Annotated in this window: 57 protein-coding genes, 1 tRNA gene and 1 riboswitch (2 of these 59 running past the window's edge); of the genes, 45 read left to right on the top strand and 13 right to left on the bottom strand. The window is 46.8% G+C overall.

Features of this window, described 5'->3' with window-relative positions; translation table 11 throughout:
- The 8 genes from glpK to B5F87_RS05075 form a co-directional block, all read left to right on the top strand.
- A protein-coding gene (gene glpK, locus B5F87_RS05110) for a glycerol kinase GlpK (protein ID WP_087277779.1) crosses the window boundary here: on the top strand, nt 1-727 show its 3' portion. Its footprint begins 758 nt before the window's first position; only the last 727 of its 1,485 coding nucleotides appear in the window; its start codon lies beyond the left edge, outside the window; the stop codon is at nt 725-727.
- Nucleotides 728-888: 161 nt separating this feature from the next.
- A complete protein-coding gene (locus tag B5F87_RS05105) occupies nt 889-2,334 on the top strand; it encodes an NAD(P)/FAD-dependent oxidoreductase (protein WP_087277776.1) in 1,446 nt (481 codons plus the stop codon).
- Nucleotides 2,335-2,339: 5 nt separating this feature from the next.
- Nucleotides 2,340-3,620, top strand: coding sequence for an FAD-dependent oxidoreductase (locus B5F87_RS05100; RefSeq protein WP_087277773.1), 1,281 nt, complete (start codon nt 2,340-2,342; stop codon nt 3,618-3,620).
- A gap of 1 nt (nt 3,621) precedes the next feature.
- Nucleotides 3,622-3,987: a DUF1667 domain-containing protein gene (locus B5F87_RS05095; protein ID WP_171900651.1), complete on the top strand. Its 366-nt coding sequence runs from the start codon at nt 3,622-3,624 to the stop codon at nt 3,985-3,987.
- Nucleotides 3,988-4,061: 74 nt separating this feature from the next.
- Nucleotides 4,062-4,616 (top strand): glycerol-3-phosphate responsive antiterminator, encoded by a 555-nt coding sequence (locus B5F87_RS05090; protein WP_087277770.1) that lies wholly within the window; start codon nt 4,062-4,064, stop codon nt 4,614-4,616.
- Nucleotides 4,617-4,802: 186 nt separating this feature from the next.
- Nucleotides 4,803-4,888: transfer RNA gene (locus B5F87_RS05085), tRNA-Leu, on the top strand.
- A 140-nt stretch (nt 4,889-5,028) separates the two neighbouring features.
- Nucleotides 5,029-5,370 carry a cupin domain-containing protein gene (locus B5F87_RS05080; protein WP_087277767.1) on the top strand — a complete coding sequence of 114 codons (342 nt, stop codon included), beginning with the start codon at nt 5,029-5,031 and terminating at the stop codon, nt 5,368-5,370.
- 127 nt (nt 5,371-5,497) lie between these two features.
- Nucleotides 5,498-6,388, top strand: a complete 891-nt coding sequence (locus tag B5F87_RS05075; protein ID WP_087278005.1) for a LysR family transcriptional regulator — start codon at nt 5,498-5,500, stop codon at nt 6,386-6,388.
- A gap of 141 nt (nt 6,389-6,529) precedes the next feature.
- Here the strand turns inward: B5F87_RS05075 and B5F87_RS05070 are convergent, their stop codons facing one another.
- The gene (locus B5F87_RS05070) at nt 6,530-6,853 is read right to left on the bottom strand and encodes a hypothetical protein (protein ID WP_087277764.1); all 324 of its coding nucleotides are present in this window, start codon (nt 6,851-6,853) and stop codon (nt 6,530-6,532) included.
- Between the two features lie 287 nt (nt 6,854-7,140).
- Here B5F87_RS05070 and B5F87_RS05065 point away from each other — a divergent pair, with 287 nt between their 5' ends.
- From B5F87_RS05065 to B5F87_RS05015, 11 genes are all read left to right on the top strand, one after another.
- Nucleotides 7,141-8,877 carry an InlB B-repeat-containing protein gene (locus tag B5F87_RS05065; RefSeq protein ID WP_087277761.1) on the top strand — a complete coding sequence of 579 codons (1,737 nt, stop codon included), beginning with the start codon at nt 7,141-7,143 and terminating at the stop codon, nt 8,875-8,877.
- A 151-nt stretch (nt 8,878-9,028) separates the two neighbouring features.
- A complete protein-coding gene (locus B5F87_RS05060) occupies nt 9,029-9,991 on the top strand; it encodes a hypothetical protein (RefSeq protein WP_087277758.1) in 963 nt (320 codons plus the stop codon).
- A gap of 16 nt (nt 9,992-10,007) precedes the next feature.
- Nucleotides 10,008-10,526 carry a hypothetical protein gene (locus B5F87_RS05055; RefSeq protein ID WP_087277755.1) on the top strand — a complete coding sequence of 173 codons (519 nt, stop codon included), beginning with the start codon at nt 10,008-10,010 and terminating at the stop codon, nt 10,524-10,526.
- A gap of 34 nt (nt 10,527-10,560) precedes the next feature.
- On the top strand, nt 10,561-12,366 hold the full coding sequence (gene pepF, locus B5F87_RS05050; RefSeq protein ID WP_087277753.1) for an oligoendopeptidase F: 1,806 nt from the start codon (nt 10,561-10,563) through the stop codon (nt 12,364-12,366).
- 42 nt (nt 12,367-12,408) lie between these two features.
- Nucleotides 12,409-13,098: a hypothetical protein gene (locus B5F87_RS05045; RefSeq protein WP_143405196.1), complete on the top strand. Its 690-nt coding sequence runs from the start codon at nt 12,409-12,411 to the stop codon at nt 13,096-13,098.
- Nucleotides 13,088-14,386, top strand: coding sequence for an ATP-binding protein (locus tag B5F87_RS05040; RefSeq protein WP_087277744.1), 1,299 nt, complete (start codon nt 13,088-13,090; stop codon nt 14,384-14,386). The genes B5F87_RS05045 and B5F87_RS05040 overlap by 11 nt, the downstream gene beginning before the upstream one ends.
- Nucleotides 14,387-14,503: 117 nt before the next feature.
- Nucleotides 14,504-15,763 (top strand): fibronectin type III domain-containing protein, encoded by a 1,260-nt coding sequence (locus B5F87_RS05035; RefSeq protein ID WP_158096962.1) that lies wholly within the window; start codon nt 14,504-14,506, stop codon nt 15,761-15,763.
- A gap of 250 nt (nt 15,764-16,013) precedes the next feature.
- A complete protein-coding gene (locus tag B5F87_RS05030) occupies nt 16,014-16,193 on the top strand; it encodes a hypothetical protein (protein ID WP_087277738.1) in 180 nt (59 codons plus the stop codon).
- A 9-nt stretch (nt 16,194-16,202) separates the two neighbouring features.
- Nucleotides 16,203-16,952 carry a glycosyltransferase family 2 protein gene (locus tag B5F87_RS05025; RefSeq protein WP_087277736.1) on the top strand — a complete coding sequence of 250 codons (750 nt, stop codon included), beginning with the start codon at nt 16,203-16,205 and terminating at the stop codon, nt 16,950-16,952.
- 25 nt (nt 16,953-16,977) lie between these two features.
- Nucleotides 16,978-19,581: a YfhO family protein gene (locus B5F87_RS05020; RefSeq protein WP_087277733.1), complete on the top strand. Its 2,604-nt coding sequence runs from the start codon at nt 16,978-16,980 to the stop codon at nt 19,579-19,581.
- A 47-nt stretch (nt 19,582-19,628) separates the two neighbouring features.
- A complete protein-coding gene (locus B5F87_RS05015; RefSeq protein WP_087277730.1) occupies nt 19,629-20,534 on the top strand; it encodes a DUF1002 domain-containing protein in 906 nt (301 codons plus the stop codon).
- A gap of 23 nt (nt 20,535-20,557) precedes the next feature.
- Here the strand turns inward: B5F87_RS05015 and B5F87_RS05010 are convergent, their stop codons facing one another.
- Complete coding sequence (locus B5F87_RS05010) at nt 20,558-20,830, bottom strand: pro-sigmaK processing inhibitor BofA family protein (RefSeq protein WP_158096961.1); 273 nt, start codon at nt 20,828-20,830, stop codon at nt 20,558-20,560.
- A gap of 184 nt (nt 20,831-21,014) precedes the next feature.
- On the opposite strand from B5F87_RS05010, the gene B5F87_RS05005 reads away from it, so the two are divergent.
- The 10 genes from B5F87_RS05005 to B5F87_RS04960 all read left to right on the top strand — a co-directional run bounded on the left by B5F87_RS05005 (nt 21,015) and on the right by B5F87_RS04960 (nt 31,292).
- Complete coding sequence (locus B5F87_RS05005) at nt 21,015-21,887, top strand: hypothetical protein (protein WP_087277724.1); 873 nt, start codon at nt 21,015-21,017, stop codon at nt 21,885-21,887.
- Complete coding sequence (locus tag B5F87_RS05000; protein ID WP_087277722.1) at nt 21,871-23,121, top strand: ATPase, T2SS/T4P/T4SS family; 1,251 nt, start codon at nt 21,871-21,873, stop codon at nt 23,119-23,121. Before B5F87_RS05005 ends, B5F87_RS05000 begins: the two co-directional genes overlap by 17 nt.
- On the top strand, nt 23,099-23,839 hold the full coding sequence (locus B5F87_RS04995) for a type II secretion system F family protein (RefSeq protein WP_087277719.1): 741 nt from the start codon (nt 23,099-23,101) through the stop codon (nt 23,837-23,839). The genes B5F87_RS05000 and B5F87_RS04995 overlap by 23 nt, the downstream gene beginning before the upstream one ends.
- A gap of 27 nt (nt 23,840-23,866) precedes the next feature.
- Nucleotides 23,867-25,246, top strand: a complete 1,380-nt coding sequence (locus B5F87_RS04990) for a hypothetical protein (protein WP_087277716.1) — start codon at nt 23,867-23,869, stop codon at nt 25,244-25,246.
- A 102-nt stretch (nt 25,247-25,348) separates the two neighbouring features.
- On the top strand, nt 25,349-25,552 hold the full coding sequence (locus B5F87_RS04985) for a Flp1 family type IVb pilin (protein WP_087277713.1): 204 nt from the start codon (nt 25,349-25,351) through the stop codon (nt 25,550-25,552).
- A complete protein-coding gene (locus B5F87_RS04980) occupies nt 25,552-27,180 on the top strand; it encodes a DUF5702 domain-containing protein (RefSeq protein ID WP_087277711.1) in 1,629 nt (542 codons plus the stop codon). The genes B5F87_RS04985 and B5F87_RS04980 overlap by 1 nt, the downstream gene beginning before the upstream one ends.
- Before the next feature lie 37 nt (nt 27,181-27,217).
- Complete coding sequence (locus B5F87_RS04975; RefSeq protein WP_087277708.1) at nt 27,218-28,192, top strand: TadE/TadG family type IV pilus assembly protein; 975 nt, start codon at nt 27,218-27,220, stop codon at nt 28,190-28,192.
- A 31-nt stretch (nt 28,193-28,223) separates the two neighbouring features.
- Nucleotides 28,224-28,745 (top strand): hypothetical protein, encoded by a 522-nt coding sequence (locus tag B5F87_RS04970; RefSeq protein WP_087277705.1) that lies wholly within the window; start codon nt 28,224-28,226, stop codon nt 28,743-28,745.
- Nucleotides 28,736-30,091, top strand: coding sequence for a DUF6382 domain-containing protein (locus B5F87_RS04965; RefSeq protein ID WP_087277702.1), 1,356 nt, complete (start codon nt 28,736-28,738; stop codon nt 30,089-30,091). The genes B5F87_RS04970 and B5F87_RS04965 overlap by 10 nt, the downstream gene beginning before the upstream one ends.
- A gap of 169 nt (nt 30,092-30,260) precedes the next feature.
- Nucleotides 30,261-31,292, top strand: coding sequence for a rhomboid family intramembrane serine protease (locus B5F87_RS04960; protein ID WP_158096960.1), 1,032 nt, complete (start codon nt 30,261-30,263; stop codon nt 31,290-31,292).
- 227 nt (nt 31,293-31,519) lie between these two features.
- Here B5F87_RS04960 and B5F87_RS04955 read toward each other — a convergent pair whose 3' ends face one another.
- The 6 genes from B5F87_RS04955 to B5F87_RS04930 all read right to left on the bottom strand — a co-directional run bounded on the left by B5F87_RS04955 (nt 31,520) and on the right by B5F87_RS04930 (nt 37,873).
- Entirely contained in the window at nt 31,520-32,593 is a 1,074-nt protein-coding gene (locus B5F87_RS04955) for an ATP-dependent 6-phosphofructokinase (protein WP_087277696.1), read from the bottom strand.
- 95 nt (nt 32,594-32,688) lie between these two features.
- On the bottom strand, nt 32,689-33,288 hold the full coding sequence (gene recR, locus B5F87_RS04950; RefSeq protein WP_087277694.1) for a recombination mediator RecR: 600 nt from the start codon (nt 33,286-33,288) through the stop codon (nt 32,689-32,691).
- Nucleotides 33,288-33,641 carry a YbaB/EbfC family nucleoid-associated protein gene (locus B5F87_RS04945; protein WP_087277691.1) on the bottom strand — a complete coding sequence of 118 codons (354 nt, stop codon included), beginning with the start codon at nt 33,639-33,641 and terminating at the stop codon, nt 33,288-33,290. The genes recR and B5F87_RS04945 overlap by 1 nt, the downstream gene beginning before the upstream one ends.
- A 43-nt stretch (nt 33,642-33,684) precedes the next feature.
- The gene (gene dnaX / locus B5F87_RS04940; protein ID WP_087277688.1) at nt 33,685-35,358 is read right to left on the bottom strand and encodes a DNA polymerase III subunit gamma/tau; all 1,674 of its coding nucleotides are present in this window, start codon (nt 35,356-35,358) and stop codon (nt 33,685-33,687) included.
- A 71-nt stretch (nt 35,359-35,429) separates the two neighbouring features.
- Complete coding sequence (locus B5F87_RS04935; protein ID WP_158096959.1) at nt 35,430-36,416, bottom strand: phosphotransferase; 987 nt, start codon at nt 36,414-36,416, stop codon at nt 35,430-35,432.
- 104 nt (nt 36,417-36,520) lie between these two features.
- A complete protein-coding gene (locus tag B5F87_RS04930) occupies nt 36,521-37,873 on the bottom strand; it encodes a CCA tRNA nucleotidyltransferase (protein ID WP_087277682.1) in 1,353 nt (450 codons plus the stop codon).
- Nucleotides 37,874-38,033: 160 nt separating this feature from the next.
- On the opposite strand from B5F87_RS04930, the gene B5F87_RS04925 reads away from it, so the two are divergent.
- From B5F87_RS04925 to B5F87_RS04915, 3 genes are all read left to right on the top strand, one after another.
- A complete protein-coding gene (locus tag B5F87_RS04925) occupies nt 38,034-38,489 on the top strand; it encodes a protease complex subunit PrcB family protein (RefSeq protein WP_087277679.1) in 456 nt (151 codons plus the stop codon).
- Nucleotides 38,490-38,618: 129 nt separating this feature from the next.
- Nucleotides 38,619-40,193, top strand: a complete 1,575-nt coding sequence (locus B5F87_RS04920) for an SPOCS domain-containing protein (protein WP_087277676.1) — start codon at nt 38,619-38,621, stop codon at nt 40,191-40,193.
- 56 nt (nt 40,194-40,249) lie between these two features.
- A riboswitch (FMN riboswitch) is annotated at nt 40,250-40,397 on the top strand.
- 151 nt (nt 40,398-40,548) lie between these two features.
- Nucleotides 40,549-41,175 (top strand): ECF transporter S component, encoded by a 627-nt coding sequence (locus B5F87_RS04915; RefSeq protein ID WP_343215726.1) that lies wholly within the window; start codon nt 40,549-40,551, stop codon nt 41,173-41,175.
- A gap of 169 nt (nt 41,176-41,344) precedes the next feature.
- Here B5F87_RS04915 and B5F87_RS04910 read toward each other — a convergent pair whose 3' ends face one another.
- Both B5F87_RS04910 and ispE read right to left on the bottom strand, forming a co-directional pair.
- Nucleotides 41,345-42,022, bottom strand: coding sequence for a GntR family transcriptional regulator (locus tag B5F87_RS04910; protein ID WP_087277673.1), 678 nt, complete (start codon nt 42,020-42,022; stop codon nt 41,345-41,347).
- 52 nt (nt 42,023-42,074) lie between these two features.
- Complete coding sequence (gene ispE, locus B5F87_RS04905; protein WP_087277670.1) at nt 42,075-42,971, bottom strand: 4-(cytidine 5'-diphospho)-2-C-methyl-D-erythritol kinase; 897 nt, start codon at nt 42,969-42,971, stop codon at nt 42,075-42,077.
- Nucleotides 42,972-43,144: 173 nt separating this feature from the next.
- Between ispE and B5F87_RS04900 the strand changes: the two genes are divergently transcribed.
- The 13 genes from B5F87_RS04900 to B5F87_RS04840 all read left to right on the top strand — a co-directional run bounded on the left by B5F87_RS04900 (nt 43,145) and on the right by B5F87_RS04840 (nt 55,014).
- Nucleotides 43,145-44,686: a spore germination protein gene (locus B5F87_RS04900; protein ID WP_087278001.1), complete on the top strand. Its 1,542-nt coding sequence runs from the start codon at nt 43,145-43,147 to the stop codon at nt 44,684-44,686.
- Nucleotides 44,683-46,596, top strand: a complete 1,914-nt coding sequence (locus tag B5F87_RS04895) for a GerAB/ArcD/ProY family transporter (protein ID WP_087277667.1) — start codon at nt 44,683-44,685, stop codon at nt 46,594-46,596. The genes B5F87_RS04900 and B5F87_RS04895 overlap by 4 nt, the downstream gene beginning before the upstream one ends.
- 259 nt (nt 46,597-46,855) lie before the next feature.
- Nucleotides 46,856-47,809, top strand: a complete 954-nt coding sequence (locus tag B5F87_RS04885; RefSeq protein WP_087277661.1) for a hypothetical protein — start codon at nt 46,856-46,858, stop codon at nt 47,807-47,809.
- 227 nt (nt 47,810-48,036) lie between these two features.
- Nucleotides 48,037-48,717: a stage II sporulation protein R gene (locus B5F87_RS04880; protein ID WP_158096958.1), complete on the top strand. Its 681-nt coding sequence runs from the start codon at nt 48,037-48,039 to the stop codon at nt 48,715-48,717.
- Nucleotides 48,718-48,826: 109 nt separating this feature from the next.
- Complete coding sequence (locus B5F87_RS04875; protein WP_087277656.1) at nt 48,827-49,876, top strand: type II secretion system F family protein; 1,050 nt, start codon at nt 48,827-48,829, stop codon at nt 49,874-49,876.
- Nucleotides 49,877-49,896: 20 nt separating this feature from the next.
- Nucleotides 49,897-50,226, top strand: a complete 330-nt coding sequence (locus B5F87_RS04870; protein WP_087277653.1) for a hypothetical protein — start codon at nt 49,897-49,899, stop codon at nt 50,224-50,226.
- Nucleotides 50,223-50,777 carry a DUF4860 domain-containing protein gene (locus tag B5F87_RS04865; protein WP_087277651.1) on the top strand — a complete coding sequence of 185 codons (555 nt, stop codon included), beginning with the start codon at nt 50,223-50,225 and terminating at the stop codon, nt 50,775-50,777. The genes B5F87_RS04870 and B5F87_RS04865 overlap by 4 nt, the downstream gene beginning before the upstream one ends.
- A complete protein-coding gene (locus B5F87_RS04860; RefSeq protein WP_087277648.1) occupies nt 50,774-51,319 on the top strand; it encodes a hypothetical protein in 546 nt (181 codons plus the stop codon). The genes B5F87_RS04865 and B5F87_RS04860 overlap by 4 nt, the downstream gene beginning before the upstream one ends.
- The gene (locus B5F87_RS04855; RefSeq protein ID WP_087277645.1) at nt 51,316-51,723 is read left to right on the top strand and encodes a hypothetical protein; all 408 of its coding nucleotides are present in this window, start codon (nt 51,316-51,318) and stop codon (nt 51,721-51,723) included. Before B5F87_RS04860 ends, B5F87_RS04855 begins: the two co-directional genes overlap by 4 nt.
- A 25-nt stretch (nt 51,724-51,748) precedes the next feature.
- Nucleotides 51,749-52,807, top strand: a complete 1,059-nt coding sequence (locus B5F87_RS04850) for a PilT/PilU family type 4a pilus ATPase (RefSeq protein WP_087277642.1) — start codon at nt 51,749-51,751, stop codon at nt 52,805-52,807.
- Nucleotides 52,808-52,966: 159 nt separating this feature from the next.
- Nucleotides 52,967-53,167, top strand: coding sequence for a hypothetical protein (locus tag B5F87_RS20645; RefSeq protein WP_139109018.1), 201 nt, complete (start codon nt 52,967-52,969; stop codon nt 53,165-53,167).
- Between the two features lie 263 nt (nt 53,168-53,430).
- Nucleotides 53,431-54,492, top strand: coding sequence for a D-alanine--D-alanine ligase family protein (locus B5F87_RS04845; protein ID WP_087277640.1), 1,062 nt, complete (start codon nt 53,431-53,433; stop codon nt 54,490-54,492).
- Nucleotides 54,493-54,504: 12 nt separating this feature from the next.
- The gene (locus tag B5F87_RS04840; RefSeq protein WP_087277637.1) at nt 54,505-55,014 is read left to right on the top strand and encodes a DUF1934 domain-containing protein; all 510 of its coding nucleotides are present in this window, start codon (nt 54,505-54,507) and stop codon (nt 55,012-55,014) included.
- 53 nt (nt 55,015-55,067) lie between these two features.
- Here B5F87_RS04840 and B5F87_RS04835 read toward each other — a convergent pair whose 3' ends face one another.
- The 3 genes from B5F87_RS04835 to malQ all read right to left on the bottom strand — a co-directional run.
- Nucleotides 55,068-55,586, bottom strand: coding sequence for a hypothetical protein (locus tag B5F87_RS04835; protein ID WP_087277634.1), 519 nt, complete (start codon nt 55,584-55,586; stop codon nt 55,068-55,070).
- Nucleotides 55,587-55,727: 141 nt separating this feature from the next.
- Nucleotides 55,728-56,483, bottom strand: a complete 756-nt coding sequence (locus B5F87_RS04830; protein WP_087277631.1) for a lysophospholipid acyltransferase family protein — start codon at nt 56,481-56,483, stop codon at nt 55,728-55,730.
- Between the two features lie 11 nt (nt 56,484-56,494).
- A protein-coding gene (gene malQ / locus B5F87_RS04825) for a 4-alpha-glucanotransferase (RefSeq protein ID WP_204246047.1) crosses the window boundary here: on the bottom strand, nt 56,495-56,966 show its final stretch. Its footprint extends 1,046 nt past the window's final position; only the last 472 of its 1,518 coding nucleotides appear in the window; the start codon falls outside the window, past its right edge; it ends in the stop codon at nt 56,495-56,497.

Here is a 56,966-nt window from a genome sequence, read left to right as displayed (position 1 = left end):
TTTCGAGGAAGGTTCTGCAAAGAATACTTACGGAACCAGTGCCGTGCCGTTAATGTATACAGGAGATACAGCGCCGGAGACAGAGAAAGGTCTGCTGACTGTGGCATGGGGCAAAGACGGCAAAGTAAAATATTCCATGGGAGCCAGCATCCTGATTGCCGGTCAGGTGGTACAATGGCTGAGAGATAAGATTAATATTGTGGAGACAGCGGCACAGACAGAAGAAATGGCAGAAAGTATTCCGGATAACGGAGGACTGTTCTTTGTTCCGGCATTCACCGGACTGGGAGCTCCGCACTGGAACACCGGCGCCAGAGGTATGATGATCGGAATAACCGCCGCTACCACAAAAGAGCAGATGGCAAGAGCGGCACTGGAATCTATGGCATATCAGACAAGAGACCTGCTGGAAGAAATGGAAAGAAATTCCGGCATCAAATTAAAAGAATTAAAAGTTGATGGCGGTGCTTCTCAAAATGATTTCCTGATGCAGTTCCAGGCAGATATTTTAAATTGTAACGTCGTGCGTCCGAAAGACATTGAGACAACTGCTCTTGGCGCATGTTACCTGGCAGGACTGGGCTGTGGTATTTTTGAAAGCGAAGATGATATCAAGAAGCTTTGGGAAGTAGATAAGGTATTTACTCCGAAAATGGATGAGGAGACAAGAGAGAAGTTGTACAGTCAGTGGTGCAAAGCAGTAGAAAAATGTAAAGACTGGCTGTAAAGTGAAATGATAACAAAATAGAAGTACGGGATTGCGTGAAGAATAGAGCCTGCCTGACAGTATAATTGAATTGGTATACCGGTGTTTCCTGGCCTTACAGCGGGAAACACCGGAAGAAGTTTTCATTGTCCGGCAGGTTCTTTTTAGGAAAGGAGTTCAAAATGAAATACGATGTTATAATTATCGGGGGTGGAATTACGGGAACCGCCATCGCCCATGAGTTGGCAAAATTTCAATTAAAAACGATTTTGCTGGAGGGAGGAACGGATATCGCAGTTGCAGCCACAAAACAAAACGGCGGCGTGATTCATCCGGGATATGATCCTCATCCGGGAACCCTGAAAGCCAAATTAAATCCTCCGGGAGCCAGAATGTATCCGAATCTTTCTAAAAAACTCGGATTCCATATTCGCCATACGGGAACGCTGGTTGTCGCTTATTCAGATCAGGATCTGAAAAAGGTCGATGAACTGATGGAAAATGCCAGGGTGAACGGCGTGGAAGGTGTGGAAAAACTGAATGCACAGCAATTACAGGCAAGGGAACCGCATATCAACAAAAAAGCACTGGGGGCGCTTCTTGCCAATACGACAGTGATGGTAGATCCGTTTGAAGTTGCCATTGCATTTATGGAAAATGCTATGGACAACGGCGTGGAGTTGGGGCTTTGCCAGAAGGTTCGTAAAATAACGAAACGTGGAAAAGAAGATTTTGTTGTATACACAGAAGATAAAGAGTATGAAACCCGTTTTATTGTAAATGCAGCCGGAGTACATGCAGATGATGTGGCGGCAATGGCAGGTATTCATGAATATAAAATGCAGGGACGGCATGGCAACCTTTGTGTGCTGGATAAAGTGATTCCGATACATACTGTCATGTTTCCGTGTCCGGGTCCTGATACAAAAGGAATCGCGCTGATTCCGACGGTATCGGGAAATTGCCTGATCGGTTCCACCGCCACCATGCGGGAGGATAAATATGATGTGACCAATGACGCCCATGGAATTGAAGAACTGATTGAGGGTGCCAAGCTGTTGATTCCGGATTTTGACGCTAAAAGTGTTATTCGTACATTTGCAGGCCAGAGACCGGTGGCTTTGGATAATGGAAATGATTTCTATATTAAAGAATCTGATACGGTCAAAGGATTCATTCATGCAGCAGGAATCCAGTCTCCGGGTATAGCTTCCGCTCCGGCTATCGCGGAATACGTGCGCGATTTATTGGCGAATGCAGGACTGGATATAAAAGAGAAAGCAGATTATGATCCGTATCGTCAGCCGATTCCTGATTTTAGTGAGATGACATTGGAAGAACAGGATGCCATGATTAAGCAGGATTCCCGTTGGGGTAAAATTGTATGTCGGTGCGAGACAGTTCCGGAAGGAGAGATTGTGGCGGCCATTCACAGAACGCTGGGAGCCACGACGGTAGAAGGTGTAAAGAGAAGAACCCGCGCCGGAATGGGACGGTGTCAGAGTGGTTTCTGTCAGTACAAGGTTATGCAGATTCTTTCCAGAGAACTGGGAATTCCTGAAGAAGAAGTTCTTTTTGAAGAAAAAGGAGCGCAGGTATTGTTTGGAAAGTTAAAAGGGATGAGGTGAAGAAAATGAAAACATTAAAATATGATGTTGTAGTAATCGGCGGTGGTCCGGCGGGTCTGGCGGCAGCGCTGAAAGCAAGAGAGACTGTGGAAAAGGTTGCTGTCCTGGAAAGAAATGATGAGCTGGGCGGTATCCTGAATCAGTGTATTCACAGTGGTTTTGGACTCCATGTATTTAAGGAAGAGCTGACCGGACCGGAGTACGCGCAGCGGTTTGTAGATAAAACAGCCGAAACAGACATTGCCTGTTATCTGAATACCATGGTCATCGATATCACAAAAGATAAACAGATTGTTGCCATGACAGAAGAAGGCATGCAGATTTTTGAAGCTGGAGCTATTGTACTGGCCATGGGATGCCGGGAGAGAACACGGGGACAGATCAAGATTCCGGGAACCCGTCCGGCAGGTATTTTTACAGCAGGACTGGCACAGCGTTATGTGAATCTTGAGAATTTCAGACCGGGCAGTCGTGTGGTCATCCTGGGTTCAGGAGATATTGGGCTCATTATGGCGAGAAGACTGACGCTGGAAGGAATCAAGGTTGTGGGTGTATATGAGCTGATGCCATATGCCAACGGTTTATACAGAAATATTAAAAACTGTCTGGATGACTTTGGAATTCCGTTACATTTAAGTACCACAGTAACTAAAATTATTGGTTCACAGAGAATACAGGCCGTGGAAGTATCTGCCGTAGATGATAATCTCCAGCCGATTCCGGGAACGGAAGAAATTGTTCCGTGCGATACGCTTCTGTTGTCCATCGGATTGATACCGGAAAATGAATTGTCCAAAAAAGCAGGCGTGGAGCTGAACCCGGCGACTAACGGCCCGAAAGTGGACAATTCTCTGGAAACCAGCGTGGAGGGAATTTTTGCCTGTGGAAATGTTCTACATGTTCATGATCTGGTGGATCAGGTGACTCAGGAAGCCCAGGATGCGGGACAATTTGCAGCTGCCTATGTAAATAATAAAAAGAAGGTATCCGCAGAACAGGAGGAGAAAGACAAGGCTATCTCTGTTGTGCCGGAAGGACTGGTTCGCTATACGGTTCCATCAGAAATTTATCCGGAAAAAACGCCGGTTGTGAAAATTAAATTTCGGGTGGGAAGACCGGAAAATAGTGGAAAGATTCTGGTGACTGCCGGAGATCAGGTATTATTTGAAAGCAAAAAAGCAAGAAAATTTGTGCCGAGTATCATGGAAAGTGTAAATATAAAAGCAGATATGCTGAAAAGCTCTTGCCAGGAAATTAAAGTGACTGTAAAATCGGAGGTGGATTAAAATGAAAGAAGTAACGATGTGCTGTACGACCTGCCCTTCCGGATGTGCTCTGCGGGTAACTATTGACGAACAGAATCAGGTGCAAAAAGTAGAGGGAAATACATGTCCAAGAGGAGAGGCATTTGCATATAAAGAATGGGTAGATCCTGAAAGAATGCTCACAAGTACCGTTTATGCCGTGATTAATGGAAAAGAAACATTAATTCCGGTAAAAACCAGAGAAGCAATTTCTAAAAAGCTGATGAAAAAGGCAATGGAAGAAATTCAGGAAATCTGTGTAAAGCAGCCTGTTAAAATGGGAGATGTTATAAAAACAAATCTGGCAGGAAGCGGAGTAGATCTGGTGGCATGTAAGACACTGCGATGAATAAAAGTTCCGTGCAGGCAGAGAAATACAGACAATAAATATACACGATGTAACAGAGTTCAGGGAGATAGAAGATGGAGAATACATTTCGGATTATACCGTCAGTGAGGGAAATGAAGTATCTGAAATATGCACTGTCACTGGAAAACGAATATATACAGCCGACAGGTGCTCATATAGGAAGTCTGCAGCAGTGGATTACTCTCTGCCATCAGGCGGGAAAAAAAGTTGTGGTGAATCATGAGTTGATCGGAGGACTTGGCAACGATAAAATGGCGTTTCAGATGCTGAAGCAAATGTATCATGTAGATACAGTGATTGGTTCCAGCGTGACAAAGCTCCATATGATGAAAAATCTGAAAATGAAAACAATTTACCGAATTTCTCTTGTGGACTCTATTTCTGTTCAGAATGCATTGAAATTTATTGAAGAGGTAAAATTCAATGCTATCGAGCTCAGGCCCTATTACCATGCGCTGGAACTCCTTCCGGTATTTCGAGAGGTCTGGCAGGGAGATTACTACGTTGCCGGGTTTGTCAATACAAGAGAAAAAATGGAGCAGTGCAAGAAGGCCGGATTTCGGGGAGCCATGACCAGCACCAGAGAACTCTGGTCATTGAGGTTGTAATGATTTTCGAAAGATACACTAGCGGATAGTAAGAAAAAGCCTGGCCGGAGGTATCCCGGCATTGTGCCTGCCAGTTTCCATTCCGGATGCTATAAATATTAATTTTTCAGAAAAACAGAAAAATTAAAAAAAATAAAAAAAGTACTTGCATTTTAAGAAAACCTGTGGTATCATTCATTCTTGTAAGCGGATATGGCGGAATTGGCAGACGCGCTAGATTCAGGTTCTAGTGAGCAATATCGCTCATGCAAGTTCAAGTCTTGTTATCCGCACTGAATGATAAGGCATCCGGAAGTACTTATATAGAGTACGTCCGGGTGCCTTTTTCAGTTAGATAATTCTTCTGAAATTACAAATTTATTTACTGCCATGGAATTTAATAGATAAGAAAACAATCAGGAGGAAGAATAAAATGTATGTAGTAGATGAAAAAGACAGACAATATCGCTACGGCGACCATGGTCCGAAATATTTAATGCAGGGACCGAGATCAAGTTTTGGTATTTGTCAGCTTAAACCGAGAGAGGTATATGCCCCTCATGAACACCGCATAATGGAAGAGAATTTCTATGTGCTGAAAGGCACCCTGCAAGTAGAAATTGACGGGGTGGTGACAATGGTGGAGGAAGGACAAATGTTACATGTGGAGCCGGGAGAATTTCATAAATGCTCCAATCCGACGGATGACTATATTCAGTACATCATCACCTGCGCGCCATTTGCCGCAAACGACAAATATATGGAAAAAGGATGACGGCAGTGGAGGGATTTTTGTATCTCAGGTTATTCATTTTACATTGATAGGAAATCAGCGCTGTGATAATATAAAAACAAGATATCTGGAAATGCAAAGAGATTAAAGGAAATGGTGATGGCAAATGATGTATAATCCCCAGCTGGAGACGTTTTTGCGGGTGGCGGATGCCGGGAGTTTTAACAAGGCGGCGGAAGAGTCTTTCATCACACCGACGGCAGTGATCAAACAGATTAATCTGCTGGAAGCGTCTCTGGATGTGCAGCTTTTTGAAAGGACGCACAGAGGAATCATTTTGACGAAGGCGGGAAAATCCCTGTATCAGGATGCAAAATATGTGATTCAATACAGTAAAGAGGCCGTGATCCGGGCACAGAATGCCATGCAGGAGAATACGGATGTCATCCGGATCGGAACGTCTCCTATGACGCCGGTGCAGTTTCTCATGCAGCTGTGGCCGAAGATTCAGGAGAATTGTCCGGGGATGAAGTTTCAGATTGTACCCTTTGAGAACACACCGGAAAACGCAAGAAATATTCTGGGTAATCTCGGACAGAACATTGATGTGGTCGGCGGTATATTTGACGAGACCATGCTCCGGCTGCGCGGCTGTGCAGGGCTGGAATTGTTTTATACGCCTCTCTGCTGTGCGGTATCGGTGTACCATCCTCTGGCGGAGAAAAACATCCTGCGGATGGAGGATCTGTACGGGCAGAATCTGATGCTCATGCGCCGGAACTGGAGCATGTATGTGGATCGTCTCCGGGATGATATCTGGCAGAATCATCCACAGATCAATATCATTGATTTTGATTTTTATGATGTCAATGTTTTTAACCGCTGTGAAAACGGTAATGATATTTTGATGGCTGTTTCTGTGTGGGAAAATGTACATCCGCTTTTAAAGATTATTCCGGTGGAATGGAAACACAGTATTCCGTACGGTCTGCTGCATTCACAGCAGCCTTCCGATACGGTAAAGCGTTTTTTAGAAGCGGCCAAAAAGGCGACAGAATAAAAAAGAATATAGAATCCAGGTATTAACCGATGAATAAAACGAGATCCCGGCAGAGCTCTCGTTTGTTTTGGTTCTTAAAAAAGTATTTCTATTAAAAAATAAAAAACTCTCCGGGAAGCACTCGTGACTGTGCCGGCGGCATTAATCCATCGGATGATTTTTTGCGTTAAAACAGTAGACAGTAAGGGTGATATCGCCTTTGAGACGGGCAGTATATCCTGCGACGGAATCTTCCAGCAATTCCTCATCTTCTCCAAGCTTATCATATTCTTCTACCGTTGGAATGGTTACTATCCCTTCCTGACCGGCGAGATTAAACTGAATCTCATCATCGTCATCATAATAATTGAAAAAGCAGGAATCAAAAGAAATCCAGATTCCTCCGATTCTCATATTGCCGACGATTCCCCGGTAATTACGCAGCAAAGTGTGAAACTCTGCTGTTTTTGATATTGTATTTGCCATGATGATTTCCCTCTTTCTTCCATAAAATACATATTAACATTCATATCGAAATGTACATCAAATATAAGCATATCCGATATTTATCCGTTATTGACGGCACTTAAATTATTATAGCATATCTTTTTCTTCCTGACAGAGAAAAGTATTCAGATAGTCATCCTGCTTTAATTTATGAAGGAAAATATTTATAAATACAGAAAACGAAAGAATGTTTGCCTTTTCTGCATCAAAATGATATGATAAATTCACACTTTTATTGATATTTTGTATAGGAAGGGGGAGCATAAATGAAAAAAAGGTTTCGTGCGATAGTATTCATTTTGGTATGCTGTTTCTTTGGTGGATTCTTCTTCCACAGTACTGTGGAAGCAAGGACGACGGCAGAACAGAAAAAAGAATATGTGGCTGCGCTCTCCCAGTTGATGAAGGATGGCGTGGAGAAGAAAAATATGGATATCTATGCCCAGATTGCCAAAGGCAATACCGGAAAGAATGCGCTGAGGCAGGCGGCTGTACAGAACCGGGCAGCGCTGATGGCGGAAGGGATAGATTTTCTTGACGGTAATTGGATAAACTATTATGCGGTGGAGTCCTCAGGAGAGCACACAGTATTTAACAGTACGAAGACGATCAGCAGAAAACTGTATCGCAGACGCTATCAGAAAATCATGCGGGCGCTGGGAGAAGTGCTGTCGTGTGTGGAGCCTGGAATGAGTGACGCGGACAAGGCCATGGCTGTCTATTACTACCTGGCTAAAAATACGGTATATGAGAATACCGAAGACTGTCATACAGGATATGACGTGCTGGTCAATCACGCAGGTGTTTGTGACGGGTTTGCCAATGCCTATGCTCTGGCGCTCAATACACTGGGCATACGCTGCGCGGTAGTAAGTAATTATTCCAAAGATCATTCCTGGAATCTTGTGCGTATCGACGGAACCTGGTATTTTTGTGATCTGACCAATGGAATCGGTACGGGAAACAATGAGGGTACGGTGATCAGTTATTCAAGCTGTCTGGTGGGAGTGGGTTCTTTTCTGTCTTCTCATCCGGGATATACGATGCAGGATGTATATGGAGAAGGGAATTCTGACGGACTGAATACCCGGAAGATCGCGCTGGCACAGTCTGATTATATTCCGGTCCGTTCTGCCATACGTACAGGTATCTCCGCCAAAACCTGCCTGTTTTATCAAAAAGGATACTGGTATTGGATTTCGACAGGTAATATGCTCAAGAAGTCAAAATTAGACGGCAGTGAGGAAACGACGGTATACGCACCGGCAGACGATAAACACATCGGCTGGGCAGAGGAATTTAACGAGATGATTTTTATTTCTCTGAACGATACTATTTACCGTATGGATTATAAAGGAAATCTGAAAGAACAGGTGCGGCAGGTGTCGGCAGCGGAATATAAGCATGAGGTATCCTCCTATTTCTGGCAGCTTGCCTATGTGGGTCGTTTTTACAGAAATTCAGACAGTACTATCGGTTATTACATTACAGACCTGACTGGAGCCAGGAGGGGAGCAGGGAGTATTTCTGTTGATTACGCCGGCAGACAATACGGCAGGCCGAAACTGTCGGAGCGTCGTCTGAAGATGCGCGCAGGCTATGAGCAGCAGCTATATGTTATGAGAACCACACCGGCGGGAGCCGGAAAGATCCGCTGGAAGAGTTCTAACACAAGTGTGGCGGAGGTTGATCAGTTTGGCTGTGTTACGGCGAAGAAGAAGGGAAACGCTGTCATAACGGCAACCATTGGAAATAAAAAGCTGAAGTGTACTGTGAAGGTAAGCGGCTATACTATCACATATAAAAAAGCGGGAATCAATTCTTCGGATAATGTGGCTACTGCTTCGGGGAAAAGAAAGATCGTGCTGAAAGAACCAGAGAAAGAAGGATTTGATTTTGAGGGATGGTATACCGATAAAACCTATGAAAATGAGGTGACCGTCATTAAAAAAGGAAATAGTCAAAATTATACTCTTTATGCAAAATGGGAAAAAGAAGAATAGATATGATCGGAGCTTTCAATGGCTCCGGTTTTTCTTTTATAGAAATTCTTTTACATCCCAAAGAGGATAAGGTATAATGGAAATACCAAAAATATTAAGAAACAATAATTTTTCATGCAGGAATTCTCGAAGGGGAGGAAAGGAGGACGGCATGGCAAAATGTGAACGGTGCGGCGCAACCTTTGATTATGAAGAAAGACAAGGTGTGTGTCCGAGATGTTGTTTTTATAACCGGAAGCCAGGAGCGGTTCAGCAGGATACAGAATGGATGAAACATTATAATATTGAAGATAATAGTTATCAGCTTCCTAAAAGCGAAGGTCTGGAAGAACTCTTTCCGGAAAAACATTCCAGATGGTCGAAGAAAAAGCACATAAACCGGAGAGAGAAAGAAATGTCAGAAAAGTCCCGCCGGAAAAGCATTGGCCATCGCTTGTCGGATTCCCGCCGGGACAGATGGAAAGGAGACGGCGCTGACCGGTCATATGGACGGGCAGAGAGAGACGGCAGAGCCCCGATTATCGGAAAAGTAGTCGCGTTCTGCGTGGTGGTCTGTATTGTGCTGATCGCTGTGACAGTGCTGCTGCGGATTGCTGATACACGGGGATGGAATTTTGGTCAGGGCGAAAACACAGAGGAATACAAGATGATGCAGGTTAAGAAGATCACCGCAGAGGAAGCGGCATCCGGCATCAATGTAGGAGATCTTACCTACTACGTGGGGGAGGCTAAGACACTATTCCAGGAAGGTGAACTGTCTGATCTTCCGGCAGGGGAGAAATGTATTGGGATATGGATGGAAAATAATCAGTCCACGCTGGATTACGATGGCTATGACTGGGAGAAACCTTATGCTTTTGATGGTACGAATTTCCGGGAGATGGTAGATGCAGACGCACTGGATGATGGATATCGGTTTACGGAGGAGGGAATAGAGACAGCGTCAGTTTATGGCGCCGGATATAAGGATATGTACGGTTATGGAATATTTTTTGTGGACGCCGATACCCAGTCGGTAATTCTGAGTTTGCCATGTCAAGTTGTGGATCCGGATCATACGGATGTGGCAGCATACTCTGAAGTTATTGATATTTCTATTTCATTAAACCAGTAAAGCGGGGGGAAAGAGAATGGAAAAAGAGAAAAAACGTAATCTGCCTGTGGTAAAATATATTATAATTATCATTGTGCTTGCCAATGTATTGATTTCTGTCGTGCCGACTCTGATAGATTCAGCAGGAGATTTGTTCGGAGAATCGGAAACTGAAAGTTATTCGGATCTGCGGATTATCAATGTCAGTTCTCAGGTGGTTCCTGATTTCCAGGGACGGACAGCCGGAGACGGGTATCAGATGTACCGGTTTGATCTGACAGTTGATAATCAGGGCAGTCAGCCGGAAAAAGTGGAATATTCTTCATTTTATCTGAACAGCAGCGATGGGGAGGTCTATATGCAGTATGAGAATACAGATTCCGCCTCAGCGGCTGACAAAGAAGATACAAGAATTCTTCCGGTCGGGAGATATGCGACAGTCACTCTTTATGCAGAGATCAGCAATGGAACCACCAGTATTGAGATCAGTAATTACAATACGCCGGATAGTGAAGAAGAGATCTTTATGTATATGCTGGCAGAAGGAACAGTCTGATGGAAAATAACGAGATAGAAAGGCGGTAATAGCAATGGAAGAAGTAAAAGCAGTCCCGAGAAGAGAGGAATGCGACCCGAAATACCAGTGGCATATCGAGGATTTATACGCCTCCGATGACCTCTGGCAGAAAGATTATGAACTTCTGGAAAAGAGCATCCCGGAGCTGGCATCCTATGAGGGAAGACTGGGAGAGAGCGTTCATACATTTCTGGAATATATGAATAAAAAGCAGGAGATCATGAAGCGTTTTGAAGCGGTTTACGTTTATGCCAATCAGAAGTATCATGAGGATACGGGAAACGCAGTCTACCAGAAGCTGACGGCGCAGGCGCAGATGCTTTCTCTGAAGCTGAGCAGCGTAACAGTATTTGAGGAACCGGAGCTGCTGGCTGTGGGAAAAGAAACCGTTGACGGCTGGTTTAAAGAGACAGAGGACATGGAACTGTACCGGAGATTCTTTTATGAACTGTTTCGTCAGCAAGAGCATGTGCTTTCAAAAGAGATGGAGGCGGTCCTTGCCGATGTGAGCGATATGTCCGAGGATATTTCAAACATTTTCTCCATGTTCAATAACGCGGATGTGAAGTTTCCATCTATCAAAGGAAAGGACGGGGAGGAGATTCCGGTGTCCCACGGGCGCTACAGTCTGCTCATGGAGAGCCGGGACCGGGATGTGAGAAAAGAAGCTTTTTCTTCTGTCTATTCTCAATACGGACAGTACAGAAATACTTTGGCTGCCACCTACAGCGCTAACCTGAAGAGCAGTGCCTTTTTTGCAAAAATGCGGCGCTATGATTCAGCGCTTGCCATGGCTCTTGACGGAGGCGAGATTCCTGTTTCTGTATATACACAGCTCATTGACACTGTACATGAGAATCTGCCTCTGATGTACCGCTATGTGGCGCTTCGCAAAAAAGCGCTGGGCGTGGATGAGCTTCACATGTATGACCTTTATGCGCCGATGGTGGATGAGGTCAGCATGAAGATTCCTTTTGAGGAAGCAAAGGAAATAGTCAAAAAAGGACTGGAGCCTCTGGGAGAAGAATATATTCAGGTGCTTTCTGAAGGTATGGACGGCGGCTGGATTGACGTCTATGAGAATCAGGGTAAGAGAAGCGGCGCTTATTCCTGGGGAGCCTACGGCTGCCATCCGTTCGTGCTCATGAACTATCAGGATAATCTTAACAATGTGTTTACCCTGGCTCATGAGATGGGACATTCCATGCATTCCTATTATTCCGATAAGAATCAGCCGTACCTTTACGCCGGCTATCGCATTTTTGTGGCGGAGGTGGCTTCCACCTGCAATGAGGCGCTGCTGATGGAATATCTTCTCAGGCATACGGAAGATAAGAAAGAAAAAGCTTACCTGATCAATTATTTTCTGGAACAGTTTAAAGGAACTCTCTACCGCCAGACTATGTTTGCGGAGTTTGAGAAGATCACCCATGAGATGGCGGGAAGAGGAGAACCGCTGACCGCGGAGATATTAAACGACATTTATTATAAACTCAATGAACAGTATTTTGGAGACGGCATCGTCATTGATAAGGAGATTGCCCTGGAATGGTCGAGAATTCCGCATTTTTACACGCCATTTTATGTATATCAGTATGCGACAGGATACTCCGCGGCTATCGCCATCAGCCGGAAGATCTTAAGCGGCGACGCGGCTGCCAGAGAAGGATATATGAAGTTCTTAAGCGGCGGCAGCTCCATGAATCCGATTGACCTGTTAAAGCTCTGCGGCGTGGATATGACCACACCGGAGCCGGTGCAGTCGGCACTCAGGCTGTTTGGCGAGCTGCTGGATGAGATGGAGGCGCTGCTGGCGTAGAGGCGGACAGAAGCGATACCGTTTGTGCCGGAGAAAAATCCGGTGGCAGAAAGAAAGGGGAAAACAATGTTTGAATTTTCATTGCTGAAAAGTCTGTTCTTTGAGATGGACAAATATAAAATGGAGGGGATCACCCAGACGAAAAAGGGAAAGTCTACCTACCGGGAGAAAGAAGTGCATTATGAAAATGTGCCGGAAATCACCACGATCACGGCGGAGGAAAGGATTCTTCCTTACGTGGACCGATATTATTTTTATGTCAACGACGAGCGGATGCCGGCGGATTTGAAACGACCGGAAGTAAAACAGGTCATTTATGAATTTTATAAAGAGCATTTTCCAAAATATCTGAAAGACGGAATACCGGAAGATCTGACGGACGTGAATATCCTGGACTGCTTTGAGGTGTTCAATATGCCGGATTACCGGCCGAAGCACGCGTTCCCGGGACTGGTAACCCTGGAGGACATCAGAAACGGAAATATCCACGATGAGGATAAACCGCGCCATTCCTTCCCGGGGCTGGAGCTTTTCTCCGGCAGAAAGCGGGAAGACGGAAAGCCGTCCATAGCCGATTATGAAGGATACACTGCCTTTGACGGAGACCGGGACAGCGCACAGAATAAGATTGACGAGATGAAAAAGCAGTTCGCCTCCCAGCTTGACAGCATGAATGTAGACGGGATGCTTGATGACATTTTAAAAGAGGAGGATCCGGAACATGTATCGTGAAGTATCGAAGCTGATTTTATATAGAAATCTGGGAGAAGACAGTATTCTGCGGAGGCTCTCTGAGATATTTAAACGCTTTGACAGCTGTCATTATCGCAGCGAGGAACTGATTACAGATATTTACAGAGAGGTAAAAGCAATTCTCGATCTGGCGACTACTTACGGTTTTGACAAGAATCTCTGGCACAATTATCTGACCTTTGTGCTGGTGACCAATGAGAATTCCTTCAGCCTTACCTGTGAAAAAGTGGGAGCCAATGACGGGACAGTCAATCATTTTGCACGGAATGATTTTCAGGCGTTTATGAACCTGTTCCATTATGATTTCCGTCCGATAGAAGAAACACTGGGTATCGACTGTTTCTCCACCCTGCTTGAATATAAGGCGGTTGTCAAGCAGGAGCGCATGTACAATAAAAATGTCAGCGAGAAGGTCAGAGCGCTCTCAGATGAGCTGGCCGCGGCAGAAAATGTGGAGCAGTTTTTTGATGCAGTGGTGACTTTCTACAAAAAATACGGCGTGGGAATGTTTGGGCTGAATAAAGCTTTCCGTATTGTGGAGAAGAATGGCGAACCGGATTTTGTGCCGATCAATAATCTGGATAAAGTGGTCCTTGATGATCTCACCGGATATGAGATTCAGAAAAAGAAACTCATTGATAATACGGAAGCTTTTGTCAATGGGAGAGAGGCGAATAATTGTCTGCTTTATGGAGATGCCGGAACAGGTAAATCCACCAGCATTAAAGCGATTTTAAATGAATACTATGACCGGGGTCTGCGAATGATAGAGATCTACAAACATCAATTTAAATATCTGTCCCAGGTTATCAGTCATGTGAAGAACCGCAACTATCGTTTTGTCATTTACATGGACGACCTGTCCTTCGAGGAATTTGAGATTGAGTACAAATATCTCAAGGCGGTTATCGAGGGCGGTATGGAGACAAGGCCGGACAATGTGCTCATCTACGCTACGTCCAACCGCCGTCACCTGATTCGGGAGACCTGGAACGACCGTTCTGACATGGATCAGGAACTGCACCGTTCCGATACCATGCAGGAGAAATTGTCTCTGGTATACCGGTTTGGAATTACCATCAACTTCTCCAAACCGTCCCAGAAGGAATACTTCGAGATTGTCCGCAATCTGGCGAAGAAATATCCGCAGATTACTCTGTCTGACGAAGAACTCTGCGCCCAGGCCAACAAATGGGAGCTGTCCCACGGGGGGACTTCCGGCAGGACCGCACAGCAGTTTATCAGTTATCTGGCTGGACAAATGTAAAGAAGAACAGAAATTACATTTTCGCACCACATTTTCATGGTAAAATGTTACAGAAAAGTTACAAAATCATCCAGAACTTGTGGAAACAAGGCTGGAATCAAAGAAAAGGAGGTATGTATGATGCGATTGCAATGGAAAAGCAGACTTTTTGTATTGCTGGCAGCAGGGGTTCTTGCCTGCGGCATGGCGGGTTATTCCGTGAAGGCGGCGGAAACGTCCGGCGGCACCGGTACGGAGACGACGACACCGGGGGATTCGGAAACTACGGAGAAGATTGATATTTCCGGAGATAATTTCAGTATTTCTTTTGTAGAAGATAAAGAATATACATATACTGGAAGCGCGATTACACCGGAGGTTGAAGTTGTTGAAACCATCACACCGGATAGTGGCGATGAAACACAGACGCCGGGAACAAATAACGGCCGGACCGGAGATACATCGGATACTACTAAAACATGGGTAAAAGATGTAAACTATACACTGACCTACGACAACAATATTAATGCAGGGACAGCGGAAAAACCTGCAACAGTGACAATTACCCCTAAGGATACTGAGAAATACACAGGGGAAGTAACGCTTACATTTGTCATCAACCCAAAAGACATCACCGACCTGCAGATGGAAGGCAAAGACAAGGTATACCGGGGCAGTCCGATTAATGCCGATGTAAATATGTATTATAATGATTTAAAGCTGGAGCGCGGCAAAGATTACCGGGTGAAAGATTATGTGAATAATGAAAATGTGGGAACGGCTTCCGCCACAGTAAAGGGCATCGGGAACTATACCGGAGAGAGAACGATGACTTTTGAGATATCTGCGAAGAATATTTACGACCTGCCGTACACACCGAACCTTTCGGATAAAACCTACACCTATACTGGAAAGACCCTGACTCCGAAAGTGGAATTTACCTTTACGGTTACCGGTAAACAGAATGCGGTGCTGGGAAAAAGGATACTGACGGAAGGTACGGATTATACGATCAGCTACGTGGATAACAAAAAGGTTGGCGTAGCGAACGTTATGGTCATCGGCAAAGGCAATTTCACAGGATCAAGGATCATGAGTTTCAAGATCCGCCCTCAGGAAACCAAGCTGAAAAAGCTTGTGAAGGGTAAGAAGCAGATCAAAGCGAAGTGGGCGGAAAAGGAAAAACAGGTTACCGGATATGTTGTTATGTGTTCCACAAAGAAAGATTTTTCTTCCAACGTGAAGAAGGTTAAGGTAAAAAAGGGAACAAAGAAATATACATTTAAGAATCTCAAATCAAAGAAAAAATATTTTGTGAGAGTGCGTACTTATAAGAAAGCGGCCGGCATGACATATTATTCAGAATGGTCCAACGTTTTGAAAATCAAGACCAGATAACTTGAAATGTTTTCAGAAATGAACAACCCCCGGTAAACGGAAATTTACCGGGGGTTAGCACTTAAAAAAGGAGGAAGCCCATATGCCTTAACCTATGGGCTTCAAAATATGAAAAAAATCTTTAGCCACAAGAAATAGAGGGATTTCTTTGTTGCTGACTGTAGTATAATAAAAAAGTATGTCCTGATTTTGAACTGTTTTTGAACAAAGTGTGAAATAAATCGAAATATTTGGATATAAGGAGGGTGTTATGGGAGTTGTCATAGGGAGAATGGACAGTCAGGTGGAAAAAATCTTTTTGGGAAACAATTTAACAAGAAGTACAAAAAATTATGATAAACTTCTTCAGGATGAAAATCTGTCAGAAGAAGAGCGGAAGCGGATTCTGGCGGCGCAGAGAAAGAAAGAAGAAGATGATATCATTTTATAGGAGGGCATAATGAAAGTATCAGTAGCCATGGCCTACTATAATGGCGGAGAATATATACAGGAACAGCTCACGTCCATTTTGGAACAGCTGGGAAGCGGGGATGAGGTCATCGTGTCGGTGGACGCGGCATCGGACGGTTCCGGGGAGCTGCTGGAACGTTGGGCGCAGGATGATTCCCGGATTCATCTTCTGGCAGGACCGGCGCAGGGGGTGGTGAAGAATTTTGAAAATGCAATTGCACATTGTGACGGTGATATTATTTTTCTTTCCGATCAGGATGACATCTGGAAAGAAGGCAAAGTGGAAAAGGTCATAAAGGCTTTCCGGCGGTCCGGTGCAGATGCGATTCTTCATAATGCGGAGATTGTGGATGAGAAGGGGAGGATGACAGATCAAAAAACAATGTTTGAGATGCGCGGAAGCCGGAGCGGTATTTTGAAAAATCTCGTTAAAAACAGTTACGTGGGATGTTGTCTGGCTTTTCGAAAGGAACTGATTCCCGTGCTTCTTCCCATACCGGAGAAAATGTATATGCATGATTACTGGATTGGAACGGCAGCAGAACTTTGCGGAGGCGTGGGACTGCTGAGAGAACCATTGATCGGATACCGGAGGCACGGAGGCAACGTCACGGAGCTCCGTCATGGAAGTCTCTTGTTTATGATAAAAAAACGAATGAATATACTTTGGTGCCTGCTTCTTTTAAAAAAGAGAGTGAAAAAATATTTTGAGCCGCAAAATTCAGAAACTGATTCATGAAAGAAGACATCGTAAGGAGACAAACATGGAAATCAAAAAGAAATATCTTTTATTACTGTCCTTCTGTATCCCTCTGGCGGTAATGATCGCCTGTGTGGCGATTTTTCAGGTGGAGCCTTTTGGAAATAACTCTTTTCTGATCATTGACGGTCTGCATCAATACATGCCGTTCTTTTCGATACTGTATGATAAGCTGCAGGAAGGAGGAAGTCTGTTTTACAGCTTCCGGGCAGGGCTGGGGATCAATTTTTTGTCCCTGTTTTCCTATTATCTGTCCAGCCCGCTGAATTTTTTTATTTTGCTTTTTGATAAGACGCAGTTAAATATGGCGGTCAGTCTGTTGATCGTGTTGAAAATTGCACTGTCCGGGCTGACGGCAGGCATTTATTTTTCATCCAAAACGAAAAAGCCTGGAGTTACGGTACTGGTCTGCTCTGCTGCCTATGCGCTGAACAGTTATATGGTGGGCTACTGCTGGAATGTGATGTGGCTGGATGCGGTAATGATTTTTCCGATTGTAATATTGGGAATTGAGCGTCTTATTGATAAGAAAGATGGAAGACTGTATGGAGCGGCATTATTTTATGCGCTGTACTGTAATTACTATATTGCATTTATGATATGCATTTTTGCCGTGATCTGGTATCTCTTTTATTCTTTCCGAAGTGTCCGGCAGTTCTTTTTCCGGGGAATTGCTTTTGCCTTTTATTCACTGCTGTCAGCGGGGATGGCGGCGATTCTGCTGATTCCGGCATACCTCGGTATCCGGCAGACAGCGTCAGGTACGGATATGGGGCTTCCGGAGCATGCCTGGCAGACAGGATTTGCTGACTTGCTCACCAGGCAATTTGATATGGCACATCCCGTAAGTCATGATAATTTTGATGGAAATGCTAATTTGTACATCGGCATGTTTGCTGTTTTTGCCGTGGTTCTTTATCTTTTTAACCGGGAAATCCGTCTGCTGGATAAATTGAAAAAGGGACTGCTGCTGGTGTTATTCTATCTGAGTTTCAGTGAGGATATTCTCAACTTTATCTGGCATGGTTTTCACAATCAATACGGCATCCCTAACCGATTTTCATTTTTGTTCGGTTTTGTGCTGCTTTGCATGCTCTTTGAGGTAATGGAGCACAGGGATTGTATAAAAAACTGGCAGGTGGTCCTCAGCTGTCTCGTGGGTGTGGGGCTGCTTTTCGTCAGCAGGAAATGGGCGGAATCCCCGCTGGATGACGGCATATACGGCGCAGCGGGAATGCTGATGCTGCTTTACGGCCTCATTCTGTTTGTGATGAGCTTTGACAAAAGACACAGGAAATGGCATGTGACGGCCTTTAGTGCAGTAGCTGTAGCGGAGCTGTGTGTGACGGCAGTGCTGGGGTTTGATTATATCGGACAGATCAGCGTACCTAAGTTTTTTTCCGGTACGGAAGATATGGAAGAGGCAGTGGACGCTCTGGATGATGGTACTTTTTACAGAAGCGAACTGGCAGATGCTAAAATGGTCAATGAAAATGCATGGTATCGGCTCAATGCAGTGGGGCTGTTCGGATCCACCGCTGCCGACGGTATGGTGAAAATCATGGATTCTCTTGGATTTTATACAGGAGCCAATGAATATCTGTATCAGGGAGGGACGCCGGTGACCAATCTGCTGCTGAATGTGCGGTACATTTACTATCATCCGGAAGATCAGATGAATACAGATTTTGCTTACAAAGATACTTTTGGAGATTTTGACGTATATGAAAATACGACCCGGGGAATGTCCATAGGGTATATGATAAATAATGATATTGACAACTGGTTTTATGAGAGCGCCTACCCGTTCAGGGTGCAGAATGAGCTCTGTGCCTACGGCTGGGGGATTTACGATATTTTTGAAGGGCTGGAGATTCCGGATCCTGCGGTCAATGGCTGTACGGCATCCAGGACCAACGATGGGGAATATTATTTTGAATATGAAGAATCATTCGAAGATAATATGGTCTTCAGTATTCCTGTTGAGAAGGATATGGATGATCTGTACATTTTTTATGACGGTACACAGGTGGAAAATGCGGAGATTTCCATCAACGGCAGCGTTGTAAAGCAGGGAGACCTTGATAGTTATATGCTGCCAGTGGGTCAGGTGGAAGAAGGCAGCGTTGTGACGGTAAAGTTTGAGCTGAAAGGCGAGACGCCAACGGGATATGTCCGGCTGTCCGCGGCAGATTTTAATGCCACATTGTATGAAAGTCTGGTAAAAATCATGACTTCCAGGGCTTTTCAGATAGACGAAATGACCGACCGGTATATTTCCGGAACGGTCAGTGCGGGAGAAAATCAGAAACTGTTTTTGTCGGTTCCGTATGATGACGGATGGGAAGTGCTGGTGGATGGCAAACCGGCGGATACGGAGAAGATCGGCAGCGCGTTTCTGGCAGTTTCCCTGACGCCGGGCGAACATCATATATCGCTGACATTCACGCCGTCCGGATTTTCGGCAGGATGGAAAATATCTCTGCTCTGTTTTGGTATTTATATTCTCATATGTATCTGTGCTCCTGTAATCCGCAGAAAGAGACAGGAATGGGAACTGCGAAAAAATGAAGAAATACCTACAGATGATGAGCTTGCCAATCTGTGATACAATCGGACAAACGGAGACGGGATATTTTAGTAGGAGGTTTTAGTATGAAGAGAAAAATAATGAGAATATCAGCCCTGGCTATGGCAGGGATCATGCTGTGCCAGATGCCGGTTCTGGCGGATGGAGTTGATCAGCCGTACCTTTCGCTGGGAGCAGATTTGAATAAACAGGAACGCCAGACAGTTCTTCGGCTTCTGGGAGTAAATGAGTCAGAGCTTGACAACTATACAGTAGTGCAGATTACAAATGCGGATGAACACGAGTATCTGGATGATTATCTCAGCGCATCGGTCATCGGAAGCCGGGCTCTTTCTTCGGTTCTCATTGAGAAGACGGGGGAAGGGAGCGGAATCAATGTCACTACCAAAAACATCACCTACTGTACGGAAGGAATGTACGAAAACGCATTGTCCACGGCGGGTATCGCTGACGCCGACGTGGTAGTTGCCGGACCGTTCAATATTACGGGAACGGCGGCACTGGTAGGAGCTATGACTGCTTATGAGGATATGACAGGAGAAAATATTACGGAGGAAAGTAAGGATGCGGCTACCAACGAACTGGTAGTCACCAGTGAACTGGCTTCCGCATTGGATGATTCACAGAAAGCGGAGCAATTTCTGGCACTTGTAAAAGAGGAAGTCGTTTCCGCTGACATCAGCAGTGTGGAAGATATCACACAGGTTGTGCAGGACTGCGAGGAACAGCTGCAGATTGAGCTGACTGAAGAGCAGCGTCAGCAGATTGCCGAGCTGATGGAGAAGATCAGCAATCTGGATTTAAATGTGGATAAGCTGCGTGAGCAGGCTGCCAACATTTATGACGAGCTCAGCAAGTTGAATCTCAATACAGAAGGAATCTGGCAGACTATCAAAGATTTCTTCTCAAGGATTCTCAGTTTCTTTGGAATCGGACAGGACAGTTCCGCTCCGGAGGCCACCACAGAGTAAGACGATGAGAATATGAAACGTTTTTACAGAAAACGCAGCAGATTTACTCCATAGGCAAGAAGTACGCCGGGGATTCCGAGAAAGGCAGACAGCCCGAAAGTGATCAGGTTGATGCCCAGATGAGTGGCGATTCCTCTGGCGATGCAGAAAGAATTAAACAGATAAATGTAAGACAGGCCCGCAGCGCCTCTTCCCAAAAAGGAGAGAAGCGCCGCGGGTCTTTTTCTGATGTAGGAAATCAGGTAAATTGTCAGAGCGGCTGTGGATAATAGAATAATAATCTGATTCTGATTCATGAAAAAGGTCCTGCTCATTATTTGTACATACTATGCGGAGAAGAAATAATTATTCTCTCAGCAATCTTTGAAAATGTAAAAATTTAGAAAAAATGTAAAATACTAATAGACAAGAAATGATATTTATGGTATAGTGTGGATGGGATAACAAAGAATAATGGAGGAAAGGAGAAGGAGGCAGCTTATGTTTACTATGATAATCGGAGAGGAAGGGGAATATGGATGCCGTCTGAGAAAATATCTGGAAACACACTGGACAGGTTCCCTCCGGCTGCACAGTTTTACCAGGCCGGAGACTCTCCGGGCATCAGAGGAGAAAGCGGATTGTTACCTGCTGGATGAACATTTTTTTCATTGTATGCAGGAGGAACTGCCGCCCTATATTGCAGACAGATGCATTCTTCTTACCAATGAGGAGAGAGAAGGGAGCTTTTGCAGGTATCATCCTCCGGAAGAATTGATTCAGATGATTGAAGAAAGACAGAATGGCGCCGCCGGAGATTCCCGAGGAGGGGGAATCAACTGCACGGTGACGGCGCTGTATTCACCGGTGTTTGAACCGGAGCTGGACAAGATCGCATCTGCCGGAATGAAGCAGGGAGATCTGTATCTGGGGATGGAAGATGTCGGAAGCCTGACCAGCGGAGGAGGAAACATGGGTGATTTATGTTATTTTATCGGATTGAAGAACAGAGAGATAGCCGGCCGTGTGAAGGAGACGGCAAGAGAAGCGGACGGTATCTGGTATGTGGATTCTCCGGATCTGAGTCTGGATCTGCTGGAATTGACGCCGGAGGAGTATCAGTGGTTTTTCCAATGCCTGAAGGACAGTGGAGAATATGGAGATATTTATGTGGGACTTGGCAGCGGAATTTTTACACAGATTTCCCTGAATATGCTGTTTGACCGGTTTGTCCTCATTGATTCCAGAAACAATGAGCGGCAGCATGCCTGCTGTGGTTTTTTGGAACAGGCACTGCAGTCTGAGAGCCGACGTTTTCAGGGTGTATATGAGAGGAAATACCGGGAGGATCTGTTGGATGCAGCCGTTCAGTAAGCAGAAGCTTCGCCGGGAGGTGCTGGAAAGACTTAACGGCAGTATCCGGACAACAGATGAAGACATTTATCATGCCATTGATCAGACTATTCTTCAGGAGGGACATAGTCAGTACGGAACACTTCTGGAAAAAAGGGAACTGCGGGAGCAGCTTTTTCATTCCATACGGGGTTACGATGTTCTTGAAGAATATCTGCGGGATGATACAGTGACCGAGATCATGGTTATCGGAGCTTCGAAGATTTTTGTGGAACAGGATGGAATCCTTAAGAAGACAGACAGGAGTTTTTGCTCAGAAGAGGATGTATATCGTCTTATTGATCAGATGACGGCTCCGCTGAACCGCCTGGTTAATGAATCGGTGCCTATGGTGGACGGAAGACTTCCCGATGGTTCCCGGGTGCATGTCGTGCTGCCGCCGGTTTCCCTGGAAGGACCGGTGATAACCATCCGGAAGTTTAAAAAAGGAGGCATGACCATGAAGCATTTGATGGACTGCGGGGAGTTTCCTCCGGAACTGGCGGCAGTGCTCGCCTGTTTGGTGAGAGGAAGATACAGTATTCTAATCAGCGGCGCAACTAATTCGGGGAAGTCTTCCCTGCTGAACGCGCTGGCTGAATATCTTCTGCCTGATGAACGGATTATCACCATCGAAGATTCTGCGGAGCTGCAGTTTTATCATGTGGATAATCTGGTGCGGCTGGAGACCCGCAATGCCAATATGGAAGGGGCCAACGCTATTACAATGAACGATCTGATCAAGGCGAGTCTCCGCATGCGTCCAACCCGGATCATCGTAGGTGAGGTTAGAGGAGAGGAAGCCGGTGCCCTTCTCAATGCCGCTTCCACCGGACACAGTGGATTATCTACGATACATGGCAGCTCCTGCAGAAACGCACTCCGCCGTCTGGAGACGATGGTTCTTATGGGTATGGACATTCCTCTGCGGGCTGTACAGGGGCTCATAGCTTCGGCTATGGATATTCTGATTCATCTGGGGCGTCTGTCCACAGGGCAGCGAAAGATTCTGGAGATGTATGAACTACTTGATTTTGATGGGAAGGAATATCAGTTGAATCCCCTGTTCCTTTATGAAAGAGGGGAAAGATATGAAGAAGGGAGGCTTGTGGCAAAGGGCAGGCTGGCCCGGGTGGAACGGTTAAAAGATTACGGACAGATGCAGGCATATCTGCAGGCCATGGAGGTGTTTGATGCGGGATATGATATACAGTGAGCGCTGGAAAGAGTTATTTTTTTCCGTTATGGCGGGAGAAGGTATCATCATTTTGCTGGCGGTGATCGGTTATGACAGTTTTATCTGGATACTGCCGCTGCAGATTCTTCTGCTTCCGGTACATAAAGTGCTGAAAGGTAAGAGGAGGAAGCGCCGGAAGCTGCAGCATATCGCAGGATTTCGGGAAGTACTGCAGTCGCTGATGACTTCCCTGCAGGCGGGATATTCCCTGGAGAATGCATGCCGGACTTCTCTGCGTGAGATTTCGGATTTGTATCGTTCCGGGAATCATCCGACAGTTGAGCAGCTGCAGCGGATTGTCAGAGGAATTGAGCTTAACCGTCCGGTGGAACAGATGTTTATGGAGTACGCGCAGGAATCGCAGACAGAAGAGATTTATGAGTTCGCTGTCGTACTGCACATAGCAAAGAGCACCGGAGGCAACGTGGTAGATATTCTGAAGAATTCTATGGAACATCTCCAGAATAAGATGGAAGTGGCGGAAGAACTTCAGGTCAGTCTCAGCGGACGTATCTTTGAGAAGAATATCATGCTCTTCATGCCGTTTGGAGTTCTGCTGTATCTGCGCCTGGCCAATCCGGGATATGTAGATAGTCTTTACAGTATCCCGGTGGGGAATCTGCTTATGACATCCGTAATTGCAGGTACGGTGCTGTGTTATTTCTGGACGGAGAAGATCATGGCAGTGGAACTGTGACATCCCGGGTCAGCAGTCCGGAAAAGTATGGCAGACAGAAATAAAAAAAGCAGAAGGATTGTGAGGAAGCCTGCGGAGGTCATGTTTATAAAAGTTCCTTTTTCTATACGGCGGCGTTTGACTGACGCTGTGAAAAGAAGAATAGAGGGGCAGTACGCGGAGACGGAAGAGCAGACGGAACGGAGAGCAGAAGAGTTTCTCATCGGAGAAGGGATGCTGATTTTCTGGGGAATGGCTCTGCTTACGGTGCTGCTTGGCAGTCTGCTGGTTTATCATCTTATGGAGCCGGGGACTCTGATTTTTGAGAGAAACGGTTTTGGGGAAGGGGACAAGGAGATTTCCGTTATACTGAATAAAGAAAAACAACAGAAAGAATATTCCCTGACTCTGGGAGAACAGAAATTGTCGCGCAAAGAAGAAAAAGTGCTGAGGAAAGACTTTTTTCATGAGCTGGCAGTGCAGATGGCCGGAGCGAATGATTCCTTACAGCAGGTCAATCAAAAGCTCTGTTTTGAGGAAGAACTGCCAGGCTGGCCATTTTATATCTCGTATGAGCCCCAGAACACCGAGTATCTGCATATTGACGGCAGTCTGGGAGAGAAAAGCCGTTCCCTGAGGGGGCAGGAGAAATTAAGTACCAGAGTGGCGGTTACGGCGGAATATGATATGTATGTTTGGCGCAAGGAGTATAAAGTACAGTTTAAAGCGCAGGAGAAAGCGCAGAAGGCGACTCCTTTTTCAAAAGCGATGGAAGTTCTGAGAAGAACCGAAAAAGAAACAAGAGGGGAGAAAACTTATACTGTGCCGTCACTCTCCGATGGAGTCAGTGCCGGAAGAAAGCAGAGGATATCTCCGGCCGCCCTGCTGCTGTTTGGTATGGCAATTCTTTTGTTGCTGTTGCTGCGCAATGTGTCAGAGCTGAAAAACGGGGAAAAGCTGTGCAGAAAGGAAACTCTTCGGGATTTTCCGGTGATTGTTCATCTGCTGGCGCTGTATATGGGAGCTGGCCTTTCCTTCCCGTCGGCGGTGCATAGAATCAGTGTGGATTATATGTCCCGTACAGATAGAAAAAGAACCTATGCCTTTGAGGAGATCCTTCATATGGATACCTGTATGAAACTGGGGGAAGGGCAGCAGGAAGCATGTATGCAGTGGGGGAAAAGATTTAAAGAACCGGCCTATCAAAAGCTTTCCCTGACGCTGCTGCAGGTGATGGCAAAGGGAACGAAAGAAGGAAGAACATTAATGAGCCATATGGAACAGGAAGCGTTTCGCCAGAGGATGGATCAGGCAAAGAAAGAGGGGGAGGAGGCTTCTACGAAGCTTTTATTTCCCATGATAGTACTTCTTGGAATGGTCATGCTGCTTGTGATGTTTCCGGCCATTGTACGTTTCCGGGGATTCTGACAGCAGCACCACAGAAATGATAAAAACAATATGAGTGCAGGAAATGGAATAAAACGACATGACAGGAGCATAAAAACGTCAAAAACAGTGGGAGGGATTGTTATGGCAGCTTTGAAAAATGCATGTATCTGTTTCAGAAATCGTCTTCGCAGAGCATTGACAGCGGAAGACGGAATGGGCGTTGTTGAAGTGATCTTGATTATAGTTGTGCTGATCGGTCTTGTTATCATCTTCCAGACAAATATTAAAAGCGTGGTATCCACGATTTTTTCCACCATTGAAACCAATGCGGGAAAGATACGCTGATGCTCAGACAGGAAGAAGGACAGATTACCGTTTTTCTCTCGTTAATATTTTTTGTACTGCTTGGTCTGACTTTATGTGTGCTTGAAGGTATGTACAGTTTCATGGAATCTTCTCTGGCGGAAGATTCCATGAGAAGTGCGGGAAATTATGTCCTTGCTAATTATAACAGGAATCTTTTTGACAGATATCATATCTTTTTTCTGGATCCTAGAGAGCGGGGATTAATAGAAAGTGATGGAAAGAAGTATCTGTCGATGTGTCCTGGAAAAGAGAGTTTTTTCCGCTATTCCTGTGACAGTCTGGAAGTGACGGAAGAGAAAACGGCTGTGGATGAGGATGGGTTGTATCTGAAACATCAGATTCGTGAGTGGATGAAATACCGGGAGGTTACAAAGGCAGGGGAAGAACTCAAAAAGCTTTTTTCTTCCGCTTCTGATACCGGAACGGGGACGTCCCTGGCCCGGGCAGACATGGATAAGGCGGAGGCGGCCATTGAGGAATCGGAAAAGGCAAAAACAAGTGATACGGCGAATGCGGGCGATTCGGACGGTAACAATTCTTCCGGAAAGTCCGGAGAAAGCGGCGGCAGCCAGAATGTGCAGACAGGAGGAAAGACCGGAGTAAAGTGGGAAGAATTAAAAAGTCTTTTAACAAATATTACCCAGGCGGGAATCCTTGTATATGCGGCGGATGATGTGGGAGCAATATCAAAGCTCTCGATTTCCACAGACGGCCTTCCTTCCGGTCTGCAGTCGGCTGAAAATGATATGGTAGATTATTTTACGGGCGTTTTATCTTTTCTGAAAGTAGATGAGTGGAAGAAGATGCTGGGAGAGATACGGATGGACGAGTGGAACGGAACTGCTCTGACCGATGAATTTTATCTTTTGGAATATATAGAGGAAAACTTCAGAAACTACATGGATGACAATGGAAACGGGACGGCGCAGGGCAGCAGGATGGCGGAGGGAAAAAGAATCGATTCAGGAAATGCACTGTTGTATGAGGTGGAGTATCTGATTGCGGGAAAGGAATCGGATATGGATAATTTAAAGACGGTCGCAGACCGGATACTCTGTTTTCGCTTTTTGTCCAATTATATTTATCTCTCTCAGGATGCAAGATGGAAAACTGTGTCTGGCAGTGCAGCGGCCGCATTGACTGGGATACTTGGATTTCCACAGGCCCGGAAGGCGGTGCAGGTACTTCTCACTGCCGCCGTTACGTTTGGTGAATCTATGCTGGATATTCATGCGCTCCTGGCGGGAGACGAGGTTCCCATAATAAAAGATGCATCTACCTGGAATCTGACCCTGGAAAATGCGGCCACGCTTCTGCGCAATAAGGGGCCGGTTAAGCAGGGCAGAGTGAATGCGGATTATGCGGACTATCTGAAATTGCTGCTGTCGGCCAGAATGCAGAGAAATCGTATTTTGTTTCGTATGATGGATATTATGCAGCTGAATACGGCTCTGGAGGAACCGGGGTTCCTTATGAAAGAGTGTTTGTTCGCATTTCGATGGGAGTCTGAATTTTCCTGTGGAGGATGGTTCGACTTTTTTCCAGGTACCGGACAAAACAGTCCGGGAGGTTTCACAGTAAAGCTGGATCGGCTGAACAGCTATTGAGAGTGTGAAGGTTTTATTCAGGAGGAGGTGAAACGGGGTGTTCCTGATAAGATACGGCAAAAGCAATACCCGCCATGCGGTACTTATTATAAATAAAATAATAATTTTTTTTATGCGGTCTCTCCAAGCGCAAGTCGAGGCATGGCTGCAAAAGAGAAAGGGAGCACTCCGTTTTGTCTCCTGTGAAGGTACCGCCACAGTGGAAACCGCGCTGGCACTGCCATTATTCCTGTGCGCCGCTGTTGGACTGCTCATGCTGGGTAATCTTCTTCTTACAGAAGCTAAAATTCAGTACGCTCTGTCAAGAACAGCAGATATGTATGCAGTTAAAATGGCTCTGGATAATGTGGCGTCGAACCGGAATGATGATCTGACGGATGCACGGACGAAAAAAACAAGTATGCAAGATACCGCAGAGGATGCGGCGGATATGCTGCTGACGAACGCCGGTCTGCATATGATCTTTACTTCTGTGTATGAGGATACTTTGTCAGATGACACTTCTATATATGGAGGAAGAGCCGGTATAATTTTATCTGCGTCCCTGCTGGGAGAAGAGGAAACGGCTGTCAGGGTGCGCGCGTCTTATCGTCTCAAAATAGAAATTCCCTTTTTGGGAGAATATGCTTTTCCTGGGAAGGCGGAAGCAGTACAGCGTGTCTTCAGCGGGTATGTGGAACACGGCGGCGAGGCAGGAGGAAACAATGGAGGGGACGTGGTGTATGTGACAGAACATGGGAGCGTATATCATACCAGTTTATCCTGCAGCCATATCTGTCTTCGCATAGACGGAGACAGCGTAAAAAAAATATTGCAGGAAGATAAATATCAGGCGTGTGATAAATGTATGGATAATGGAAAAATTCCTTCTGTTCTTTATGTGACCAGATACGGAGATAAATATCACTCTTCCCTGGGCTGCAGCGGTTTAAAGAGAACAGTAAAAGCAATTCCCAGAGATGAAGCGGAGGGAATGAGGATGTGCAGCCGATGTGCGGCGGGGCAGAAATGAGAAAAGGAATTTGGAAAGGAAGCAGAGCGTTATGCGGGAAAGATTATTAAGGGAACAGGAGGGAATGATGACAGTGGAAGCGGCTGTGATTGTTCCCGCTGTATCCTTTATCCTGGTGGGAGTTGTTTTTTTCTTTCTCTTTTTTCTGGATATATCGGTGGCTAAAAGTGAGGCAATGCGTATCGCAAGTGAAACTGCGGCGGCCTGGAAATCAGATGGAAGCCTGATAACCGGTGTATATGATGAGAAGAAACTGTTGTCGAGGGATGTGTATTTTTTGGTGTCAGGAAACCGGAGTGAAATGGAAGGAAAGGCACAAAAGAGAATGGCTTCCAGAATGGATGAACGACTTCTGGTCAGCAAACGGAAAGAAAATTCAGTGACTGTCCGCATGAACCAGGTAAAGGTGGAAGCAGAGCTATGCTTTCGATGGCCCCTTCCCGGTGTGGAAAAGCTGATGGGAGAATTGTTGTCTTTTTCCTGTACGGTAGAATCTCCGTTGGATAATTGGGAAGAACAATTGAGATTGGGGGCGAGTTTGAAATGGAAATAGAAAAAGAAGGACTCCATACATACAGGGTGTCAGATTCTGTGCAAAATGAGTATTTCCTTTCAGTTGAATATCACACAATCCGATACAATCATCCGGATACTTTACTGCCTGTTCTGCTTCGGGAACAGGATGGAATGATAAAGCTGTTGTATGAACTGTCTGATACCAAAAGTCTGGAAGAAATTTCCGAAGAAAATAATTCTCATGGAAATAATTTTTCAAAAGTGGATTGCAGGATGCTGCTGCAAAGTCTGCGTCAGCTTTTAAAGGATCTGGATGAACTCCTGCTGGCCCCGGAACATATCAATTTTTCGCCGGGATGCATTTACAGAACAGGAGAAAACGGATTTCGGTGGATGTACTGCCCGGATGAGAGACATGATTTGGAGAAGGAAGTACAGCAGTTTTTTTCCTGGATGCTGTCTGAGATCAATTATGGGGATTCAGAAGCAGTACGTTATATTTATCATATTTATTGGATGATACGAAACAAAAAGTTTTCAGAGAAACTGATCGAAGACTGCCTGAATTATGAGGAAGATGTTCCGCGAAGCACTCCTTATGAGAGTTTCTTTGCAGAAGAAATTGCACAAAAAAGCAAGAAAGATGAGAGCGGCCCATCGGAAAAAGAACGGACGATGAATCCAGGAAAAAACATAAATCCAGAAAAAAGAATGAATCCGGAAAAAAACATAAATCCGGAAAAAAGAATGAATCCGGGAAAAAGGGAGACGAAAGGGAAAAGATTGCCGTTTATCGTGGAAATTATTATGGGAGTTTCAGCTGCGGCTTCTGCCATAATGGTGACAGCTTTGGGAATTTATTTGATGCGGAGCGGCAATGTGCCGCTGTATGACCGCTACTGGATAGCCGGCGTTCTGCTGGCTGTGCTTTTGGTTGAGGGAACTTATCAGATACACTGCCGGAGAAAAGCGGCAGTCCCGGATCGTGGAGAACAGATCGCAGAAACAGCTCTTTTTTTTCAGGAGGGAGAAGGAGACGAGGACACTGTACGGCTGGATATGGGAATGAAGAGAAAACAGCCGGTTTTAAAGGAGGAAGCCACCGGAGAGTTAATACCCGTTCAGAGTTATCCTTTTTATATAGGCAATGACAAGGGGCTGAATCAGCTGACTATTTATGACAATACGGTAAGCAGGAAGCATGCCGTTATTGAGCGGGGGGATATGGCGGGCATCTATATTTTAAAGGATCTGCAGTCGACCAATGGAACATGGGTGAATCATACGAGAATAGAAAATGATCAGGTACAGTTAAAAGACGGAGATGTACTCCGGTTTGCCGGGCATACATACCGTTTTGAAATTACAGATGGCTTTGTGTAGAACAGTTTATATGTAAAAAACAGGTCGTGGAAAGTTCTGCGGCAGGTCTACTGATTTTGCGGTTGCTTTTTTGTAAAATCCTATTATAATCATTTCCAAGATACTTTACTGTATTAGAAAACGAAATATGTTAAAATGCAGAGAGAAATATGCCGGAAGTGGAGGTAATATGGATTTTATAAATGAACTGCAGAGATTTCTGAACCGGCAGGGATTCGTAAGAGTCAAGGCCGATGGAGGTCTGCTGTGGATGAAGGAAAAGGAAACAAGGATAGAATTGATAGAGATTATACCGGAGAGGCTGCCCGGGCAGAACAGGCTGCCGGTCGCCCGGCAGGAAGAGCGGATCGGACGGCTGGAGAACCAGATCATGATTCGTCTGGGGAAGAAAACAGAAAGACTTACGCTGATGCTGTTTAGGGGAATGCCGGAAGGAAGAACGGTGGAAGAAATAATGCCGTATCCAAATATCTGGTGTCTGGATATGAGCGGCGGACGACTGTTTATATATGAGCATCAGAGAGGAGATTTTTATGGTATGAAAGATCGCCTGGAGCAATTTCTTGGCGATTATCGGAGGGCGGAACAAACTGCAGATAAAAATGAGCTGCGCCGGATGTTCCGGCCGGTCAATACAGTCCTGGTTGGCATAAATATTATGGTATTTCTTGTTTTGAGCCTTATGGGTAATGTGATGGACGCCGTTTTTATGGCGGATCATGGCGCTATGGTGTGGGATGCCGTGGTTGAACAGGGCGAATATTACCGGCTGTTCACCTCAACATTCATGCATTTTGGTGTTGAACATCTCGTTCAGAATATGCTCATTCTGCTCTTGATTGGTCCGAGACTGGAGAGAATCCTCGGAGGAGGAAAATACCTGGCGGTATATCTGGGATCAGGGATCGCCGCATCGTTAACCTCGTTGTTTGTCACACTGGCAAGAGATCCATACACTGTGTCAGCAGGCGCATCCGGAGCAATTTTTGGCGTTATGGGAGGACTGCTGTTTTTAATCATCAAGGATGTTGTACAAAAGAAAAGAAAACGGATGGAAGAGATTGGCCTAAGCGGTATGATATTTGTTATTGTTTCGGCATTGTCGTATGGTTTTACGACAACGGGGGTCGACAATGCAGCTCATGTGGGAGGTCTTGTGTGTGGATTCGTATTAACTGGAATATTGTCAATTCGGAAATGATTTCGTCAGAACTTAGTAAGTTTTCAAACACACAACGGTCACAACTTTTCTTTATACTATGACTCGTAAGATTAATTCTTATAAAAATCCTCTCCCCTCATAATGGATTTTGGCAGGCTGCTTCGGCAGCCTGTCATTTTTTAGGAGTTCTGCCAGACAGAACTCTTTTTATATAAAAAAATCCCGACAGAGAAAAAATTCTCCGCCGGGATATATTTTTGGCAAAATCAGTCTCCGAAGGAGATACCGAGAGTTTTTGCCTGTTTTACGATCTGATCATCCGGAGAAACGTATTTCAGTTTACCGGCTGTTTCTTTCAATGGGATAGAGGAAACTTCATAACCTTTCATGATTACCATTTTGCCGTAATCTTCGTTATGGATGAGTTCGGCAGCAGCAGCACCCAGACGGCTGGAGATAACGCGGTCGAAAGGAACCGGGCTTCCGCCTCTCTGAGTATGTCCAGGAATAGTCACACGTACTTCCTGGCCGGTTGCTTCCTCGATCTGTGCGGCCAGCTCATAACCTACAGTGGAGTGCTGACGGTTAGCCAGTTTCTCTTTGTACTGTTTTTTGGATAACTTGGCATCCTCTTTGGAGATGGCGCCTTCTGCCACCGCAAGGATGGTGAAACCTTTACCCTGCTCGGAACGACGTTTGATGGCTTCGATGACATGATTCAGGTTGTATGGAATCTCCGGAATCAGAATAACGTCAGCGCCTCCGGCAATACCGGCATGTAAAGTTACCCAGCCAACTTTGTGTCCCATGAGCTCAACAATAAATACACGGTCATGGGAAGCGGCAGTGGTATGAATACAGTCGATGGCGTTGGTTGCGATATCAACGGCACTCTGGAAACCAAAAGTCATATCAGTTCCCCACAGATCATTGTCGATGGTTTTTGGAAGGGATACAACATTTAAGCCCTCTTCACTTAACATATTGGCGGATTTCTGGCTTCCGTTTCCGCCGAGGACTACCAGACAGTCGAGATCAAGATATTTATAAGTGGATTTCATGGCTTCCACTTTGTCCACACCGTTTTCATCAGGAACGCGCATTAATTTAAATGGCTGTCTGGAAGTTCCGAGGATAGTTCCGCCCCGTGTCAGGATTCCTGAGAAATCTTTGGAAGTCAGACGTTTATAATTACCGTAGATTAACCCTTTATAACCGTCTTCAAAGCCGTAAAATTCTACGTTGCCTTCCAGGTGAATCAGTCCTTTTACAACACCACGCATGGTGGCATTTAAGCTCTGACAGTCTCCCCCGCTTGTTAACATACCAATTCTCTTCATTGTACCATTTCCTTTCTTTTCATCTGAGTAATCAGCAGGTGAATGGAGCGTGAATAGGTCACGGACCATTGGTTAATAAGTGTATTAAAGGTTAGTTAAAGCTCAATCCGGCCATCCAGAGCCCGCGAGAGAGTCACTTCATCGATGTATTCCAGCTCGCCGCCGATCGGCACGCCGCTGGCGATTCGCGTAATCCGGATACCTCTGGGCTTGACCTTCTTTGTGATATACATGGCGGTAGCCTCCCCGTCCAGACTGGAGTTGGTTGCCAGAATAAGCTCTTTGACAGGGGTATTATCCAGACGTTCTTCAAGCTCTTTGAAACGGATGTCGTCAGGTCCTTTGCCAAGGCTTGGGACGAGAGTACCTTGAAGAACATGGTAGACGCCGTTATACTGCCCGGTTTTTTCATAGGCAGCAAGATCCTGCGTATGTTCTACCACCATTATGGTGCTGTGATCCCGTTTGTCGCTGGAACAGATCGGGCAGATTTCCCGGTCTGTGAGTGTACAGCAGCATTTACAGTAACGAATATTTTTTCTTGCACTGACGAGAACCTCAGCCAGATGTTCCACATGCTCCTCGGGCATGTTGATAATGTGAAATGCAAGACGCTGCGCAGACTTGCTGCCGATACCCGGCAGACGGCGCAGCTCTTCGATCAGATTGGTAACCTGAGTGCCATAATAATTCATTAGAAGCCAAGACCTCCGCCAAGGCCGCCAAGACCACCGGTGAATTTTGCCATCTGATTCTGAGAATCGGTCTCCATGGCGCGGAGCGCTTCGTTGGCTGCGGCCATGATCAGATCTTCCAGCATTTCGATATCGTCAGGATCAACGACCTCTTCTGCGATTTTCACAGCGGTCACTTCACGTTTGCCGGAAACAGTAACGGAGACAACGCCGCCGCCGGCAGAAGCTTCATAGGTCTTTTCTTCAAGAGCCTGCTGAGTCTCCGCCATCTGTTTCTGCATTTTCTGTGCCTGTTTCATAAGATTATTCATGTTTCCCGGCATTCCGCCAGGAAAACCACCTCGTCTTGCCATAATAAAACCTCCATAAATATTAAAATGAATCCCTTGTAATCATTTATTCAAAGATTACAGTCTGATGAATTTTGCTTAAATCAATAAAGCTGGATGGCTGTCCTCCAGTTTCCTGATTGTGGACAGAACATTCAAATTTGACACGCTTGCCCGTTTGTTCAGCGACAATATCGGAAAGAATTCCCAGATTATGCTGATGATTTCTCTCGAAATAATTTTTCTCAATGTCGTCCCGCTCAAAAACCAGCTGAATAATGCTGCTGTCCTCCGAAACCGCAATGCGGGCGGCCTGTAGGAACTTCTGCATAGGCATGGCGGTCTGAGCCACAATGGTGTTCCAGCTGGAAGCAATGGCCTTTAAGTCGGCGGCCTCCGCCGGAGAAAACCGCTCCTTAAGGGCGTTCGCAGCATTTTCAGAAGAATTAAGAGAATCTTCGCTGCCGCCATTCATACTGCCATTGCCTGCAGCACCGGAACCATAAGCTGCGCCGCTGCCCCCCATACCGCCTGTGCCCGGACCGGCAGCACCGTATCCGCCCGGACCGGCCGACTGTACGGGAATCCCCTCGGCTATTTTCTGTTCCAGTATATGCACTCTGTCCAGCAGACTTCCGGTATCAGTCTCCATCTGCGGTGTGCAGAGCCGGATAAATCCCACTTCCAGAAGAATCCTTTTCTGGGTGGCATTGCGAATCTGGCCGGATAAGTCAGACAGAACACGGATAAACCGCAGCAGGGTGTTTGTCTCGATCAGTGACGCTTCTTCCTGCAGCACTGCAATGGATTCCGTGGACAGATCCAGACTGTCCTCCATGCCATTCTGATCCTTGATGATCAGAAGATTGCGGAGATACCAGAGAAAATCTGCCAGGAATTGTGATAATTCCCGTCCTTCCGTGATCATCTGGTCGACAGTATGAAGAACGGCGATGGTGTCGTGCGCCAGAATATTCCGCAGAAGCTGACTGAAAACAGCGGTATCCACGGTCCCCAGAACCTCAAGGACATTGTCGTAAGTCAGGGTCTGGTTTAGATAAAAGGCGATGCACTGATCCAGAAGGCTCAGAGCGTCACGCATGGAACCATCAGCAGCCCGGGCAATATAACGGAGAGCCTTCTCCTCGGCAGGAATGCCTTCCTTTTCCATTAAATGTACCAGATGACTTGTGATGGTATCGATGGAAATGCGTTTGAAATCATATTTCTGGCACCGGGAGAGTATGGTCACCGGAATCTTGTGTTTTTCAGTAGTGGCAAGGATAAATATAACGTAGGACGGCGGTTCTTCAAGCGTCTTTAAGAGAGCGTTGAAGGCGCCGGAAGATAACATGTGAACTTCGTCGATGATATATACTTTATATTTACCCTCAACGGGAGAGTACTGCACCTGCTCACGGATTTCCCGGATATGATCCACTCCGTTGTTGGAAGCGGCGTCAATCTCCAGAACATCCAGAGAACTCTGATTATTGATGGCCTGGCAGGACGGACACTGATTGCACGGATTGCCGTCCACCGGATGCTGGCAATTCACTGCCTTTGCAAAAAGCTTCGCGATGGATGTTTTGCCGGTTCCCCTTGTGCCGCAGAAAAGATATGCGTGACCGATTCTGTCATAGAGGATCTCATTGCGCAGAGTCCGCACGATGGCATCCTGACCCTGAACCTCATCAAAATCGTTCGGGCGCCATTTTCGATATAAAGCCATGTAAGCCATGAAAATCACTCTCCCCAGTAAAGTATCTATTACCCGAACATTTTAGCATATTTACACAGGAATGACAATTTTCATTTCAATAAATACCGGGAAAAATACTGTAAAAAGCTATGTCGTTCCTGGTTCTGTGCAGGAATTTTCTCCAGTTTTTCCAGCATCTTCGGAGAAATCCAGCTTTTTCGGTGATTGTAATACTGATTGGAAATCTTCCAGAATTTTTCCGGATATAAAAAGAGAAGATAGAGAAAGCGAAGGTCATGGATATCTATGGAACGCTGCTCTGAATATCCGGCTATTCCCCGCTCAAAAAGCCGCCAGTCATAATGATTTTTTTCCATGGTTTTGCGCAGGAACAAATAGAGATCCATGAGGTAAGGCTGATAGCAGATGGATTCAAAACCCACGGTGGCCACCGTGCCGTCCGGGAGTATTAAAATGTTATGGTGATGGTAGGCGCCGTGGCAGACTCCGCAGGCTGAGGAATCATCCTTCAGGTCCATCTGCTGCAGCGTATCAAAAGCTTGCACAGCCTCCTCATAAAACGTATGAAAATACTTCATGTATAACAGCTCAAAGGCTTTTTTACGGTTTACTTTGCCTATATAGCGCCGGATAGTCCGAAGTTCCTGATTACGCCGGGCAAAAATAAGAGAGACAGGTTCGGTGCGGGGATTTTCAAAAGGTATATCAGAAATACCGGCAGATGTTTTGTGAAGAAGCGCCAGATTCCGGCAGGCGGCGTAGACATCTGTTTCACTGTGCAGATCGCATTCACGTCCGGGAAAGTAATGTTTTAAAACAAAAGGGGTATGGTAGCGGTCATAGACCACCAGACTGTTCTCTTTTGAGATAAAATATCGGTCCGTCAGGGAAAATCCTGCTTCTGAAAGCTTTTCCTTCCATTCATATTCTATGGCGAGCTTTCGGAGGGAACTGTGATACTCCTTCAAAAGGGCAAGCCCCTGGTCAGTCTCGCACTGAAAGGTTCCCCGGCTTCGAAAGGTGGAAATGACCTTCACATCATACTGCTCTAACAATTCACGGTACTTATCATTCACAATGATCCCTCCAAACAAAAAAGCAGGTTTCCGGTGGCATGGTCTATCCTATGACCGGCGCAGGAGGGTTATGACAGAAAGTAAAAAGTAAAAACAGCCCCGCGTTAGCGGAGCTGTCTGTAGATCTTAAGAGCAAGTTCCTTAAGATAAGAATATTCATTTAATTCCGGATGTTCAAGAACCATGGAAAGAAGAGTGTTAAGAATCGCTCCAATGACCTTGCCTTCCCTGATTCCCAGTGCCTTTAACTGATTTCCGTTGATCTTCAAATCCTTTAGAGAGAGACAGTCCTGGTCTTTAAGAATCTCCTCGTAGGCTTCCCAGGTTTCTTTTAAGATGGCGAGTTTTTCCGCCTGATAATAATCGCTCTGAGAGCGGACATCGGCTTCCATGACCTTCAGAAGGTAAGGAAACAGCGTCGGTCCGATAGAATGCATTACCTTGCGGACGTGCCGCCGCCCATTGGTTTTCGGATCCTTGAAACGAATATCATGATGAGAAATGAGCTGGCAGACAATCTGAATGGTCTTATTGTCAAATTTAAGACGTTTCAGAATCTCTTTGCTCATATCTGCGCCCACTTTATAGTGATTATAAAAGTGGTCAATACCATATTCATCTGTAGTTTTGGTAGCAGGTTTACCCACATCGTGAAGCAGCATGGTCAGCCGCAGCACCGGATTGGGTTCAATGGTGCGTACTGCGTGGAGCGTGTGTTCACCCACCGAATAACAGTGATGAGGATTCCGCTGCGCCGTGTCCATCATCCGGTCAAATTCCGGAAAGAATACAGCGGTCAGTCCTGTGGAATATGCCTCCTTCAAGATCTCCGGATGGCCGGAGATCAGAAGCTTCAGCAGCTCCATCTGAATCCGCTCGGCGCTCACATCCCTGATATTCTCGCAGCAGGCGGCGATGGCCTCCCGGGTGGAATGTTCAATGCGGAAATTCAGCTGTCCGGCAAAACGGACGGCACGCAGCATACGAAGGGCGTCTTCTTCGAAACGGTCTTTCGCCTGTCCCACGCAGCGGATCACTTTATTTTCAAGATCGTCCATGCCTCCGAACAGGTCGATAAGACCGTCCGCATCGTTGTAGGCCATGGCATTGATGGTGAAATCCCGGCGCATCAGATCCTCCCGCAGGCTGGTGGTGAAGGTTACATCATTGGGACGGCGGTGATCTTCATAGGTTCCGTCAATGCGGTAGGTGGTTACTTCGTAGCCCACTTTGTCCATCATCACCGTGACCGTACCGTGTTTGATGCCGGTGTCGATGGTTTTGGCAAAGAGAGCCTTCACTTGTTCCGGCCGGGCAGAAGTGGTGATGTCCCAGTCAGAAGGCGTCTTGCCGAGAATGGAGTCCCGGACGCAGCCGCCCACCACAAAGGCTTCGTAGCCATGGGAAGAGAGGGTCTGTATGATGCTGGCAGCCTGTTTTGGAATATATAATTTCATGGGAAAACCCTCCTGTCATAATAAAATATCTTTCAGCACTTTTAAAAACAATCATACCACATTTTCCGGTATTTGCTAAGGGGGATTTGCATATATATAAGCGAGATTGTACGTATAAGCGGGATCTATGTGAACATGAATCAAAAACGGGAGGTTTCCCATGATAAAAAGAAACTTGCCGAAACCGGGATGCGCATGTGCGGCAGCGCGCATCGCCGTTATTCTGTGTATGACGGCCGTTCTCTGCCTGGCTGCCTGGGGGTGTGTCAGGACGCTGAATCTGAACGGGCAGAAGAAAAATGTGGAATATGTTATTTGTAAAGACAGTAATCTTCCCGATCAGCTGAAAACTCTTCTGGAAGAAAAGAAAAAAAATCCCGGTACATTTACTTACAGGAATTCCCGGTACATTTATCTTGTAGTTTGCTACGGGAAAAGAGCTTACAGTGGATACAGTGTCAAAATTGAAGATTGCTGGCGCAGCGAAGAAACGCTTTTTCTCCGGACACAGCTCATGGGACCGGCCGCCGGGGAAGATATCGTAGAGACGGACACCTACCCATATATTGTGGTGCGGTGTCAGCAGATGGATGTTTTCTGCGTGATTGAGGACTGATAAAAGGAGATTCATATATAACGGTGACGGAGAGGCGGGAGTTTCGGGGAGGAACATGATCCGGGATTCCTGTGCATATCGCAGGATTCCCTCGCATATAATGCATAGAAAGGTATAAGGGAGGATTTTATGAAGATTGAAAAGAAAACGGTACAGTCCGGTATTTTAAAGCTGGAAAAAAATGTACAGATTACCATAGATCAGGATATGAATGTGCCGGATACAAAGCCGGATGTGGAAAAGGTGGTGGAGAGCCGAGGAGAGGTTCATGTTGATGAGATTGAAATGCTGACGGACCGCATCCGTATCCGGGGGATGTTTTTGGTTCAGATATTGTATCTCAGCGCGGAAAAAGAGCAAAAAATCTCCTGTATGGAGCATGAGTTCGCTCTGGAAGAATTTATGAACGTGGAGGGTACTCAGCCCACGGATGCAGCGAAAGTATCGGTGGATTTGGAAGACCTGACTGTCTCTGTCATCAATTCAAGAAAATGTGGTGTGCGCTCCGTATTGTTTTTCCACATACATATTTCTGAGACTAAGTTTGTGGAGTGCAGCGTGGGAGTAGAACAAAAAGATAAAGTACAGTGTCTTTATGAATCCACGCCGATGACGGAAGTGGTTCTCTACAAAAAGGATATTCAGCGAATACGGGCGGACGTGACACTGCCGGCAGGAAAGCCGAATATCCGGGAAATCCTGTGGAACTCCATGCAGCTTCGGGATGTGGATGTGCGGATGATGGAAGGAAAGCTTCTGATCAGGGGAGAGCTTTTTCTGTTTATACTGTACCAGAGTGAGGAGGAGCAGGAGCCGGTACAATATTATGACTGGGAGATTCCATTTACCAATGAACTGGAATGTTCTGACAGCCAGGAAAATCTGATTGGAAATATTGCGGTGACTCTGGGCAGTCACCAGTCTGTCATAAAGCCGGATGAAGATGGGGAGCCGCGGAATGTGGAAGTGGATGCGGTTCTCGAGCTGGATTTGAAGGCATATAAGGAATTGCAGATGCCGGTGTTAAAAGATATGTATGCCAATAACCGTAAACTGCGGTTAAAGACAAGACCGGTAAAATTTGAAAATCTCATATTCCAGAATAATGCAAAGACCAAAATAACATACCGGGTAAATTCCGAGGGAAATCCTTATAAGCTGCTGCAGATACTCAATGTAGAAGGAACAGTAAAAATCGAAGATGTTAGATTTGAGGAAAACGGCATCGCTACGGAGGGGCTGATTTTCTGCAGGGTGCTTTATATTGCGGGAGATGACGGCACGCCGATGCAGGCAAAGGAAGTGGTGATTCCATTTGAATATCTGGTTGAAACGCAGTCGGTCAGTCCGTCTAACCGTTGTGAGATCCGCGGGGTTCTGGAACAGATTGGCGGTTATGTGGTGGATGGAAACGAGCTGGAAATCCGCGCGGTGGCAGGCATATATGTGACTGGATTTGCCCAAATGGATATAGATATGATTGAAGATGTGGAAGAGCTGCCGTATGATGACGAGGAGCTGGCACAGATTCCGTCCATAACCGGTTATGTGGTAAAACCAGGCGACACGCTGTGGATGATCGCTAAACGTTATGGAACTACCATAGAAAAAATCCGGCAGTATAATGAAAATGTGGAGGAACCGCTGGAAACCGGACGAAAACTGTTTCTTATTAAAGCTATGGATGCGGTCATCGGGGAGTAAATTTCACTGGAACAGTTGACGAAATCATAGAATAGTGCTATGATAGGAATCAGAAAAATCTGTTTCAGGGCGAGGTGAGATTCCTCACTGGTGGTGACAGGCCAAGACCTTAAGTCCACGAGCCGAAAGCGTGCGTATGCGCGCTGAGGTTGAATGGGTTAGAATCCCATACCAACGGTATAGTCCGGATGAAAGAAACGATAGTTGATTATGTTTTTTTGTTGTCCTGAAATTTATATTTCAGGACTTTTTTTATTGGCGGCAGTTCCATCGGGATTTCCGTTCCACAAAAACTTCAATCAGCGAAATACCTGGCAGATTCTTCGAAAATATTATTTTTGAGGAGGAATTTGCAATGTCAGACGAAAGGATGCGCCGCCCGCAGGCACGCGCAAAAGCAGAAGTACACCCGCAGGCAGGAGCCGGAGCCCTGGAAGGCGTCGGCAAAACGAAGAAAATGGTGACCATGGCAATGATGGTGGCAATTTCAGTGGCACTTGTTTATCTGGTTCATTTCCCGATCATGCCGATGGTTCCATTCCTGGAATATGATCCGGCGGATATTCCGATTCTTATCGGTACCTTTGCATTTGGTCCGGCAGCCGGACTGATGCTTACCGTAGTGACTTCTGTTGTACAGGGATTGACAGTCAGCGCCGGCAGCGGATTTTACGGCATTCTGATGCATATCATCGCTACGAGTGCTCTGGTGGTGACAGCGGGTACTGTATATTACAGCAGAAAAACAAGACGGACGGCATTGATCGGACTTCTGGCAGGTATGGCAGTGATGGCGCTCATCATGATACCGGCCAACATGATCATTACCCCGGCTTTCATGGGCGTTCCGACCGGAACAGTCTGGAGCCTGATGCCGTTTATCATTGCATTTAACGTGATCAAAGCGGGTATCAATGGTCTTGTTACATTTTACATTTACAAAAGAATTTCCAATTTTCTGCACAGCTTTTTAAGCAGATAGATGCGATGTAAAATATGATACGCAGGCAGAGATAAGAAAGACATAATAAAAGGCTTTCGCCCCGGAATCTAAGAACACATTTTCTGAGATTTCCGAAAGGCGGAAGCCTTTTTTGCTGTAATAGGTTTAAATGTTATCAGCCGGATGCCGGGGAAATCTTTCTCCCGGCTTACTCTTGTATTGCCTGAATAACGCCTTCCTGCTGGTTCTTCAGGTGGGTCCGCATGATCTGTTTGGCGGTCTCGCTGTCCTGGTTGAAGATGGCGTGAAGCAGTTGTTCATGTTCCGTCACCAGCACGGAATGCTGCTCGATATCCTTGACATATTCCATGCGGTAGCGGTAGAACTGTTCCCGAAGATTGTTGATGATGGTGATCAGTCTGTCATTGCAGGTCGCCTGAAAAATAGCGTCGTGAAACTGCTCGTCCTTCTCCACAATGTCGATAATATCATTGGTCTGAGCGGCCTCGACAAACTGCCGGTGCGCCTCTTTTAATTTCTCTTTCCCTTCCTCGGTAATCCGCTCGCAGGCGAGAGAGGCGGCAAACTCCTCCAGCACACAGCGGATTTCTATAACGTCCCGGAGGCTTTTTTCCGTAATCTTCGCCACCTGCGCGCCTTTCCGGGGAATCATGATGACAAGTCCCTCCAGCTCCAGCTTCCGGATGGCCTCCCGCACCGGTGTGCGGCTGACGCCCAGACGGTTGGCGAGAGAAATCTCCATCAGACGCTCTCCCGGGGCGAATTCGCCGGTAATGATGGCGCGGCGAAGGGTGTTGAAAACCACGTCCCGGAGAGGAAGATATTCATTCATGGTATCTTTTAAATGGTCCTGATTCTGATTCATATGAAGTCTCCTGTTTGTGTGTGATTTTTAGTGCTTTACGATAAAAAATGTATCAATGTGCCGCCGGTCTCGGATGCAGTGATTTGTTAAAAGGCCGGACCACGGCGGTCTGCCGTACAGCCGGGTGACGCCGGCATGCCCTGGCGGCATGTTCCGCTTCTTCTTTTGAAGTGAAAATACCAAAAACGGTCGGGCCGCTGCCGCTCATCAAAGCGTTCAGAGCGCCGTTTTTCTTCATGATGGTTTTCAACTCGTCAATGGCAGGATAATGCTGCTTCGTCACCTGTTCCAGTACATTTCCCATGCGGTCGGTGACGCCGGTGAGATCGTGGTTTTTAAGAGCGCTGACCATACCGTCAATATCAGGGTGGGCTGTATGTTCATCCAGAGTCAGATGTTCATAGACAAACTTTGTGGACATGGAAAATCCCGGTTTAACTATGAGAAACCAGCAGCCGGGAACCGGAGGCAGAGGGGTGAGAATCTCCCCGATACCTTCGGAGAGGGCCGTTCCCCGCATGATGCAGTAAGGAATATCTGCCCCCAGGGAGACGCCGTATTCCATGAGCTTTTCCTGTGTGATGTTCAGGGAGAAAAGTTGATTCATCCCCACAAAAGCGGCAGCCGCGTCGGTACTTCCGCCTGCCATTCCGGCGGCTACAGGGATTCGTTTTATGATATTTGCGCTGACCCCGTCCTTGATGCCATACTCCCGGCGTATGATATCAATGGCGCGGTAAACAAGATTTTTTTCATTAACAGGAAGATACGGCAGATTTGTCCGCAGAGAAATATTGCCGGAATGATTCCGTTCCAAAATAATCCGGTCGTAAAGCTTGACCGTCTGCATGATCATTCGCACTTCGTGGTATCCATCTTCCCGTCTTCGGATAACGTCCAGCCCGAGATTCACCTTTCCATAGGCTTTCAAATGTAAGGGTTGTGCCATAAAATTGTTCCTCCTGTGTATCTTGTATACATGAATTATATCTTATTTTGGGCAAAAATCAAGAAAAGAAGCGGAAGAAGTGCAAGAGATTACAGGTATATTTTTTCATTATCGACAGATACTACAGGAAAATGCTGTTTTACGATATTTATATTTCCGGAGAAGGAGAAATTATGGATACGGTATACGGAAGAAATCAGAAAATAAAAGGGAGGCTGCAGAACAATTTTGATCTGGATTATGCATTCCTGGAAAAAGCGCTGGAGAACAGCGGAGACATGGTAAAAAATGTGTTTTACGCCGGCGATGGTAAAACAAGGGCGGTGGCCATCTATGTGGACGGGCTGACCGACTCTCAGACTCTGCAGGATTTTGTGATCCGCCCGTTGCAGGAGACAGTCCTGGAGGGCAGGAATAATCTGCTGTCTTTTGTGGAAAATCATGTGCTGGAAACGGTGGACTGGAAGAGTGTGGAGACATATGAGGATGCCCTGACGGACATTTTGTCGGGCAATTCTCTTCTGCTGGTGGAAGGCTGCGAGAAGGCGGTGTCACTGTCCACCAAGAATTTTCCCAGCCGGGGTGTGGGAGAGACGCAGCAGGAAATGGTCATGCGGGGGCCGAAGGACAGCTTCACAGAGAATTTCCGCACCAACACGGCGCTGATCCGCCGCCGCATCCGGGATCCGCGGCTGAAAATGGAGCACACAAAAGTGGGAGAACGCTCCAAAACTGATATTGCCATCTGTTACGTGGAAGACCTGGTGGAGCCGGAGCTTCTCGATAAAATCCGAAAGAAAGTAAAAGAAATCAGCCTGGATGGTATTTTTGACGGAGGGATGGTGGAGCAGCTCATGGAGAAAAATCCATGGACGCCGTTTCCGCAGTTTCAGCATACGGAGCGTCCGGACAAAGCTGCCAGCGGGCTGTTGGAAGGACGCATTGTACTGGTCGTTGATAATTCGCCGGGAGTGCTGCTTCTCCCTGTGACCTACGGTATGTTTTTTCAGGCGGGCGACGATTATTACAGCCGTTTCGAGGTGGCTTCCTTTGCAAGAATCCTCCGGTTTGTGGCGGCGGTATTTGCCATTGGATTTCCGGGGCTGTATGTGGCCATTGCCGGATTTCACACGGAAATGCTCCCCACAGCATTTTTGCTGTCCATTGCTCAGGCGAGAACCGGAATAGTGATTCCGGTTGTTCTGGAAGTGTTGCTGATGGAATTTCAATTTGAACTGCTCCGCGAGGCAGGCATTCACATCCCGGGCCAGCTGGGCGGCACCATCGGCATTGTCGGAGGACTGATCGTGGGGCAGGCGGCGGTGGACGCAGGAATCGTCAGCACCATTGTGGTCATCGTGGTTTCCTTTACGGCTATTGCGTCTTTTATCGTACCCAGCGAGGCTTTCGGGGCGGTTTTCCGTCTTCTCAAATTCCTTTTTATCTTTGTGGCGGCGTTGTGGGGAATCTACGGTTATCTGCTGTTGTTTGCGGCTCTGCTGTTTCATCTGGCTCAGCTGGAATCTTTTGGCGTTCCCTACATGCTTCCATCTGTGTGCGGCGGACATCTGGACTATGACGCCAGAAAAGATGAATATCTGCGTTATCCGCTGCGCTTCATGAAAAAAAGGCCGTTATTCACGAGGGAGGGCCGGCGGATACGAAGAAAACCGGCATCGCAAGATACGCAGAAGAAAGGAGAAGGAAATCATTGAATGAAAGTAAAATCTCAAAGCGGCAGCTGACAAGAATGATATATATAGAGGGAATCGGGGCGTCGGGCCTTACATTTCCGGCGGCAGCGGCGCTTGGCAGCCGGTCGGAAGGGCTGTTTCCCGTTATCCTCTACGGCGGATTATTATTTTTGTTTGCCGCCTGGCTGCTGTTTCTGATTCACAGGCTGGAAAAGAGAAATCCTGCAGGAATGTCCGCCGGATACGGATTCGTATTAAGCAAATGGCTGGGAATCCTCTACATGTTCCGGCTCTTTATAAACGCTCTGGCGCTTTTTTACTTTTTCGGTCTGTCCATACAGCAGATTTACATGCCGGGCGTGAGCCTCTTTATGATACTTCTGCCTTTCGCATTACTGCTCTGGTACTGCACCCAGACAACCCTGCAGAAACGGGCGCGTTTTCTGGAACTGCTTTTTCCGTGGATTGCGGGTCTGTTCGTCATACTGATATTCTTTGCAGTTCTGGGGCTGGAAGGAAAATTTCATCTGCCAGAGTTTCAGGATGCCGTCTCAACAGTGCTGGGCAATGGATATCTCCTGCTGCTGTGCACCACGCCGCTGGAGTTTCTCCTCTTTCTGGTCCCGGCAGTGACGGAGAACCTCTGGGCGAAAAAAAGCCCTCGGGCGCAGCAGGGAGAAACGTGCGGAGAACCGGAAGCCAGCGAAGAAAATGCGGCAGGAAGAGAACCTGTTCCCGAGGAATTGGAGAGCGGAAAAGAAATATCTCCGGATTCCTGGTGGAAAAAACGGAAAGCCTTTGTCTGGCGCGCGGTGGCGGGCGTTTTTATCTGGAACCTTCTCCTTTGGTTTGTGACCATAGAGAATCTGGGCGGCGAGCTCACCGCCGCCTCCCCATGGCCGGTCATCAAAGTAATGCAGCTGATCCGGCTGCCGGGCGGTTTTCTGGAGCGGTTTGATATACTGCTGGCAGTCTTCTGGATTCTCTGTCTGGTGGGTGTGCTCAGCGGTTACCTGTATTACGGCAGAAAAATAGGCGAGGAAATCTTTGGCGGTAAAATCCTGGACGGCAGAACTCTTCGCCTGAGAGTTTCTGTCATTACTGCTGCTGTCATAACTCTTATGCTTCTCATTTCCTGTCTTGTGGCGGGACAGGATGGATCCTGGCTTCTTACATGGTTTGTTTTTTATAAGAAATGGATTGATTTCCCTCTGTTGCTCTTGCTGCCTCTGCTGGCGCTGCTGCGGAAACCGGGCGGTCGTCTGCCCCGGCGTGTTGTGGCGGCAGGCGCCGTTTTAGTGGTGATGTTTACCATGTCCGGCTGCGGCAGGCAGGCCGATGTGGAAGAAAAAAGTTATGTTTTATCCCTATATGTGGAGGATGGTGGAGAAACATATGAATATTGGCTGTCTACAGCAGACCTGGCGTCCATGGAGGCACAGGAAGACAGTATTCCATGTATCACTATCCACTTCACTGCTGAAAATATGGAAGCCATGGAAGAAAAGTTTGCCAAAACGCAGACAGGCATTCTGGAATGGAATCATATTGACACTATATTTCTGGGACCGAAACTGATTGGGAATCCGGAGCGTCTCGATACATTTCTAAAAGAATGGGAGGCCTCCTGGCAGAAGTCACCCAACGTCCTGCTCTCCGTCTGCCTCCAGACCCCTGAAGAACTTCTTGACATCAAAAATATTCCCGAAGGCGCTGCCGGTCAGGAAATCAGCCGCCTCATGGAGCAGACTGAACAGGAAGGACAGCATATTTTTGGATGGAACAATCCCGGCGAAGGAGGCATCTATTGCCGCACCCCCATTGAAGTTCTCAAGGCAAAGTCCGGGGGCGAAAAAGACATTTATCTCTACCAGACCAAAATCCAATGGAGACGGCTGGTGCTGAAACGGGGGTACCGGCTGCCGGAGTGAGAGCAGACGCCCGATGTGCAGCGGACAGCAAACGGCTTTGACATGAGCTCGGCGAATCGCGCTAATCGGAGGGGGAAGGAACTTCCCCTGTCCGATTTAAAAAATGGAAGTATTAATATGCATGTTATACAGAAAAATATGCGAGCCCTGATTATATATAATAAAGAATGTTTTTATAAAAAAAGTATTGATAAATCTGATATTTATTATATAATAAAAATACAATTGCAATTGTAAATAAAAAATGCGGGGTGAAGTTTTGGATTATACAGATACAATTCTGAACAAAAAGATAAATAATCCACAAAGTACCGCATCGATAAATGATAATAACGACAAGATACCAAAGCATACGGTGAGAGACAGTGTATTCAGACATCTGTTTCTCGAGCCCAAATATGCGCTGCAGTTATACCGGATATTGCATCCGGAGGATACAACGGCAACAGAAGCGGATATTTCATATCTGACTATCACAAAAGAGATAACGAATGGCATCAGAAACGATCTGGGCATGTACATAGGCGGTAAGTTTCTTATTATGATAGAGGCTCAGACGACGTGGAGCGAGAATATCGTAATTCGGATATTCATATATCTGGCAGAAATCTGGAAGAATTATATTGCTCAGAATGGTCTGGATGTGTTTTCGTCAAAAGATTTGAATTTGCCGATACCGGAGTTATATGTAGTTTATACAGGGGAGCGCAAAAGCAGACCGGCGGTGCTAAAACTCTCTGAACACATATTCCACGGCGCCTGTAAAGATGTTGAACTGGCTGTGCACATGATATATAATGGAAAAGAAGAAAAGGATATTCTAAGCCAGTATATTTCTTTTACAAAGCAGGTAAAATATTTTTTTCAAAAGTACGGAAGAACAAGTAAAGCGGCAGAAGAATTATTCAGATACTGTATAGATCATAATATTTTAAAGGAGTATCTTCTCAGCAGACAGGAGGAGGTGACAAGTATGCTGGATGTGATTTTTGACGATACGATTCATAGAAGAAAACAGCAGGAAGAAGCCTTTGCGGCGGGAGAAGCCAGGGGCAAAAAGGCCGGAGAGCTGAAAAAGGCCAGAGAAACCGCGGTGGAGATGGCCCGGATCGGAATGGAGGAAGATGTGATTGCAAGCGTATTGAAGGTGGATGTCTCCCAGGTGGAAAAATGGCTGGCGGCAGAGAGCATTCTGTCTTCTGCAGGACAATAATTGTAAAAATAAATACCAATGACCGGAATACATTTCCGGCTGCAAAGGAGGGAGGCCCGGTTCCGGGTGCTCCTTCTTGTGTTTTCTGTTCTTTTTTGCCGCGCTGCCCGTCCGGCAGTTTAAAGCTCTCATTTTCTGTCTATCCTTTTCCTATGAATGCAAAAACAAAATGGAACATAAAAACGAAATGGAATATAAAGACAAAACGAAATGCAAGAATAAAACATATGACAGACAAAACAAGCTGCGCGGGCAGAATTCGCCTGCGGGCGGCTGTGGCCCGTACGGTGGTGGCAGCGTCTCGAATCATGCTCCGCACAGCCATGGCGATCCTTTTCCTGCTTACGGCAGTGCTGCTGTATCAGATTTATATGGAAAATCATTTTCAGATTTATGATTCCGCGCTGCGCTTTCATGTGAGAGCGGCGTCAGACGGGGCGGAGGAGCAGGAACTGAAGCTTAAAGTGCGGGACGAGGTGCTTGCGGTGCTGCGGCCTGCTGCTGACCGGGCGGAGAGTGCCGGGGAACTGAAAACGGAGGTGGAAAAAATGCTTCCCGATATTGTGCAGACGGCGGCGGAAACCCTTAGGGAAAACGGCAGCGAAGATGCCGTCAGGGTGTCTGTGGTGCAGGAGAGATTTCCGGCGCGCAGGTACGGGAAAATGTTCTTCCCGGCGGGCGTTTATGAGGCGCTGCGGGTGGACATCGGAGCGGCCCAAGGACATAACTGGTGGTGTGCAATTTACCCGGAACTATGTTATAATGCAGAGGAATCTTCCGCTCTGTCAGAAAAGGGCGGAGAAGACGTGGAAAGAGATCTTTCCAGGAAAGAAAGTCAGGTACTTTTTGGAAAAAAGGGACGCTTTCGGATAAGGATACTGGAGTGGTTTTCAGAGCTGGCGTCCTGATGGCTGTCCGGCTGATGAAAATGCGGAAGGCGGCGGCAGGCTTGCCGGAAGGGAAATCGGCGGGACGCCGGACAGAAGATACGCGGTTTTGCCGCTTTGAGGATGAAAAATGGGAAAAGTATTATCAAACAGTGAGAGGATTCTTTTCTGCGAGCAGATGGGGATGATTTTGAAATCAGGAATTTCTGCGGCGGAAGGAATTATGATTATGAAGGAAGATGCCGGGCAGGAGGAGAGTCCCCTTCGGGAGCTTTATGAGGAGATTCAGAGGAATCTGGACGAGACAGGCATTTTTTATGATGCGCTGGAGGAGACCGGAGCTTTTCCGGATTATATGATCCAGATGGCCCGCATCGGAGAGCAGACAGGTAATCTGGATGAGGTCATGGAAGGGCTGGCGGCCTATTATGAGCGCGAGGAAAATATGGTCCAGGACATCAAGAGCGCCGTGACCTATCCGCTGCTCATGCTTGGCATGATGCTGGTCATTTTCCTGGTGATGATCGTCAAGGTGCTGCCGGTGTTCGCGCAGGTTTATGAGCAGCTGGGCGGACAGATGACCGGTATGGCGGCTGTTCTGCTGCAGGCGGGAATCGGAATCCGCCGATATTATGGAGTGATTCTGCTGATTGTTTTCCTGCTGGCTGCCGGATGTCTCTGGCTGTTCTGCACGCCGCAGGGCAAGGAGCGGTTCAGGAAGATGGCAGGAGGTTTCTTTGGAACCCGGAAGATTCTGAGCCGGATGCAGACGGCGCGGTTTGCTTCGGGCATGTCCATGGCTCTTCGCAGCGGTATGGATTATACCGGCGCTTTTCATATGGTGGATTCCCTGCTGCAAGGGGATGACAAAGTGAGGAAGAAACTGGAGGACTGCCGGGAGCGCGTCGAGGAAGGCGAGTCATTTTCCGCGGCGGCTGTGCAGTCGGGCATGCTGACCGGCCTTTACGGCAGGATGCTTTACATAGCGGAGAGGACGGGAGATACGGACGGCGCGCTGAAAAAGATTGCGCTGCAGGCGGACAGCGAGGTGACGGCGCGGATTCAGAACTTTATCTCCGTGCTGGAGCCAACGATGGTGGCGATTCTGTCCGTGCTGGTGGGCGGAATCCTTCTGTCGGTTATGGTGCCGCTGATGGGAATATTGTCCAGTATAGGATGAGACTGTACAGGGAGGCATAGATGGAAAAGTATATCCGAAAGAACCGACACGGGCAGCTTTTTTTGTCCGTGTGCATCTTTCTTATATTTATAGCTGTGTTTTTATATGGAATCCAGTCGGTTTCCTCGGTGACGGAGGAGACCGAGATGGAAAACATAGAAAATGCGGTGGTGCAGTCGGCGGTGCTGTGCTATGGGACGGAAGGTGCGTACCCGGAGAGCATCGAGTATCTCAAAGAGCATTACGGGCTGCGTTATAACGAGGAAAAATATATTGTGGATTATGAGATTGTCGCGAAAAATATCCGGCCGCAGGTTCGGGTGCTGCGGCTGTCCCGGGAGGAAAAATGAAAAAGAACGGCGGAAGCATACATACGATAGATATTTTATTTCCTCTGCTGTTTATCCTGCTGTTTTGTTTCTGCGCACTGCTGGTGGTGCTGCAGGGCGCAAGGATTTACGAGAAAACGGCGGCGGGTCTGGAAGAAAATTATACGGTTCGGACGGCGGTATCCTATCTGCAGGAAAAGGTCCGCGAGTGCGGAGACTCTTCCAAAATAACGGTGAAGGAAATGTCCGGGCGGCAGGTGCTGGTCATTGAAGCCGATGTGAACGGCGAGAGTTATGCTTCCTACATCTATCAGGAAGACGGATATCTGAAAGAGCTCTTCACAAAGAAAGAAACATTTTCCGGACTCCAGGGCGGGCAGGAGTTGGTTGCTCTGGATACATTCTCAGTGAGCAGACCCGAAGAAGACCTGCTGCAGTTTGATCTGTCGGCGGACGGTCAGGAGGAGACCGTCTTTATCCGGGCCGCGGCAAATGGAGTGGCCGCCACGGCTGAAACCGCGGAAAATGGTCATGAGAGCAGTGGAACATCTGCCGGGGGGATGGAAGAATGAGGATACGAAAACATTCCAGATCAGGATTATTTCTAATTGAATTGATGATAGCCATTGCGTTTTTTGCCATGACCACGGCGGTGTTCCTGCAGGCTTTCGCAAAGTCAAATGCCATCGGCCGGGAGGCGGAGAATCTGTTTCAGGCGCAGAAGCTGTGCTCCTCTGTGGCGGAGATACTGGGAGGCGCCGACCAGGATGCCAAAGAGCAGGCCGTTGCCACCGGACAAAATACCGGCGATGCGGATGAGTCTAAACAGTATGATTCCGGCCAGTTCTTTTTGCAGGAGCTGAAGCAGTATTTTCCGGAGCTGGAGACCGCCGAGAGCGGAGCCAGCATATATTACGATGGGAACTGGAAGATCTGCCGGGCTGAGGACGGGGTATATGTGATCTCGGCTGCCTGGCAGCAGGACGGAGAGATGTGGAATGTGACTGTCGGGGCAGGTGAGGTAAATGTTTCGCAGACAGCGGCTGGTCAGTCATCCATCTATCAGCTCACACTGAGATTATATCGTCCGGAAGCGGAAGGAGGCGTCTCATGAAGAAAAAAGGAATCCCGGTTATGAATGTGGGGATATCTCTGCTGATTCTTATTTTTATGACTCTGGCGCTTCTGACGTTTTCGGTGCTGTCGCTGGAAAATGCGGTGGCGGACAGGCGGCTGTCGCAGAAGGCCGCGGACCATACAACGGCTTATTACGATGCGGCCAACCGGATACAGGAGCAGATCGCGGACCGGATGCAGGAGGCGCAGGAGCAGAATCTGGCCGCCGGCACACGGTTTTCTTTTCAGGAAGAAGTATCCGACGGACAAATAGTCATCGCTTCTGTGGTTGTGACAGGAGACGGCGAAGAGAGAGATTTTGATGTGGTACAGTGGCAGCTGCAGTCCTCGGAGGACTGGGAGGCAGACCGCTCGCTGGATGTATACCAGGGAGAACAGTAACAGAAACGGAGGCGAATGAAATAGTATGGAATTGCGGGAATATCTGGAAAGGGCCACAGCGCAGGGAGCGTCAGATCTGTTTATTGTCGCAGGTCTGCCGCTGACCTGTAAGGTCAACGGTAAAATGATACATATGGGAGAAGAAAGGGTTATGCCGGAAGAGACAGAACGGCTTATCAGAGACATTTATGCTCTGACTTCTAACCATAGTCTGGAAGAGCTGCAGAAAAAAGGAGACGACGATTTCTCCTTCTCGATTGCAAATCTTGCCCGTTTTCGTGCCAGTATATATAAGCAGAGGGGATCTCTGGCAGCAGTGATTCGTCTCATTGCGTTTCAGCTTCCTAATCCGGAAGAGCTGGAGATTCCGGCATCTATTTTAAATCTGGCGGATTACAGAAAGGGGCTGGTACTGGTAACTGGACCGGCGGGAAGCGGCAAATCAACCACATTGGCATGTCTCATTGACAGAATTAACAGTACGAGGGAGAGTCATATCATTACTTTGGAAGATCCGCTGGAATTTCTTCACCGGCATAAAAAGAGTATCGTGAGCCAGAGGGAGGTAAGCTCTGATACGGAAAGCTATCAGGCAGCTTTGCGGGCGGCTCTGCGGCAGAGCCCGGATGTGATTCTGCTGGGAGAGATGCGGGATTATGAGACTATTCAGATTGCCATGACGGCGGCTGAGACCGGGCATCTGGTGTTTTCCACACTTCACACAGTGGGGGCGGCTAATGCGGTGGATCGAATTATTGATGTGTTTCCGCCTAATCAGCAGCGGCAGATTACAGTACAGCTGGCTTCCGTATTAAACGCAGTGGTATCGCAGCAGCTTGTGACAGGAACAGACGGCAGGCGTATTCCGGCCTTTGAGCTGATGACGGTGAATACTGCCATAAAAAATATGATTCGCGACGGTAAAGTGCACCAGATCGACGGTATGATTTATTCTTCTGTCGCGGATAATTTGTTTTCGATGGATTATTATCTGGCAGGTTTGTGCGGAAAAGGAAAGGTAGAAAAAGAGACTGCGCTTGCGAATGCTATGAATCCCGGAATGCTTAAGAAAAAGCTCGTTTAGATTTATTGTCATAGTTCATTACATTTTTCGTTTCAAAAGAGTGGAAAACTCTGGATTAATATGTAAAATGTAATGGGAATTGTTGACAGAGGGCGGTTGCTGTGCTACTATTTTTAATATAAAATGGATTCAAAATATACCAGAAGGGAGAGTTGAACAATGTTTCGTAAGTGGTTAATGGTACCTGCAGTTTGCCTTGCAATGGCCTTAATTATGTTCGGAGGTGTTTTGGGCAGCACAGGAGGAAAGGCTACATCTGTAGCAGGTATTTTCGACAGTTTTTATGAGAACTACTGGAAAGAGCAGGGACCAGAAAACGGAAACCTTGATATCGTATATGATGAAGAAGTACCTCTGTAGGCTGCAGAGAAGAAAATAATTATTACGGTAAGCTGCGAAGAGAGCTGGGTCTTTTACAGACCTGGCTCTTATTCTTTGCAATAAAAATGCTGCCGCACTATTTTTTTATGGACAGCCCCCTTTCGCTCATGTGGAAGCGAAAAGATGTTATAATGCGGAAAAGCGAAAGAATAATGTAAAGTGTTCAAATGAAGGAGAATATGATATAGTATTGCAGAAGTGAAAAAAGATAATACGGAGAAGTATTCGAAAGGAAAGGAAAAATGGCAGAGAAAAATATTGTTGTAATTATGGGAGGCAGATCATCAGAGCATGAGGTATCCCTCATGTCTGCCGCCACGGTAATTGAAAACATTAATACTGATATCTACAATGTGATTATGATAGGAATTACAAAGGACGGTCAGTGGAAGCTGATTGATTCCATGGACAAGGTGAAGGACGGCACCTGGGTAAAAGGCCGGGTTCAGGCGTTCATTTCCCCTGAGACCGGAAAGAATGAACTTTGTCTTGTTTATGGAGACCGCGTAGAACGGCTGAATGTTGACGTGGTGTTCCCGGTGCTCCACGGCATGAACGGAGAGGACGGAACGTTGCAGGGACTGCTGGAACTGGCGAAGATTCCATATGTGGGATGCGGCGTGCTGGCTTCCGCCTGCTCCATGGATAAGTTCTATACGAAGATCATCGTGGACTCCATCGGTATCCGCCAGGCGAAGTTTGTAGGTGTTTACCGCTGGCAGTTAAAAGATATGGATGCGGTCGTTGCCAGAGTGGAGGAGAGTCTTCCGTATCCTGTTTTTGTGAAGCCGTCCAAGGCAGGTTCTTCACAGGGAGTAGGCAAGGCAGGCTGCCGTGAGGAGCTTGTAGACGCGCTGGAGCTGGCGGCTCGGCATGATTCCAAGATTCTTGTGGAAGAAAATATCGTGGGAAGAGAGCTGGAATGCGCGGTGCTTGGAGGCATTGAGGCCAAAGCTTCCGGCGTGGGAGAGATTCTTGCGGCGGATACGTTCTATACCTACGAGGCAAAATATAATAACGCAGATTCAAAAACCATCGTGGGGCCGGAGCTTCCGGAAGGAAAAGCTGAGGAAATTCGCAGAGATGCGGAAGCGATTTTTAAAGCGCTCGATTGCTATGGACTTTCCCGTGTGGATTTCTTCCTGAAAGAGGATACCAATGAAGTGGTGTTCAACGAGATTAACACGCTGCCGGGCTTTACGGCCATCAGCATGTATCCGATGCTCTGGGAGGCGGAAGGTGTTGACAAGAAAGCACTGGTGCAGCAGTTGATCGATCTGGCGATGATTCGCTATGAAGGATAGAAGGATATAAATATGACAAAAGAAAATGGCGGGCGGGCGCCGCACAGAGAAGAGCCGGAGAGAGCAGGCCGGCCAGGCGGCGCAGTCCATAAAAAAAGAAAGCTTCGATTGACGGTAAAAGGAGTACAGAGAGGATTCGGACAGGAAGAGGTCTCGGAGATTACCACGTTTGCCGATTATTTTATGAAAAATGAGAAGCATTACATTTTCTATTCCGAAACTACGGAAGAAGGGCGGACATTAAAGAATCGTTTGACTGTTTCTCCGGATGTGGTGGAACTGAAAAAAAGCGGCTGTGGAGATTCACTGCTGCGGTTTCGGGAGGGACATTCGGAGACCTGTGTGTATCAGTCACCGGCGGGAGCGCTGGAGATGGTATCAGATACCAGGCGGATAAAAATGCACGCAGGGGAAGATTTACTCCGGCTGACGCTGGAATACTCATTTTATATGTCAGGAATGCTGGTGTCCAACTATCATCTGACAGTGGAGGGAAAACCGGTGCCGGAAGAAACAGAATAAAAAAAGGTGCATCACAGGTGAAATTACTTTCCTGCTGTGATGCGCCTTTTTTGTTATTTTTTCTTGCGGTCTTTCTTTGCTTTTTCTTGTTTAACTTTTGCGGCGTCAATGTTTTCCTGTGCTTTGTCAGCTTTTTTGCGGATTTTTGCAACAAAGCCTTTTTTCTCCGGTTCCGGCACAGGAGCTTTACGGAAGTTATTGATGCTTGTGATATAGATACCACTGATCATAGCCTTGACCTCTGCCTTTACAGGAATCAGATCGTATACATCCTCATCGGCAATCAGGGACATTACTTTTGGACCGATTTTTGCTTTGACTACAGGGACTTTTGCCCGGCGCGCTCTTTTTGGAGTCTGGTCGAGAACCGCCTGCGGGAGTCCGGAATCAATCAGCGGCATTCTTTTTTTGTCAATGACAAGAATGGTGGCCTGCTGTGCCGCATCGACAAGCTTGCTTTTCTGTTCAGCCTGCTGTTTCTGCATTTTGGAGCCTTTGTAATAAAGGAACGCGAGAACGGCGATGGCGATAACCAGAATGACAGCCGTAATAATCCATGGATTTACACTCATGTCTCATCCTCCTAAGTTATATATGTCCGGAACCGGCAGAAATGTATCTGCTGATTCCGGGCAGTTCATTATTACAAACAAACATTGTAACATTTTTTTCTTGTTATGAAAAGATGAATCAGGAAAAAAATTGAGAATTCCTTATAACTCCTTTTGTTCTTCCTGAATGCTCTCCGTATGTCTGTCAAGCATTTCCTGAATTGCAGCCCGTGTGTGCTCGCTGATGGTCTTTTTCTGCTCTTTTGTCAGCTCTGAAAATTTGAACGGAGTTCCAAAGGCAACTTTGACATTGCCCGGCTTAATGCGGAAACCTCCGTTTTTTTCAAAGATACTGCTGGTACCGGAGATGGCCACAGGAACAATTGGAGCGCCGGCTTTCTGGGCCATTTTCAGGCTGCCTCCTTTAAATTCACCGATATGGCCGTCGCGGCTGCGCGTCCCTTCCGGGAAAATAAACATGGAATATCCCTCTTTCAGATATTCAGCTCCGGTGGTGATCATTTTAAGACCCTCCCGGACGTCGGTTCTGTTTAAGAACAGACAGTGGATCAGATACATCCATGAGGAAAGGCCGGGAATTTTCTGCAGGCTGTCTTTGGATACAAAGCCTGCTCCTGTCGGTATGACAACTTCGCTTACGAGAATATCCACATAACTGTTATGGTTGCCCACGTAGAGGCAGGATTCATCAGGAATATTGTCAAGGCCGCTCACTTCAATTTTTACTCCGGCAATCCGCAGCATATTGCGAAACGCTTTTTTCACCTGCAAATGTGCAATTCGGGAGCTTTCTGCCGGATCGGTCTCTGCCAGCTTCCGCAGGCGTTTTCTTTCCGGCGTGGTCACTATAATAAAATTAACTACATAAAATAGAACAAAAAACGCACGTAAATTCATAATATTCTCTCCTATCTGCCATAAAGCCGGGTAATGTCATAGAGACGCTTGGCGATATCGGAGGTCAGCAGGCCGTTTTTAATGCGGTAGGCCCAGTTTCCGTCAGCAACGCCCGGAATATTCATGCGGTATTCGCTGCCCTGGCAGAGCAGATCCTGAACCGGAACAATGGCGATGCGGGCGGGAGAGCCGAAACAGGTGCGGATAAAATCCCAGCTGATCTGGGAACCATCCGTATTCATATAACGGCGTACTTTGTCCCGGATATGTTCTGGCGCATGTTCATACCAACCGGTGCTTGTATCGTTATCATGGGTGCCGGAATAACAGATGCAGTTATATGGCTGGTTATATGGAAGATAACTGCTGTTATCATCCTCAAAGGCAAACTGCAGTATTTTCATACCGGGCAGATGGTAGCGGTCCCGAAGAGCCCGAACCTCATCGGTGATAATACCGAGATCTTCTGCGATAATCGGAAGA

Source organism: Eubacterium sp. An3 (assembly GCF_002159465.1).
Classification (GTDB): Bacteria; Bacillota; Clostridia; order Lachnospirales; family Lachnospiraceae; genus Anaerobutyricum; species Anaerobutyricum stercoris.
The sequence above is the reverse complement of the archived record's forward strand: the minus strand, read 5'-3'. Positions and strand labels throughout refer to the sequence as shown.

What these genes read in the sequence shown, in the direction of transcription:
- B5F87_RS05090 (WP_087277770.1), top strand. Translation starts at nt 4,062, where the DNA reads ATGGAGAATACATTTCGGATTATACCGTCAGTGAGGGAAATGAAGTAT.
- B5F87_RS04835 (WP_087277634.1), bottom strand. Translation starts at nt 55,586, where the DNA reads ATGAGTGTAAATCCATGGATTATTACGGCTGTCATTCTGGTTATCGCC.
- B5F87_RS04840 (WP_087277637.1), top strand. Translation starts at nt 54,505, where the DNA reads ATGACAAAAGAAAATGGCGGGCGGGCGCCGCACAGAGAAGAGCCGGAG.
- B5F87_RS04970 (WP_087277705.1), top strand. Translation starts at nt 28,224, where the DNA reads ATGCGGGAAAGATTATTAAGGGAACAGGAGGGAATGATGACAGTGGAA.
- B5F87_RS05095 (WP_171900651.1), top strand. Translation starts at nt 3,622, where the DNA reads ATGAAAGAAGTAACGATGTGCTGTACGACCTGCCCTTCCGGATGTGCT.
- B5F87_RS05020 (WP_087277733.1), top strand. Translation starts at nt 16,978, where the DNA reads ATGGAAATCAAAAAGAAATATCTTTTATTACTGTCCTTCTGTATCCCT.
- B5F87_RS04955 (WP_087277696.1), bottom strand. Translation starts at nt 32,593, where the DNA reads ATGAAGAGAATTGGTATGTTAACAAGCGGGGGAGACTGTCAGAGCTTA.
- B5F87_RS04880 (WP_158096958.1), top strand. Translation starts at nt 48,037, where the DNA reads ATGACAGACAAAACAAGCTGCGCGGGCAGAATTCGCCTGCGGGCGGCT.
- B5F87_RS04870 (WP_087277653.1), top strand. Translation starts at nt 49,897, where the DNA reads ATGGAAAAGTATATCCGAAAGAACCGACACGGGCAGCTTTTTTTGTCC.
- B5F87_RS04850 (WP_087277642.1), top strand. Translation starts at nt 51,749, where the DNA reads ATGGAATTGCGGGAATATCTGGAAAGGGCCACAGCGCAGGGAGCGTCA.
- B5F87_RS04925 (WP_087277679.1), top strand. Translation starts at nt 38,034, where the DNA reads ATGATAAAAAGAAACTTGCCGAAACCGGGATGCGCATGTGCGGCAGCG.
- B5F87_RS05070 (WP_087277764.1), bottom strand. Translation starts at nt 6,853, where the DNA reads ATGGCAAATACAATATCAAAAACAGCAGAGTTTCACACTTTGCTGCGT.
- B5F87_RS04855 (WP_087277645.1), top strand. Translation starts at nt 51,316, where the DNA reads ATGAAGAAAAAAGGAATCCCGGTTATGAATGTGGGGATATCTCTGCTG.
- B5F87_RS04965 (WP_087277702.1), top strand. Translation starts at nt 28,736, where the DNA reads ATGGAAATAGAAAAAGAAGGACTCCATACATACAGGGTGTCAGATTCT.
- B5F87_RS05035 (WP_158096962.1), top strand. Translation starts at nt 14,504, where the DNA reads ATGATGCGATTGCAATGGAAAAGCAGACTTTTTGTATTGCTGGCAGCA.
- pepF (WP_087277753.1), top strand. Translation starts at nt 10,561, where the DNA reads ATGGAAGAAGTAAAAGCAGTCCCGAGAAGAGAGGAATGCGACCCGAAA.
- B5F87_RS05005 (WP_087277724.1), top strand. Translation starts at nt 21,015, where the DNA reads ATGTTTACTATGATAATCGGAGAGGAAGGGGAATATGGATGCCGTCTG.
- B5F87_RS04920 (WP_087277676.1), top strand. Translation starts at nt 38,619, where the DNA reads ATGAAGATTGAAAAGAAAACGGTACAGTCCGGTATTTTAAAGCTGGAA.
- B5F87_RS05105 (WP_087277776.1), top strand. Translation starts at nt 889, where the DNA reads ATGAAATACGATGTTATAATTATCGGGGGTGGAATTACGGGAACCGCC.
- dnaX (WP_087277688.1), bottom strand. Translation starts at nt 35,358, where the DNA reads ATGGCTTACATGGCTTTATATCGAAAATGGCGCCCGAACGATTTTGAT.
- B5F87_RS05015 (WP_087277730.1), top strand. Translation starts at nt 19,629, where the DNA reads ATGAAGAGAAAAATAATGAGAATATCAGCCCTGGCTATGGCAGGGATC.
- B5F87_RS05065 (WP_087277761.1), top strand. Translation starts at nt 7,141, where the DNA reads ATGAAAAAAAGGTTTCGTGCGATAGTATTCATTTTGGTATGCTGTTTC.
- B5F87_RS05040 (WP_087277744.1), top strand. Translation starts at nt 13,088, where the DNA reads ATGTATCGTGAAGTATCGAAGCTGATTTTATATAGAAATCTGGGAGAA.
- B5F87_RS04960 (WP_158096960.1), top strand. Translation starts at nt 30,261, where the DNA reads ATGGATTTTATAAATGAACTGCAGAGATTTCTGAACCGGCAGGGATTC.
- B5F87_RS04910 (WP_087277673.1), bottom strand. Translation starts at nt 42,022, where the DNA reads ATGAATCAGAATCAGGACCATTTAAAAGATACCATGAATGAATATCTT.
- B5F87_RS05100 (WP_087277773.1), top strand. Translation starts at nt 2,340, where the DNA reads ATGAAAACATTAAAATATGATGTTGTAGTAATCGGCGGTGGTCCGGCG.
- B5F87_RS04990 (WP_087277716.1), top strand. Translation starts at nt 23,867, where the DNA reads ATGGCAGACAGAAATAAAAAAAGCAGAAGGATTGTGAGGAAGCCTGCG.
- B5F87_RS04900 (WP_087278001.1), top strand. Translation starts at nt 43,145, where the DNA reads ATGGATACGGTATACGGAAGAAATCAGAAAATAAAAGGGAGGCTGCAG.
- B5F87_RS05060 (WP_087277758.1), top strand. Translation starts at nt 9,029, where the DNA reads ATGGCAAAATGTGAACGGTGCGGCGCAACCTTTGATTATGAAGAAAGA.
- B5F87_RS04985 (WP_087277713.1), top strand. Translation starts at nt 25,349, where the DNA reads ATGGCAGCTTTGAAAAATGCATGTATCTGTTTCAGAAATCGTCTTCGC.
- B5F87_RS04860 (WP_087277648.1), top strand. Translation starts at nt 50,774, where the DNA reads ATGAGGATACGAAAACATTCCAGATCAGGATTATTTCTAATTGAATTG.
- B5F87_RS05025 (WP_087277736.1), top strand. Translation starts at nt 16,203, where the DNA reads ATGAAAGTATCAGTAGCCATGGCCTACTATAATGGCGGAGAATATATA.
- B5F87_RS04980 (WP_087277711.1), top strand. Translation starts at nt 25,552, where the DNA reads ATGCTCAGACAGGAAGAAGGACAGATTACCGTTTTTCTCTCGTTAATA.
- B5F87_RS05010 (WP_158096961.1), bottom strand. Translation starts at nt 20,830, where the DNA reads ATGAATCAGAATCAGATTATTATTCTATTATCCACAGCCGCTCTGACA.
- B5F87_RS05075 (WP_087278005.1), top strand. Translation starts at nt 5,498, where the DNA reads ATGTATAATCCCCAGCTGGAGACGTTTTTGCGGGTGGCGGATGCCGGG.
- B5F87_RS04830 (WP_087277631.1), bottom strand. Translation starts at nt 56,483, where the DNA reads ATGAATTTACGTGCGTTTTTTGTTCTATTTTATGTAGTTAATTTTATT.
- B5F87_RS04845 (WP_087277640.1), top strand. Translation starts at nt 53,431, where the DNA reads ATGGCAGAGAAAAATATTGTTGTAATTATGGGAGGCAGATCATCAGAG.
- recR (WP_087277694.1), bottom strand. Translation starts at nt 33,288, where the DNA reads ATGAATTATTATGGCACTCAGGTTACCAATCTGATCGAAGAGCTGCGC.
- ispE (WP_087277670.1), bottom strand. Translation starts at nt 42,971, where the DNA reads ATGGCACAACCCTTACATTTGAAAGCCTATGGAAAGGTGAATCTCGGG.
- B5F87_RS05055 (WP_087277755.1), top strand. Translation starts at nt 10,008, where the DNA reads ATGGAAAAAGAGAAAAAACGTAATCTGCCTGTGGTAAAATATATTATA.
- B5F87_RS04945 (WP_087277691.1), bottom strand. Translation starts at nt 33,641, where the DNA reads ATGGCAAGACGAGGTGGTTTTCCTGGCGGAATGCCGGGAAACATGAAT.
- B5F87_RS05080 (WP_087277767.1), top strand. Translation starts at nt 5,029, where the DNA reads ATGTATGTAGTAGATGAAAAAGACAGACAATATCGCTACGGCGACCAT.
- B5F87_RS20645 (WP_139109018.1), top strand. Translation starts at nt 52,967, where the DNA reads ATGTTTCGTAAGTGGTTAATGGTACCTGCAGTTTGCCTTGCAATGGCC.
- B5F87_RS04865 (WP_087277651.1), top strand. Translation starts at nt 50,223, where the DNA reads ATGAAAAAGAACGGCGGAAGCATACATACGATAGATATTTTATTTCCT.
- B5F87_RS04875 (WP_087277656.1), top strand. Translation starts at nt 48,827, where the DNA reads ATGGGAAAAGTATTATCAAACAGTGAGAGGATTCTTTTCTGCGAGCAG.
- B5F87_RS04930 (WP_087277682.1), bottom strand. Translation starts at nt 37,873, where the DNA reads ATGAAATTATATATTCCAAAACAGGCTGCCAGCATCATACAGACCCTC.
- B5F87_RS04995 (WP_087277719.1), top strand. Translation starts at nt 23,099, where the DNA reads ATGCGGGATATGATATACAGTGAGCGCTGGAAAGAGTTATTTTTTTCC.
- B5F87_RS05000 (WP_087277722.1), top strand. Translation starts at nt 21,871, where the DNA reads ATGCAGCCGTTCAGTAAGCAGAAGCTTCGCCGGGAGGTGCTGGAAAGA.
- B5F87_RS05030 (WP_087277738.1), top strand. Translation starts at nt 16,014, where the DNA reads ATGGGAGTTGTCATAGGGAGAATGGACAGTCAGGTGGAAAAAATCTTT.
- B5F87_RS04915 (WP_343215726.1), top strand. Translation starts at nt 40,549, where the DNA reads ATGTCAGACGAAAGGATGCGCCGCCCGCAGGCACGCGCAAAAGCAGAA.